The sequence below is a fragment of the Rhodanobacter sp. B2A1Ga4 genome (genome assembly GCF_018101315.1).
GTDB lineage: Bacteria > Pseudomonadota > Gammaproteobacteria > Xanthomonadales > Rhodanobacteraceae > Rhodanobacter > Rhodanobacter thiooxydans_A.
The window spans coordinates 172,098-229,131 of sequence record NZ_JADBJR010000003.1 but is presented as its reverse complement, the minus strand read 5'-3'; the positions used below and the strand labels follow the sequence as shown (position 1 = coordinate 229,131).

Here is a 57,034-nt window from a genome sequence, read left to right as displayed (position 1 = left end):
CGTCAGCGTGCTGCCGGCGATCGGTGCGGCGGCCACGCCGGCACCCGCCGCAACGGCGCAGGTGCATGACGAGGTGGCTGCATCACCTGGCCTCGCCGCCGCGCCGGCATCCACGCCCTGGCGCTGGATTGCGCTGGCCAGCCTCGGCCTGTGGCTGCTCAGCGCGCTGACCTGGTGGTTGTGGCGGCGCCGTCGCCGCGTTCCGTCGGCGACACCGCCGGCCGCAGCGCGCACCTCGGCGCGCAACAGCCAGCTGGCCTTCCTCGCCGCGGCACGCGGTGGCGACCCGGCCGCGCAGGTACACAGCCTGCTGGCCTGGGCGCGGGCGGAGCGGCCGGCGATCCAGCATCTGGGCGAGCTGGCCGCAGCGCTCGACGATGCCGCGCAACGCGCCGCCATCGACGCGCTGCAGCAGCGTCGTTACGCCGGCGCGCCGGCGCCGGACGCCGGCACGAACCTGGCCGAGGCGTTCAAGCGCGGCTTTGCCTGGCGTGCCGCGGCAGCCAGCGAGGACTCCGGGTTGCCGCCGCTGTATCCGTTCAAGCTGCACTAGCGGCTAGTGCTGAGGGGGGGCACTGCCGCGCCTGATCGGGGCGGTGTCCGCCTACGGCGCCAGCGCCTGCTGAAACACCGCGCGCATGGCGTCGCTGAAGCAGCACAGCGTCACCTCGATGTCGTCGTCCGCAGCAGCCAGCGCGTCGCGCAATGTGGCCACCGCCACCGCGGCGGCCTGCGCGGCGGGGTAGCCGTAGATGCCGCAGCTGATCGCCGGAAACGCGATCGTGCGCAGCGCCCGTTCGCGCAGCAGGTGCAGCGCATTGCGGTGGCAACGCGCCAGCAATTCCGCTTCGCCCTCGTCGCCGCCGTGCCAGACCGGGCCGACCGTGTGGATCACCCAGCGCGCGGGCAGCCCGAAGCCGGGCGTGATGCGCGCCTCGCCGGTGGGGCAACGTACGCCGGGGACGGTTTCGGGCAGCGCGCGGCAGGCCTTGAGCAGCGCTGGCCCGGCGGCGCGGTGGATCGCGCCGTCCACGCCACCGCCGCCGAGCAGGCCGGGGTTGGCTGCGTTGACGATGGCGTCCGGCGCCAGGCGGGTGATGTCGGCATGAATGACTTCGATGGGCATGGATCGGCGGCTTACCTTATGCTTCGGGCAGGCATTGGCGCGGCGGAGCGGCAACGGATCATGGCGAAAACGGAAGACCTTTCCTTCGGCTACCTGCTCAGCGACGTGACCTTGCTGTTCCGCAAGCACTTCGACCGGCGCGCGGTGAAATTCGGATTGACCCGTGCGCAATGGCGTGCAACCAAGGTGTTGTACCACCGCGAAGGCCTGCGGCAAACCGAGTTGGCCGAGTTCCTGGAAATGGAGCCGATCGCGGTGGGCCGGGTGATCGACCGCCTGCAGGCTGCCGGCTTCGTCGAGCGCCGGCCGGACCCGAAGGACCGGCGCGCCTGGCGGCTGTACGTCACCGAGCAGGCGCGGGTGATCGTGGGCGACATGGAGATCATCGCGCGCGAGCTGCGCAAGGATGCCACCCGTGGCATCGACCACGACGAGCTGCAGCAGGCACTGGCGGTGATCGGTCGGATCAAGGACAACCTGCTGGCGCTGGAGCAGGGTGACGGCACGCCCTGATGCGCGCCTGCGGCGGCACTGGCCAGTGCCATAGGTTGGGGTCGTGCACCGCGGAATCCGCGGCATAGTGGACGCCTGGCGTGTCTTGCGGGGGTCAACCTGACGCCGTCACACACGTTGTAACGAGCTTGGTGCATGGTCACCGGCCCTGCGGTTCCCCGACCGCGCAAGAACCCCGCCATCGCCACCGCGCGTGGCGCGAAGATCGAGAAGTCCCCGCGCATGTCCTGGAAAAAAATCGTCCTTGTGGTGGCCGTCCTGCTGGCGATCGCGCTTGCCATGCACTTTCGGCGCGGCGCCGGCGACAGCAGCAAGGCCGTCAGGACGCCGGCGGCGGTGCCGGTGGAGGTGGCCAGCGCCATCCGGGGCGACGTCGAACTGTCGTTGAAGCTGGTCGGCCGGGTCGAGGCGTGGTCGACGGTGAGCCTGCGCGCGCGGGTCTCCGGCCAGCTGCAGTCGCTGTCGTTCACGCCCGGTGCGCTGGTGCGCAAGGGCAGCGTACTGGCGCAGATCGACCCGCGGTTGTTGCAGGCGCAGCTGGACCAGGCGCGCGGCAGCGTGGCGCGCGACCAGGCGCTGTTGCAGAAGGCGCAGGCCGACCAGCGGCGCTATGCCGACATGCTGGCCAGGGGTTTCGTCTCGAAGGCGGACTACGACCTGTACCAGGCCAACCTGGCGGTGGCCCGCGCCACCTTGCAGAGCGACCGCGCCACGCAGGAACTGGCGCAAACCCAGCTCGACTACGCCAGCATCCGCGCCCCGTTCGACGGCATCGCCGGCGCGCCGCTGGTGTGGCCCGGCGCGCAGATCAGCGCCGACAGCACCGACATCGTGGTGCTCAACCAGGTCGAGCCGGTGCGCGTGGCGTTCAACATCCCCGAGGACAGCCTGCCCGCCGTGCGCGCCGCGCAGGCCAGCGGTGCGATCGTCGTGCAGGTGACCGTCTCCGGCGACCACGGCACGCCGCTGGCCGGCACGCTGGAATTCATCGACAACGCGGTCGACGCCACCACTGGCACCATCGTGCTGAAGGCACGCTTCGACAACGCCGAACACCGGCTCACGCCCGGCCAGTTCGTGCAGGTGAGCCTGCCCACCACGCGCCTGGCCGGCGTGGTCAGCGTGCCGGTGCATGCGCTGCAGAGTTCCAGCAGCGGCAGCTTCGTGTTCGTGCTCGCTGCCGACGGCAAGGTGCAGCAGCGCTACGTCACCCCCGGCCCGACCAGCGCCGGGCGCACCGTCATCGACAAGGGCCTGAAAGCCGGCGAACAGGTGGTGACCGAAGGCCAGATGCTGCTGGTCGACGGTAGTGCCGCCACCGTCAAGCGGGGCTGAGCCGATGAACATCCCCGAGCTCTGCATCCGCCGCCCGGTGATGACCACGCTGTTGATGACGGCGCTGCTGGTGTTCGGCATCGTCGCCTATCCGCAGCTGCCGGTGAACGAGTTGCCGAACGTCGACTTCCCCACCATCAGCATCAGCGCGAATCTCCCGGGCGCCTCGCCGGAGACGATGGCGTCGGCGGTGGCCACGCCGCTGGAAGGCCGGCTGTCGACCATCGCCGGGATCAGCTCGATGAGCTCGACCAGCGCGCTGGGCTCCACCTCGATCACGCTGAGCTTCGAGCTGGACCGCAACATCGACGCGGCGGCGCAGGACGTGCAGGCGGCGATCTCCTCGGCGCTGCGCCAGCTGCCGAAGGAAATGACCACGCCGCCCACCTTCCGCAAGGTCAACCCGGCCGACGCGGCGATCCTGTACCTGGCGATGAGCTCGTCGACGATGCCGCTGACCCAGGTCGACGAGTACGCCGAGACCGAGCTGGCGCAGCAGTTGTCGATGATCGACGGCGTGGCGCAGGTGAACGTGTACGGCTCGCAGAAATACGCGGTGCGGATCAGCGTGGACCCGGACCGGCTGGCGGCGGCCGGCATCGGCATCGACCAGGTGCAGAACGCGATCGCCGACGCCAACGTCAACCAGTCCACCGGCTCGCTGTACGGCAAGCGCCAGCAGCTGCCGATCCGCAGCGACGGCCAGCTGTTGCGCGCGGCCGCCTACAACGACGTGGTGGTGGCGTACCGCAACGGCGCGCCGGTGCACGTGGGCGACATCGGCACGGCGCGCGACAGCGTGCAGGACGACCAGCGCGTCAGCTCGTACAACGGCAAGCAGGCGATCGTGCTGGCGATCCAGCGCCAGCCGGGCGCGAACACGGTGGCCACGGTGGACCGGATCAAGGCGGTGCTGCCAAGCTTTCGCGCCGGGTTGCCGCCGTCGATCACGCTGGACACGCTGTACGACCGCTCGCAGTCGATCCGCGACTCGGTCGACGACGTGCAGTTCACCCTGCTGCTGGCCGGTGCGCTGGTGGTGTTCGTGATCTACCTGTTCCTCGGCAACCTGTCGGCCACGCTGATTCCGGCGGTGGCGCTGCCGATCTCGGTGCTGGGCACGTTCGGCGTGATGTACGCGCTGGGTTACAGCCTGGACAATCTCTCGCTGCTGGCGCTGACCCTGGCGGTCGGCTTCGTGGTGGACGACGCGATCGTGATGCTGGAGAACATCGTGCGCCACATGGAGGCGGGCGTGCCGCCGTACGAGGCGGCGCTGCAGGGCGCCGGCGAGGTCGGCTTCACCATCTTCTCGATGACGCTGTCGCTGATCGCGGTGTTCATCCCGGTGATGTTCATGGGCGGCATCGTGGGCCGGCTGTTCCACGAGTTCGCAGTGGTGATCAGCGTGGCGATCCTGATTTCCGGCATCGTCGCGATCACGCTGACGCCGATGCTGTGCAGCCGCTTCGTCAAGGCGCACGACCATGACAGGAAAAACTGGCTGATTGCCGGCTTCGACCGCGGCTTCAGCGCGGTGCAGCGTGGTTACGCGGACAGCCTGCGCTGGTGCATGGAGCGCCCGCGGCTGGTGCTGGCCGGTTTCGGCGTGAGCCTGCTGGCCACCGCGCTGCTGTTCTATGTCGCGCCGAAGGATTTCATCCCGGCTGGCGACAGCGGCCAGTTGCGCATCAACACGGAAGGACCGGAGGACGTGTCGTTCGAGGGCATGCTGGCGCGCCAGCAGCAACTGGTCGACATCGTGGCGAAGGATCCGAACATCGCCGGCTACATGTCCACCGTGGGCGCGGGCGGCGCGCGCAGCACGATCAACAACGGTTCGATCCTGCTGCTGCTGAAGCCGGCGCACCAGCGCAAGCTTGGTCCGGACGGCATCATCCAGGAATTGCGGCCGAAGCTGGCGACGGTGGCTGGCATCCGCAGCTACATCCAGAACGCGCCGGCGATCCAGATCGGCGGGCGGCAATCCAAGGCGCAGTACCAGTACACGCTGCAGTCGGTGAACCTCGATCAGCTGTACGAGTGGAGCGGCAAGGTGACCCGCGCGTTTGCCGCGCTGCCGGGTTTCGAGGACGTCACCAACGACCTGGATCTCAACAGCCCGTCGATCGTGGTCAAGGTCGACCGCGCCAAGCTGGCGCCGCTGGGGTTGACCATGGCGCAGGTGCAGACCGCGCTCGGCATCGGCTTCGGCGAGAACCAGGTTTCCACCATCTACGGTTCGTCCACCCAGTACTGGGTGATCCTGCAGGTCGAGCGCAGGCTGCAGGACGACCCGGCGGTGCTGTCGCAGCTGTACGTCACCTCGAACCGCGGCAGCCTGGTGCCGCTGAGCGCGGTGGCGAGTTTCGCCCGCGAGCCTCAGGCGCTGACGGTGAACCACCAGGGCCAGCTGCCGGCGGTGACGGTGTCGTTCAACCTGGCGCCCGGCGTGTCGCTCAGCGACGCGGTGGCCAGCATCGACGGCGCGCTGGGCAAGCTGGGTCTGCCGGCCACCATCAGCGGCAGCGTGCAGGGCACCGCGCAGGCGTTCCAGCAATCCCTGCAGGGCATGGGCATGCTGTTGCTGCTGGCGGTGTTCGTGATCTACCTGGTGCTGGGCATCCTGTACGAGAGCTTCATCCATCCACTGACCATCCTGTCCGGCCTGCCGGCGGCCGCGGTCGGCGCGCTGCTGACCCTGGTGATCTTCCACGCCTCGCTGGACCTGTTCGCCTTCGTCGGCATCGTGATGCTGATCGGCATCGTCAAGAAGAACGCGATCATGCTGATCGACTTCGCGCTGGAGCGGCAGCGCGAGGAAGGCATGGCGCCGGCGCAGGCAATCGCCGATGCCTGCCGCGTGCGCTTCCGCCCGATCATGATGACCACCATGGCGGCGATGGCCGGCACCCTGCCGATTGCGCTGGGCATCGGCGCGGGCGCCGAGGTGCGTCGCTCGCTGGGCCTGGCGGTGGTCGGCGGCCTGCTGTTCTCGCAGGTGCTCACGTTGTACCTGACGCCGGTGATCTACCTGTGGATGGACCAGCTGCAGCAGCGTTTCCGGCGCACGGGCCGGACGTCGCCGGCGCGCTAGCTTGCGGCGTCCGGCCGCCCGCGACTAGGCTGGCCGCTCCGTCATCGAGGGAGCGGCCATGCGCAGCCTGGGCACGATCGCCACCGTATTCGCCGCCGCCAGCGTGGCCGCCTGTGTCCATGCCGGCACCTCCGCGTCGATGGACGCCGCCGCGTTGCAGGCCTGGGCCGGCAAGCCGTGGGACAAGGCCGCGCTGATGCACACCACGTTCGAGGTGGGCCGCTACCACGGCGTGCCGGTGATGGCCGAGCACCCCTGTTCGGACGTCTGCCCGCAATACACCGTGCGCATCATCCACTACCAGCTGCCGCCGGGCACCTCGTGCGCCGAGGCAGGTGGCGTGGAGAAGGAAGTGCTGGTACCGATCGCGATCACGGTGATGTCGAAGACGTTCTGCGTGCCCGAGCCGCTGGTGGCCTCGGGGGCGTACTACGCGAAATAGCGTCGGGCTCCTCCCCCTGCATGGCAGGGGGAGGTTGGCGACCGGAGGGAGTCCTTCGGGTGAGGGGGTGCTCTCGATCTTGCGGCGAAGAGCGACCCCTCCCCAACCCTCCCCTGCGAGCAGGGGAGGGAGCACAGCTGTTTACTCGCCGGCGCCGTCCTTGGCGAACGCACCGGGTGCGGAGCCGAAGTCGCCGCTGGCCTGGGCGGCCATGTAGGAGAACGCTGCGTACACCGCCACGTTCTGCGCCAGTTCCTTCGGGTCGATCTTGTCCAGCGTGTCGTTCGGGGTGTGGTGCCAGTCGAAGTACCTGGTGCCGTCCTGGGTCAGCGACAGCGCGGCCATGCCTTTGGCGTGCATCTGCGACAGGTCCGAACCACCGCCACCGGGGCGCGTGGCGTCGTAGGCCACGCCGACCGGCGCCAGCACCTTGGCGATCTGGCCGATCGCGTCGCGCGCCGCGGGCTTCACGCTGGCGCTCATGCGCCAGATCGGGCCGGCGCCGAAATCGGACTCGGTGCCGAGCTGGAACTTCGCCACCTCGGCGCCGTGCTTGTCGGCGTAGGCGCGGCCGCCCCACAGGCCCATTTCCTCGTTGGCGAAGGCGATCACCCGGATCGTGCGGTCCGGTCGCTGCGGCAGGTCGCGGATCAGCTTGCCGGCGGCCATCGCGATGGCCACGCCGGCGCCGTCGTCGATCGCGCCGGTGCCCAGGTCCCACGAGTCGAGGTGGCCGCCGATGGCGACCACTTGCTTCGGATACTTGCGGCCGGTGATCTCGCCGATCACGTTGGCACCGGTGTACTCGCCGGTGATGCCGCAGTCGAGGTCGAGCTTCAGCGTGACCGGCTTGCCGTAGGCGAGCACGCGGGTGAGCTGGTCGGCGTCGGGGTTGGCCAGCGCGGCGGCGGGGATCGCCTTGGCCGGGTCGCGGAAGCCGGTGACACCGGTGTGCGGCGCGCGCTCGTGCGCGTCAGTGCCGGCCGAGCGCAGCAGGTAGGCGGCGGCGCCCTTTTCCGCGGCAATCACCGCACCCATCGTGCGCACGGCCGAACCCATGCCGTAGCCGTGGCCGTCCTTCGCGCGCCGCATGCGGTAGTCGATGTAGACGATCCGGCCCTTGATGCTGGCCGGGTCGGCTGCCTTCAGCGCATCCAGCGTGTCGAACTTCACTACCTCGGCGCTCAGCCCACCTTTCGGCGTGCCGGCCGAATAACCCAGCGCGGTCAGCGTCAGCGGCTGCGGGAACGGCGCCACGATCGCGGCGTGCTCGCTGCGGCGCACCCACAGCGGATAGGTCACCGGCTCGGTGTAGACCTTGTCGTAGCCGAGCTCCTTGAACTTGGCCACGGCCCAGTCGACCGCGCGCCGATCGGCCTCGCTGCCGGCCAGGCGCGCGCCGACCTCGGTGGTCAGCGAGGCGGTGACCTTGTACGCGGTGTCGTCGTGCAGCGCCTGGTCGCGCAGCTGTTCGGCCGTCTTTACGGCCGCGGCGGGAATCGTGGTGGTGGCGGCGCTGGCGATGCCGCTGGCCAGCAGGCCGGCGGCGAGCAGGGTGAGGGGAAGACGGCGCATCGGGGGACTCCGCGTGGGAAACCCCGATTATGGCGTGGCTGCCGGTTGCCGCTTAGGCCAGAAGTCATGGGTAGCGGAGTGCGGCTTCGCAGGGCGGGCATTGCATGCCCTGCGAAGCCGGTAATCGCCGTTCGGTTACGGCTTGTTCTTCAGCAGGTCGCGGATCTCGGTGAGCAACACCACGTCGGCCGGCGGCGCGGCGGGTGCCGCTTCCTGCTTGCGGCTGAGCTGGTTGATCGCCTTGACCACCATGAAGATCGCGAAGGCGATGATCAGGAACTGGATCAGCGTGTTGATGAAGGCGCCGTACTGGATCGCCACTTCGGCGATCTTGTGCTTAGGGTCGCTGTCGTCGCCGGGCTTGAGCACCCACTTCATGGTGGAGAAGTCGATGCCGCCGGTGAGCCAGCCGATCGGCGGCATGATGATCTGGTCGACCAGGGAAGTGACGATCTTGCCGAACGCGCCACCGATGACCACGCCGACGGCCAGGTCGATGACGTTGCCACGCATGGCAAAGGCCTTGAACTCGCTGATCATGCTCATGCTGCGTCTACTCCCCTCGGGTTGGGCCGGATGGCTATGCAACTCTAACGCGACAACGTAGGCGCGCACAGATGAAGGTCGCGTGGAAGTCCCGGATCATGAACGGGCTCTCAGATGATGTGTCCGTCCAGCTCCGCTACGCCCACCAGCTCGGCGTGGAAACGGTCGCCACGCTGCAGCGCGGCCACGCCGGCCGGGGTGCCGGTGAAGACCAGGTCGCCGGCTTTCAGCTCGAACAACGTGGACAGCGCGGCCAGGATGTGCGGCACGTCGTGCACCATCTCGCCCAGCACGGTTTGCTGACGCCGCTCGCCGTTCACGCTGAGCCGCAGCACGGTTTGTCCGTCCACTGCCACCTCACCCGCCCGGCGCAGCGCGGAAACCGGGGCGGAGTGGTCGAAGCCCTTGGCCACATCCCATGGGTGACCCTTCGCCTTGGCCTGCGCCTGCAGGTCGCGACGGGTCAGGTCCAGCCCCACGGCATAACCCCAGACCATGGCGGCGGCTGCATCCGGGGTGAGGTCGCGGCCGCCGGCGCCCAGCGCCACCACCATCTCCACCTCGTGGTGCAGGTCGGCGGTGGCCTGCGGATAGGGCACGTCGGCGCCATCGGCGACCACCGCGTCGGCCGGCTTGCAGAAGAACATCGGCGCGGCCCGGTCCACTGTGGCGCCCATCTCGCGCGCGTGCTCGGCGTAGTTGCGGCCGATGCAGAACACCCGGCGGATCGGGAAGCGCTGGTCGGAACCGATGATCGGCAGACTGGGGATGGCTGGTGTGGCGATGGTGTAGTTCATGGCCGCAAGCGTAACAAAGCCTGACCGGGTGCGGTCGGAGCAGAGTGACAGACGAGGGACGCCGATGCGTGGTCGCGGTGATGCATGGAGACCATGCTGCCGGGGCTCCCCGGTGCCGTCGTGGCGGGGTACTAAGGCGCTCCCGTGCTGCGCTCGGATGGGTGTTTCACGGCATCACCGGCGGCACGTAAGTCAGCGTCATGCCCAACAGCCACAACATGCCCAGCACCAGCGGCACGTGCACCACCAGCTGCATGAAGGTGTAACCCACCACGTCGCGCGCCTTCAGCCCGAGCACGCCGAGCAGCGGCAGCATCCAGAACGGGTTGATCAGGTTCGGCAGCGCCTCGGCCGCGTTGTACACCTGCACCGCCCAGCCCAGGTGCACGTGCAGGTCGTTCGCCGCCTGCATCACGTACGGCGCCTCGACCAGCCACTTGCCGCCGCCGGAGGGCACGAAGAAGCCGAGGATCGCTGAGTACGCGCCCATCACCGCGGGGAAGCTCTCGGTGCCGGCGACGTGCACGAACAGGTTCGACAAACGGTGGGCCAGCGTGGCGCCGTCAGCGCCGGGTACGTGGGTGAGCAGCGCGGCGATGCCGCCATACAGCGGAAACTGGATCAGCACGCCGGAGGTGCTCGGCACCGCGCGGCCCACCGCGTCGAGGAAGCTGCGCGGGCGCCAGTGCAGCAGGATGCCGAGGGTGAGGAACAGGAAGTTGTAGGTGTTGAGGTTGGCGATCGCGGTGACCGCCGGCTTGCTGGCGAACTCGTGACCGAGCCAGCCCAGACCCAGCAGGCCGATCGCCATCGACAGCAGCGGGCTGTATTCCAGCCATTCGCCTGGGCGCGTGCGCGGTGGCAGCGCCGGCGTCGAGGTTTCGCCCACGTCGAAATCCTTTGAAGTACGCGCGTTCGCGTCCGACGGCGCGGTGTACCAACAGATCAGCAGCGACACCACAATCAGCACGCCGGTCAGCATGATCGACTGCCACAGGAAGATGGTCTGGCTGAAAGGCAGCACGCCGGTGATCGCCAGCAGCCCCGGCGGCATGCTGGCCGGGTTTGCCTGCAACTGCGCCGCCGACGAGGACAGGCCCATCGCCCAGATCGCGCCCAGGCCGAGATACGCCGCCGCGCCGGCCGCGCGGTAATCCATGCGCAGGTCCCCGCGCCGCGCCAGCGCACGCACCAGCAGCCCGCCAAACACCAGCGAGAAGCCCCAGCTGAGCAGCGAGGCCAGCATGCTGACCAGCGCGATGTAGACGATCGCGCCGCGGCCGGTGCGCGGCGCGCGCGCCAGCACGTCGATGAAGCGCGCCACCACCGGTGCGGTGGCCAACACGTAGCCGCCGATCACCACGAAGGCCATCTGCATGGTGAACGGGATCAGGCTCCAGAAGCCGTCGCCGAACGCGGCGACCGTCGCCGTCGGCGTGGCGCCAAAACTGAAAGCGGCCAGTGCCACCACCACCACGCCCAGCGCAGCAAACACCCACGCATCCGGAAACCAGCGCTCCGCCCACGCCGCGCTGCGCAACGCCGCACGCGCCATCCATCCGTCCTGCCTCGCGTTCATGCTGCTCTCCGCCGGTGAATTGCAACATCGTCGCGCCGCAGTGGCCGCGCAGGCAAGGCGACGATGGTCGATCTCCTTGCTTCAATGCAACGAAGTCGCGTCGCCGCAGGCGACGCCTCGTTCGCCCTTCCCCCTGCAAGGCAGGGAGAAGTTGGAAGGGGGTAACGCTTTTGATCCTGGTTTCGGCTGAAGAGCAACCCCACCCCACCCCAACCCTCCCCTGCAAGCAGGGGAGGGAGCAAGGCTGTGCGCCCCTCCGTTACCGTGGAGGGACTGAGACCGCACAGTCGATCCCTCCCCCTGCCAGGGAGGGGGAGGTCAGGTGGGGGTAGCGCTCTTGATCTACCGCTTCTGCTTCGCCAGCGTGATCACCGCCACGCCGGCCAGGATGATCGCCATGCCGGCGAGGTCGAACGGCCCGACATGCTCGCCGGCCAGCAGCACGCCGAACAGCACTGCCACCGGCGGGTTCACATAGGCGTAGCTGGTGGCCAGCGCCGGGCGCGCGTGCTTGAGCACGTACAGGTACGCGCTGAACGCGATGATCGAGCCGAACACCGCCAGGTAGACGATCGCCAGACTGGAACGCAGGCTGGGGTGCACCGGCAGCCGTTCGCCGCTGAGCAGGGCGAAGCCGAGCAGGGCGATGCTGCCGCAGATCATCTGCGCGGCGGTGTTCATGGGGCCTGGCGGCATCACCTGGCGCCGGCTCCACACCGAGCCGAACGCCCAGGCGGCCGCGGCCACCAGCAGGGCAGCCGCGCCGATCGACGAGCCGGCCAGGCTGCTGCCCAGGTTCAGCACGATCACGCCGGCAAAGCCGATGGCCAGGCCGATCGACTCGCGCCGGTGTGGCCACTCGCCATACATGCCGGAAAACAGCGCCGCGAACAGCGGCATGCTGGCCACCGCCACCGCGGCGATGCCCGAGCTCACCCGCTGTTCCGCAAAGCACACCAGGCCGTTGCCCATGCCGAGCAGCAGCAGGCCGGTGACCGCCGCGTTGCGCCATTGCAGCGGTGTCGGCGGGGCCATCCCGCGCCAGCGCAGGAAGCCGTACAGCGCCATGCCGGCGCCGAGGAAACGCACGCCCGCAAGCAGGAACGGCGGCCAGCTTTCCAGCGCGAAACGAATGCCCAGGTAGGTCGAACCCCAGATCACGTACAGCGCGAGCAGCGCCAGCGGTATCAGGAAGCGGGGATCAGTCAGGCTGCGCGGCGTTTCGGCCGCGAGGGTGGCAGGGGTGTCGGACATGGGGGCGGATCGTGGGGGGACGGCGCATTATCCGTCGGTTCCCCTGTGCCTTGCTCAATGCGCGACCGGCCGCCCCTGGCGGATCACCACGAACTCGCCTTCCAGCACGGCCGGCTTCGCCTCTGCCCTGGCGGCGGCCGGACGGGTCGGGGCGGCAGCCAGCTTCCACTGGCGCACGGCCAGCCACACCAGGCCGCCCAGCAGCAGCACGCCGGCTACCACCAGCCCGAACACCAGCAGCACGCCCAGCACCGCGATGCCGAGCAGCAGCGACAGGGCACGCGCCAGCGGATGGCGGGGACGATGGTGAAGCGGCAGGACGAAGCGCATGTGTTAAAAATCCGTGTGTTAAAATCAACGACTTACGCGTGCAACCATGGGGCCATCCAGCCCCCGAGGCAAGTGCCGATGGATACATTCACTCTCGCCCAGTCGACCAACCGGCAGGTGCTGTGCCGCCTGGACGAGATCCCCGATGGCGGCGCCACCGCGGTCGACGCCGTGCTGGCCGATGGCGAGGAAAGCCTGATCCTGCTGCGCCGGGGCGACGAGGTGCGCGGCTATCTCAACGTCTGCCCGCACGCCGGCCGCCGCCTCGACTACGCCCCCGGCAAGTTCCTGCTGAAGAATGACACCCTGACCTGCTGCGTGCATGGCGCCACCTTCAACCGGGCCGACGGCCTGTGCATCGGCGGCCCTTGCCGCGGCGAACACCTGCGCGCGGTGGCGGTACAGGTCGAAGCGGGCGAGGTGAGGCTGGCGCAGGACGGCACCTGATCGGGCGCCATATCCGACTGGTGGCCGGAACCCGGGCTACAGCCGGCCGTCGACCATGGCGACCGGAAGCAGGCTCTTGATGTCGAACACCGCGCAGTGCTCGCGACCGAAGCGGCGGATGCCCTCGCTACCCAGGTCGAGAAAGGCCTGGTGCGCCACGGCCAGCACGATGGCGTCGTAACTGCCGGCAGCCGGGGCATCGATCGGGCGGATGCCGAGTTTTTCCTCGGCTTCGTCGGGGGCGGCCCAAGGGTCGTACACGTCCACCCGGGCATGTGCGGTTTCGAGTTCACGCACGATTTCCACCACGCGCGTGTTGCGCAGGTCAGGGCAGTTCTCCTTGAAGGTCAACCCCAGGACCAGGATGCGCGAATCGACCACGTGGATGCGCTTGTTCGCCATCAGGCGCATCACCCGATGTGCCACGTGCAGGCCCATGCGGCTGTTGATGCGGCGCGCGGTGAGGATCAGCTCGGCGTTGTAGCCGAGGATGGTGGCCTTGTGCGTGAGGTAGTACGGGTCCACCCCGATGCAGTGGCCGCCGACCAGGCCGGGCCTGAACGGCAGGAAATTCCACTTGGTGCCGGCGGCGTCCAGTACGTCCTGGGTGTCGACGCCCATGGTGTTGAAGATCATCGCCAGTTCGTTGACCAGCGCGATGTTGACGTCGCGCTGGGTGTTCTCGATCACCTTGGCCGCTTCGGCCACCTTGATGCTGGACGCCTTGTGCGTGCCGGCGGTGATGATGCGACGGTACAGCGCGTCAACGAAGTCGGCCGTCTCCGGAGTGGAGCCGGAGGTGATCTTGGTGATCGTGGGCAGCCGGTGCAGCTTGTCGCCGGGGTTGATCCGCTCCGGGCTGTAGCCGCAGGTGAAGTCGTGGTTGAAGCGCAACCCGGAAACCCGCTCCAGCACCGGCACGCAGATTTCCTCGGTGGTGCCGGGGTAGACGGTGGATTCGTAGATCACCACGTCGCCGCGCTTGAGCACGCTGCCAATGCTGGCGCTGGCGCTTTCCAGCGGCCGCATGTCCGGCCGGTTCGCCTCGTCCACCGGAGTGGGCACGGTGACGATGAACACGTTGCAGCCGGCGAGGTCGGCAGCGTCGGTGGTGAAGCGCAGCCGGCTTGCGGCGGCGAGTTCCTCGGTGGAAGTCTCCAGCGTGTGGTCGCGGCCCTGGCGAAGTTCGTCGACGCGGCTGGTGCTGGTGTCGAAGCCGACGGTGTCCAGCTGCCGGCCGAACTCCACCGCAAGCGGCAGCCCGACGTAGCCAAGTCCGACGATGGCAATCCTGGGTTCGTTCAAGTGCGTATCCCCTGTTGCTGTTGGCGGTGCGTCATGCGGCGCGAGGTCCGGCGGCGAAAATACCAGCGATGCGTGCCGCTGTCGCTTGCCCGGGGTACATTCAGCGGAACAGCAGGTTGATCGCGATCAAGGTGGCGACGAGCACCAGCAGGGTCAGCGGCGCGCCCACGCGCAGGAAGTCCTTGCCCTTGTAGCCGCCGGGGCCGGTGACCATCATCAGCGCGGGGTGGCCGGAGCTGAGCAGGAAGGTGTTGGAGGAGGACACCGCCACGATCAGCGCATAGGCTGACGGGTTGCCGCCGGTGGCTACCGCCACACTGATTGCGATCGGCACCATCATCACGGTGGCGCCGACGTTGGACATCACCTGCGAGAACAGCAACGTGAGCACGGCCAGGCACAGCTGCAGCAGCCACGGCGACGCGCTGCCCAGATGATCCAGCACTACCTGGGCGATCCACGCGGCGGTGCCGGTGGCGTCCATCGACCAGCCCAGAGGGATCAGGCACGCCGTCACGAAAATCGTCTTCCAGTTGATCGCCTTGTACGCCTCGTCCATGTTCAGCACGCCGGACAGCAGCATGCCGATCGCGCCGGTCATCATCGCCACCGACAGGTCGAGGTTGGTGAACAGCGCCAGGCACTTCGCCAGCACGAAGAAGCCCACCGCCTGCCAGATCTTGCCCGGCCGCTGCTGCTCCTTCGGAATGTCGGTGACGACGACCAGGTCGCGGTCTTCCGCGGCCAGCGACAGGTCGCGCCAGTTGCTGTGCAACACCACGGTGTCGCCGGCACGCAGGCTGACCGCGCGCACGTCGTCGCGGAACACCTGGTCGCCGCGGTTCACCGCCAGCACCGAGATGCCGAAGCGCTTGCGCAGGCGCAGCTCGCCCACGGTGTGCCGGATGAAGCGCGACACCGGTGGAATCACCACCTCGGAAATGCCGGCGCGGGTGGGGTTGAACAGCTCGCCGAGCTGGCGCATGCGGGTGGACAACCGGCACAGCTGGTTGTTGGCGAACTGGTTCAGTTGCTCGCGCGGGCCGAGCACGCCGAGCACCGAGCCGACCCAGATCACGTGGTCGGCCGGCGGCGCCATGCGCGCGTCGTTGCCGCTCTTGATCGCCAGGATCAGCGGCGCCTCGTGCAACTGTTCGACCTCGCCGATGCTCATGCCGACCAGCGGGCTTTCCGCGGTGACGGTGAGCTCGGCGGTCTCGCCGACGATGCCATAGGTCTCGGCGAAGTAACTCTCGGTGCGTCCGGGCGTGACCTTCAGCCGCTCGTCCTCGTGCCCGGGCAGCAGCTTGCGGCCGAAGAAGTAGAAATAGCCCACGCCCAGCAGCGCCAGGGTCAGGCCGACCGGGGTGACGCTGAACAGGCCGAACTTCGGGATGGTGTGCGCGCCCGGCGGCAGGTTCACGTTGGCGCTGGCGATCAGGTCGTTCAGCACGATCAGCGGCGAGTTCGCGATCAGCGTGGTGTTGGTGGCGGTGAGAATGCAGAACGCCATCGGCAGCAACAGCCGCGACAGCGGCACGCCGGTGCGTGCCGCCAGCCGGCTCGACACCGGGATCATCAGCGCTGCCAGCGCCTGGCTGGGGATCACCGCGCTGAACAGGCTGGCGACCAGGTTGATCACCACGCCCAGGCGCGATTCCACGCCGCGCGCCATGCGCATCACGAAGTTCGCGGTGAGGTTGAGCACGCCGGCGCGGTCCAGCCCCTCGCCCATGATCATGATCGCGATGATCGCGATCACCGCGTTGCCGGCGAAACCGTTGAACACGCGATCGGACGGAATCAGCCCGGTCAACCCGATCACCACCACTACCAGCAACGCCACCATGTCGGCGCGGATCCACTCCAGCACCAGCATCAGCATGGTGAAGCCCACCAGCCCGAGCACCAGGATCATTTCGGGGGTGAGAGAAAGTGCCATCAGCCGGCGTCCCTGCGGCGCAGCGGCTTGCGGTGGATGCGGCGGGGCAGTGGAAGCTTCACGCTGCTGTCGATTCGTCCCTGGGCAGATGAGCGTGAGTATAAGCGGGGTGGTGCGGTTGCTGGTGAACCGTGGGCGAAGAGCGACCACACCCCAGCCCTCCCCTGCGACCGAAGGAAGTCCCCTTGCGGGGCGAGCAGGGGAGGGAGTACAGCGCTTTGCTCCTCCCCCTGCTTGCAGGGGGAGGTCGGGAGGGGGTTACGCTTTTCGCCCCAGCCCAGCGAAGGACTCGCCGTGCAGCTCAAATGGATCCGCGCCCGCCAACTCCGCAACAAAAGCACCGATGCCGAGCGCCGCCTGTGGTACTTCCTGTGCCGTGAGCAACTGGCCGGCCACAAATTCCGCCGGCAGTATCCGCTGGCTGGCTACATCGTGGATTTCGTCTGCATGCCGGCGCGCCTGGTGATCGAACTGGATGGCGGGCAGCATCTTGATGCGTTGGCGTACGACGGGCGGCGCACTGCGACGCTCGAACGCGAAGGCTACCGCTTGCTGCGCTTCTGGAACGACGATGTGCTGCTGCGCACCCAGGATGTACTGGCGGAGGTTTTTCGGGTGCTGGAGGAAAGGTCAAAAGCCTGACCCACCCCAACCCTCCCCTACTTCGCAGGGGAGGAGTAGAGCGGTGCCTCTCCCTAAGAAAAGCTGCCCGGCCTGACCGCTGTGCTCCCTCCCCTGCGAAGTAGGGGAGGGCTGGGGTGGGGTCACCCTTTTCGGTAAAGCAAATCCCACACCCCATACCCCAGCTTCAACCCGCGCCGCTCGAAGTGGGTCTCGATGCGCCATGCGGGCTTCTCGGCGTATTCGCCAGGGCCGGTGGCGTTGCGCCATGCAGGTGCCGCTTCCATCACCTCCAGCATGTGCTCGGCATAGGCTTGCCAGTCGGTGGCCAGGTGCAGCAGGCCATCGGGGGCCATGCGCGAGGCGAGCAGGGCGACGAATTCGGGCTGGATCAGGCGGCGCTTGTTGTGGCGCTTCTTGTGCCACGGGTCGGGGAACCAGATACGCGTCTCGGTCAGCGTGCCCGGAGCGATCTCGTGCTGCAGCACTTCCACCGCGTCGTGTTTGTACAGCCGTACGTTGCCGGCGTCGCGCGCGGCCAGCGCGTTCATCAGCCGGCCCACGCCGGGGCCGTGCACTTCGACGCCGAGGAAGTCGCGCGCCAGGTCGTGCTCGCTGGCCCAGGCCAGTGCCTCGCCGTTGCCGAAGCCGATCTCCAGCACCAGCGGCGCCGCGCGACCGAAGTTCGCAGCGAAGTCGTGCGGGGCTCCCTGGTAGTCGATGCCGTAGCGCGACCACAGAGTGTCGAAGGCACGCTGCTGCGCCGGTGTCATGCGCCCTTCGCGCAGCACGAAGCTGCGGATGCGGCGCAGGTGTTCGGGGATGGTGGGGTCGGTCGTGGGCATCCGCGCATTGTACGGCCTGACTCCAGCCTTCCCTTCACGCCGGGGAGGGGGAAACTAGCCGCTCTGCTCCCTCCCCTGCTTGTAGGGGAGGGCTGGGGAGGGTCAGGCTCCTGGCCTCAGCGCTGCCCCTGATCCTCCCGCGCCTGCTGCTTGCGGTTGGACGGTTGCGGCTCACCGCGTTGCGGGCGCGGTGATTCGGCGCGCGGCTGCGGCATTGCGCGTTGCTCCGGCATGGCGCGGGGTTCCGACATCGCGCGTTGCTCTGGCATGGCGCGGGGTTCCGGCATGCCGCGCGGCTCCGGCATTGCGCGGGGTTCCGGCATTGCGCGAGGTTCCGGCATGCCGCGCGGTTCCGGCATCGCGCGTTGCTGCGGCTCGTAGCGCGGCATCGGTTCGCTGCGGTCCGGCGCGGGCAGCGGGCGTGGTGCTTCGCGCACGTACTCGCGCGAAGCGGGCTCGGGCCGCTGGAAGCGCGGCGCGGCCGGTTCGCGTGATGTCGGTTCCATCGGCTGCGGTCGCTGCTGTTGCATGGCGCGTTCGGACGGGTAGCGCTGGAAGCGACCATCGTCCGCTGGCGTTGGCAGGCGGCGGGATTCGGCGCGACGGATCGGCGCCGGCTCCGACGGCAGCGGGCGGTTGTCGGGGTTCGCGCGCGACCGATCTTCGGCGGCGGGCGCAATGTAGCTGACGGCCGGGCGCGGCACCGCCTCGGGGCGGTTTGCGTCGTCGCGGCCACGCGGATGGGCGAAGCGGGCCGAGCGCAGCTCGGCAGCATCACGCGGCGTCTGCGGCTGGTTCCCGGGGCTGGCCGCGGTGATGCGCGGCACGACCGGAGGCTGCCCGGGCAGGGTCGCCGGCCGGCGCGGGCCGGCGTCGTTGCGGTCGGTCAGGTCCGGGCGCTGGCTGCGCCCGGACCGCCCTGTGTCGTCGAGCACGCGCACGTTGCTGCGCGGCGTGGCGAAGCGGTTGTCGCTGGGGCGGAAGGCAGCCTCGCGAACCGCTGGCGGTGCGCGACGCGCTACCACCTCACGGTCGAAGCCGCCGGCGGGCAGGTCGCGCACGTGCGCGCTGCGCGGCGGCCGGTTGGCGTTGTCCTGCGGGCGCAAGCGATCGATGCCGCGCACCGGCACCGGTGCGCTGGCGAGCTTGCGCGGATCGACATTGAGCAGGTCGCGTTGCACCCGGCGCCCTTCGGCGAAACTGCGGCCGGGCACGGCGGTGAAGCCGCGCGGTGCCATGCGGTTGGCGTAGCGGGCCTCACGGAACGGACGGCCCGTGCGGTAGTAGTTGTACTGGTTGTTGATGTTGTTGATGACGGTGGTGCGGTTGACGGTGTTGTGCACGTAGATGTTGGTGACGTTGACGCGCGTGTAGTAGTCGCGGTCGCAGCGGTACCACGGGTTGTAGACCTCGCCCGGACCGAGCGGGAACCAGCCCACCGGCGCAGTGCCGATGCCGACCGACCAGCCACCGCCGCCGACGAAGGCAACCAGCGCCGGCGCGTAGATCGGGCGCACGCTGCGCGGCCCCGGGATCCAGCCCCAGCCGCCGCCCACGTAGGCCCAGCGGCCATAGTGATACGGCGCGAAGCCCCACGGCGCATCGTCCACCCAGGTCCAGCCCCACGGCGCGATGTAGGCCCAGTGGCCGTTGCGGTACGGCGCCCAGCCGGGGCCGACGTCGCGCGGGAACCACACCGCGCCGTACTCGCCGGTGTCCCGCCATGCGCCGTACTGGTCGAGGTCCTGGTAGCCGACCACCTCGTCGGAGACGTAGCGGACGCTGCCGGACTGCGCGTAGCGGTGGTCGCGCCGACTGGCCCAGTCGTCGAATGCGTCGCCGCCGTCGATGTCGGTGATCGTCACCATGGACAGGCTGGCGTCGTTGAAGCGGTAGCTGCGCCCGGGGTTGATCGGGCGCTGCGCATTGTTCTCGCCGAACACGGTGGCGCCGCCGTCGAACGCGGTGACCCGGGTGCTGCCGTCGCGGTCGTCGACGTCGACGCGGAACGTGCCGGGCTGGTCGACCACCAGCGCCACCGTGGGAGTGTCGATCTCGTAGCTCTGGCCGTCGTCGAGGTGGCGCACGGTGAGACTGAGCGTGCCCTGGGTCAGCTCGACCTGGGCCAGGTTGTCGTTGAGGTCGAGCAGGCCGAAGTCGGTGCGCCCGTCGATGCGCAGCGTGCCGCCGCCGAACTCCAGCTCGGCGCGTGCGCCGGCGGCAGTGGACAGCTTGTCGCCGGTGGTCAGCGGGCGGTTGATGTTGGCATCGCTCCAGTCCCTCGCGCCGGAGGGCAGGAAACCGAGGTCGCCGGCGATGTACGACAGCCGCGCCACCCGGCTCGGCGGGTCGGCGCTGTCGTCGGCACCGGATTGCGCGTGGGTCAGGCCGGCGGCCACGCACAGCAGCATGAACGCCAGTGCCCGCCAGCGGCGGCGCCACGAAACAGGGGGCTCGGCAAACCTGGGCATGCGGCTCTCCTTCGGGCGGGCGTATGAGACGGAAGCGGGGCGGGTGTTCGTCATGGTGCGGTCAACGTGCATTGTCGGGCCGGCGATGACCCTCGCCAGAGTATGCGCAGAGGGTCGTTCAGCACGCGTTGGGCGCCGCGCCGCCGTCTGTGCATGCGGAGCACCTTTCGTCCAGCCAGGCATCAAGAGCCTCACCCCCTCCTGACCTCCCTTGCGGTGCAGGGGGACCGGTCGTGGAGCTGCGCGCTCTGCTCCCTCCCCTGCATGGCAGGGGAGGGCCGGGGAGGGGTGCTCTTCGTTCCCGCGAGCTTTTCAACCACGCGAATCCCGGGTTACCATCCGCCGGCCAAGGCGGGTGTAGCTCAATGGTAGAGCTGTAGCTTCCCAAGCTACTGACGAGGGTTCGATTCCCTTCACCCGCTCCAATCCCCGGTCCCCCGAGCGACTCCCCGAACCCATATGGCGGATCTGATCACCCTCGGCTGGCGGGAGCGGCTGGCGTTGCCGCAGCTGGGTATCGGCGTGCTCAAGGCCAAGCTCGATACCGGCGCGCGCAGCAGTTCGCTGCATGTGGACACCCTCGAAGAATTCCAGCGCGACGGCGCAACCTGGCTGCGTTTCACCCTGCATGTCGGGCGACGCCAGCTGGTCGACACCCGTTGCGAGGCGCCGGCGCTGGACCGCCGCACGGTCACCGACACCGGCGGCCGGCGCACCGAACGCTGGTTCATCCGCAGTGAGCTGCAACTGGCCGGGCAGCGCTTCAGCGTCGACATCAACCTGACCGATCGCCGGCATATGCTGTTTCCGATGCTGCTGGGCCGCAGTGCGCTGGATGGGCGCTTTGCGGTGGACCCGGCGCGCTCCTATACCCAGCCGCGGCCACTGGCGGTGGCCACGGGCCTTCAATGACGGTCAGCCCATGAAGATCGCGATCCTGTCGCGCAACACCCGACTCTATTCGACCAAGCGCCTGGTCGAGGCCGCGCGCGTGCGCGGGCACGTGGTGCGCGTGTTCGATCCGTTGCGCTGCTACGTGCGCGTCGCGCCAGGTGCGTCGTCGATCCGCTACAAGGGCAAGGAAGTGCGCGACATCGACGCGGTGATCCCGCGCATCGGCACCACCAGCACGTTCTACGGCACCGCGGTGCTGCGCCAGCTGGAGATGATGGGCGTGTACACGCCGAACCCGTCCGACGCGGTGCTGCGCGCGCGCGACAAGCTGCGCTGCCTGCAGATCCTCGCTGCGCAGGGCATCGACATGCCGGTAACGGTGTTCGGCGACAACCCGGACGACACCGACGACGTGCTGGCCTTGCTCGGCGATCCGCCGCACGTGATCAAGCTCAACGAGGGCAGCCAGGGCACCGGCGTGGTGCTGGCCGAGAAGCGCGCCGCGTCGCAGAGCGTGATCGAGGCATTCCGCGGGCTGTACGCGAACTTCCTGGTACAGGAGTTCGTGGCCGAGGCGAAGGGCAGCGATCTGCGCTGTTTCGTGGTCGGCAAGAAGGTGGTGGCGGCGATGCAGCGCGACGCCACGCCCGGCGATTTCCGCGCGAACCTGCATCGCGGCGGTACGGCGATGGCGGCCACGCTGAGCGTCGAGGAGAAGCGCATCGCCGTGCGTGCCGCTGCTGCGCTGGGGCTGGGCATTGCCGGCGTGGACCTGCTGCGCTCGAACCGCGGCCCGCTGCTGCTGGAAGTGAACGCCTCGCCGGGGCTGGAAGGCATCGAGGCAGCCACCGGCGTCGACGTGGCCGGCGCGATCATGGACCTGCTGGAAGCGCAGGCCCGCGAGGTGTGCGCCGAGTCCCGCCCGCGCCGCAAGCCTGTCAAGGCCTGAGCGCTGCTGCTTGCAAGGGTGGCACCATCCCGTTGGGCATCGCGAAGAGGGCAGTGTGGCCAGACGAGAACGGGTTAACCGCACCGTAACCACGGACCCCCTATAAAGCACTCACTGTTTTTTGCGGCACGATGGCCTGAATGGCCCGGTGACGGCAGACAATGGTATCGGGGCAGTAGCTTGGGCCCAGGTGGCGACGGCGAGTCGCGCATCTGGGCCTTTTTATTGCCTGCGCGACCCCCCATTCAGTTTCACGGTGTGGCCGGTGCGCCGGCTTCACCCAAGATTGTTAAGCTTGCAGCCACAGCCGGCCCGTGCGCCAGCTGTGCAGGAGTGACACATGCGCGTACTGGTGATCGAAGACAACAGCGATATCGCGACCAACATTGGCGATTATCTGGAAGACCGGGGCAACGTGGTCGATTTCGCGGGCGACGGCGTAACCGGTCTGCATCTGGCGGTGGTGCATGATTTCGACGTGATCGTGCTCGATCTCACCCTGCCCGGCATGGACGGCCTGGAGGTCGCGCGCAAGCTGCGCCACGAGGCGCACAAGCAAACGCCGATCCTGATGCTGACCGCACGCGACGCGCTGGAGCAGAAACTGACCGGCTTCGAATCCGGCGCCGACGATTACATGACCAAGCCGTTCGCGCTGCAGGAGCTGGCCGCGCGGCTGGAAGTGCTGGCGCGCCGCGGCAAGGGCCCGCAGAGCCGCGTGCTGAAGGTGGCTGACCTCACCTTCAACTTGGACACGCTCACGGTGAACCGCGAGGGCAAGTCGATCCAGCTGAACCCGATCGGCCTGAAGCTGCTGCAGGCGCTGATGGAAGCGAGCCCGTCGGTGGTTACCCGGCAGGACCTGGAGCAGCGCGTGTGGGGCGAGGAATTGCCGGACAGCGATTCGCTGCGCGTGCACATCCACGGTCTGCGTGCGGCGATCGACAAACCGTTCGACAAGCCGTTGATCCACACGCGGCACGGCATTGGCTATCGGATGGTCGAGCCGGATGCAGTCCAGGCGTAAGCTTCGCTTTCGATTGATCGTCTCCTTCGCGCTGTTCGGCTTCGGCCTCAGCGCGCTGTTTGCCGTGGCCGCGCTGTACGTGCGCGCGAAGGTGGAAGATCAGCTGGTGGTGTCGGCGTTGCAGCACGACGTCGACCAGGCGGTCGAGAACAAGCACCTGCACCCCGACCTGCCGCTGAAATCCGACCTGATCGACGCCTGGCTGTGGAGCGACCGCACGATCTACAAGGCGCCGCTGGCCTGGCAGAACCTGACGAACGGCGTCTACGACATGAAGGACGTGGACGAGTCGGGTCGTCCACGCCATTACAAGCTGGCGGTCAGCCGCAAATACGGCCTGATCGCGTTCGTCATCTACGACATCAGCCGCGAGGACCTGGGCAAGCAGCAGCTGATCCTGTCGCTGGTCGGCGCCGTCTTGCTGTTCAGCCTGTTATCGCTGGCGATTGGCTTGTGGTTGTCGCGCAAGGTCCTGAAGCCGGTCAGCGAGCTGGCCAAACGCTTGCGCGACTTCCGCAAGGCCGGCAAGGCCGAACCGCTGGCACTGCATTTCGCCGATGACGAGGTGGGCGAGCTGGCTCACGCGCTGGACGAATATTCGGCGCGGCTCACCGCGATGGTCGAGCGCGACCGCGAGTTCAACTCCGACGTCAGCCATGAGCTGCGCACGCCACTGGCGGTGATCGCCAGCACCACCGAATTGCTGCAGGGCTCGCCCGACCTCACCGAAAAACTGAGCGAGCGGCTGAAGCGCATCGAGCGTGCCTCGCGCCAGGCCACCGAGCTGATCGAGGCCTTGCTGCTGCTGTCACGCGCCGAACGGCGTGGCCCGACCCGCGGCGAAACCACCGAGGTGGGCAAGGTCGCCGCCGACGTGATCGAGAGCCAGCGCCCGCAGATGCGTGGCAAGCCGCTGACCATCGACCTTGCCGTCAACGCGCCGGTCAACGTCAACGCGCCGGCCTCGGTGCTGTCGGTGGCGCTGACCAACCTGATCGGCAACGCGATCAAGTACACGCTCGAAGGCAGCGTGCACGTCGAAGTGGGTGACGGCCGCATCGAGGTGATCGACACCGGCCCCGGGATCAAGCCGGAAGACGCCGAGCGATTGTTCCAGCGCGGCGTGCGCGGCGAAGGCGCCGGCGGCAGCGGCGCCGGCCTCGGCCTGGCGATCGTGCGCCGGCTGTGCGAGCTCTACGGCTGGGACGTCTCGATGCGCCCGCGCGCCGATGCCAACGGTGCGATCGCCAGCATCAGGTTCAGCTGACGCCGTGAGCTCCTTCCCCTTGCCATGGGGGAGGTTGGTGACCGCAGGGAGTCCTTCAGGTGAGGGGTTGTCCGGGCTTGCCGGGAGCGAAGATCAAGAGCGACCCCACCCCGACCCTCCCCTGCGATGCAGGGGGAGGGAGTACAGCGGCTTCGCTCCTCCCCCTGCTAGCAGGGGGAGGCCGGGAGGGGGTAGCTTTTGACGTTGGCTTGGCGAAGAGCGACCCCACCCCAGCCCTCCCCTGCGGTGCAGGGGAGGGAGCACATCACACCTGCTCCAGCCAGCCCCACTTGTCGTGGGTGCGGCCGTCGAACAGGCCGAAGAACAGTTCCTGCAGGCGCAGGGTCACGCGGCCGGCCTTGCCGGTGCCGACCTGCTTGCCGTCGACCGAGCGGATCGGGGTGATCTCGGCGGCGGTGCCGCACATCAGCACTTCCTCGGCGAGATACAGGTATTCGCGCGGGATGTCGCGTTCGACCACGTCGATGCCGTCCTCGCGGGCCAGCGTCATCAGCGTGTTGCGGGTGATGCCGGTGAGCAGCGAGGCGCTGGCCGGCGGAGTGTGCAGCACGCCGTCGAAGACCAGGAACAGGTTCTCGCCGGCGCCTTCGCTGAGCAGGCCGGTGGAGGCCAGCGCGATGCCCTCGCCGAAGCCCAGGCGGCGCGCTTCACGCGCGATCAGCTGGCCGGACAGGTAGTTGCCACCGGCCTTGGCACCGGCCGGGATGGTGTTCGGCGCGAAACGCTGCCAGCTCGACACGCAGGCGTCGATGCCGTTCTGCAGCGCCTCGGCGCCGAGGTACGGGCCCATCGGCCAGGCGGCCACGGCCATGTCGATCGGGGTCTCGGCGGAGAGACCGAAGCCGCCCAGTCCGCGATACGCCACCGGGCGCAGGTAGGAAGCGCCCAGGCCGTTCTTCTTGATAACTTCGCGGCAGGCTGCGGCCAGTTCGTCGGCCGTGTACGGCAGCGCCATGTCGTAGATCTTGGCCGACTGGTACAGCCGGTTCAGGTGGTCGGTGAGGCGGAAGATCGCCGCGCCGTCGGGCGTGGCGTAGCTGCGGATGCCCTCGAACACCGACGAGCCGTAGTGCAGCGCATGCGACATCACGTGGGTGGTCGCCTCGGCCCAGGGCTTGATGCTGCCGTTCTGCCAGATCCACTCGGGGTATTGCTGGGCCATGTCGATTCTCCATTGGGGACCGCCCATGATAACTGCTGGGCGCCGGGTCGGCGTCAACGGCTGCGTCAATCCGCGCTGCGCAGCCACAGGCAGCCGGCCTGGCGCACGAGGTCGAAGCGCAGTTCGCGCGGGCTGCCGCTGCCGTCGTTGCCGGCGGTATGCAGCACCAGCTGGTTGCCGTCCGACGGCGGCGCGGGCGGGGTGTCCGTGATCGGCGGGATGCCGGTGCTGGCAGTGGCCGGCGCGGCGCCGTCCGGGAGGTCCACGTCCAGCAGCGGCTGTTTCATCAGTTCGGCCAGCGAGCGGATGTCCGCGATCACCGCGCCGCGACCATCGCCGTCCCACAGCATCAGGCCGGCCATGCGGTTGGCGTCGCGACTGGCGAAGGCGGCGATCACGCTGCGGCGCAGTTCGTCGGGACTGGCGGCGCACAGGACGGGCGACGGCGCTGCCGGCGAAGTGGCCGGCGCGGACGGAGCGTTCGGGCTGACCGGAGTGGCTTGCAGCGCCGCGCAGGGCTGGTCGGTGAACACGGCGCCGCCGCTCGCGCCGATGCAGCGATGGATCGGCGTCTGCGCCGCGGCGGGCGCGGCACAGGCAAGCAGAATCAGGCAGGGCAGGATGGCCGACCGGTGCATCGCGCCAGCATACCCGCCGAGTGAATCAGGAAAGTTGCTGCAGTACCGCCTGCGTGGCACGGGCCCGGTTCAGCGTATAGAAGTGCAGCCCGGGCGCGCCGCCGTCGAGCAGGCGCCGGCACAGTTGCGCCACCACTTCGGCGCCAAGCGCGCGCACCGCGTCGGCGTCGTCGCCGTGCGCCTGCATGCGCTTGGCGATCCAGCGCGGGATCTCCGCGCCGCACATCTCGGAGAAGCGCCGCAGCTGGCTGTAGTTCGTGATCGGCATGATCCCCGGCACGATCGGCACGTCGACGCCCAGCCGGCGCACGTCGTCGACGAAGCGGAAATACGCATCGGGGTTGAAGAAGTACTGGGTGATCGCACCGTTCGCGCCGGCGTCGATCTTCGCCTTGAAATGCTGCAGGTCGCGCAGCGCGTCGTCGGCCTGCGGATGGGTTTCCGGGTACGCCGCCACCTCGATGTGGAAGTGGTCACCGCAGTGCTCGCGGATGAATGCCACCAACTCGGCGGCGTAGCGGAAGTCGCCCGCGGTGGCCATGCCCGAAGGCATGTCGCCACGAAGTGCCACGATGCGCCGGTAGCCTGCCGCGCGGTAGCCGTCCAGCAGCGCGGCGATCTCCGCGCGGGTGCCGCCCATGCACGACAGGTGCGGCGCCACGTTGAGCCCATGCTGCGCATGCAGCCGCGCCACGGTGTCGCCGGTATAGCTGAGCGTGGAGCCGCCGGCGCCGAACGTGACCGAGGCGTAGTCCGGCCGGTGCGCCTTCAGAACTTGCGCCGCCCGATCCAGCTGCGCACGCTGCTCGTCGGTCTTGGGCGGGAAGAATTCGAAGCTGATCGACGGCATCGCACGGGTTCCTGGTGGCGGTGCCGTCGAGTATATATCTTTGTGTCGCGATGAAGCGATAGATTGTAGGTAGGGGCGGGATGCTGCCGCGTCGGCCGCAGGATGGGCGAGGAGTCCCGGGCCCACGCATAAAAAACGGGCGCATCGCTGCGTCCCGTCATGTGGGAGAACCGGGCTCTCATTCCCGATTCTCCATTCCCGGCAAATCAGTAGCGGTAATGATCCGGCTTGTACGGGCCTTCGACCGGCACGCCGAGGTAGCCAGCCTGTTCCCTGGTCAGCGTGGTCAGCTTCACGCCGATCTTCTCCAGGTGCAGGCGGGCGACTTCCTCGTCGAGCTTCTTCGGCAGGATGTAGACCTTGGCCTCGTACTTGTCCTTGTTCGCCCACAGGTCGATCTGCGCCAGGGTCTGGTTGGAGAACGAGTTGGACATCACGAAGCTCGGGTGGCCGGTGGCGCAGCCCAGGTTGACCAGGCGGCCTTCGGCCAGCAGGAAGATCGCGCGGCCGTCCGGGAACACGTACTTGTCCACCTGCGGCTTGATGTTGATCTTCTCGACGCCGGCCATCGCGTTCAGCGCGTCGACCTGGATCTCGTTGTCGAAGTGGCCGATGTTGCAGACGATGGCCTGGTCCTTCATCGCCTTCAGGTGATCCAGCGTCAGCACGTCCTTGTTGCCGGTGGTGGTGACATAGATGTCGCCGCGACCCAGCGTGCTCTCGACCGTGTTGACCTCGAAGCCTTCCATAGCCGCCTGCAGCGCGTTGATCGGGTCGATCTCGGTGACCACCACGCGCGAGCCATACGCACGCAGCGAGTGCGCGCAGCCCTTGCCGACGTCGCCATAGCCGCAGACCACGGCGACCTTGCCGGCCAGCATCACGTCCATCGCGCGCTTCAGGCCGTCGGCCAGCGACTCGCGGCAGCCGTACAGGTTGTCGAACTTGCTCTTGGTGACCGAGTCGTTGACGTTGATCGCCGGGATCAGCAGCGACTTCGCCTCGGCCAGTTGGTACAACCGATGCACGCCGGTGGTGGTCTCCTCGGAGACGCCCTTCCAGTCCTTCACCACGGTGTGCCAGTAGCCCGGGCGCTCGCTGTGCACGCGCTTGAGCAGGTTCTTGATCACCTGCTCCTCGTGCGAGGACGCCTTCTCGTCGACCCACTTCGAACCGTTCTCCAGCTCGTAGCCCTTGTGGATCAGCAACGTGACGTCGCCGCCGTCGTCCACCACCAGCTGCGGGCCGAGGAAGCCGCCCTTGCCGTCGGGGAAGGACAGCGCGTCCAGCGTGCAGTCCCAATACTCTTCCAGCGTCTCGCCCTTCCAGGCGAACACCGGCGTGCCGGTGGCGGCGATCGCGGCGGCGGCATGGTCCTGGGTCGAGAAGATGTTGCACGAGGCCCAGCGCACGTCGGCGCCGATGTCCTTCAGCGTCTCGATCAGCACCGCGGTCTGGATCGTCATGTGCAGCGAGCCGGTCACGCGCACGCCCTTCAGCGGCAAGGTGGCGGCGTGCTTCTTGCGGATCGACATCAGGCCCGGCATCTCGTGCTCGGCGATGTCCAGTTCCTTGCGGCCCCAGTCGGCCAGCGACAGGTCGCGGATCTTGTAGTCGTGGTGGTTTTCTTTGAGTGCGGCGTTCATGCGTATCTCCGGTTAGTGCGAGGCTCTTGCGAAGGGACCGGTCATGGATGGCCGGCCTGCTGCGAAGGGACTCGCGTACAAGCAACCGGGCGCCGTTGTGGAACGTGCCGCGCCGAGCCTGGCCGTTTTTGTGAAGGACCCGCACCGGGAGGTGGGGATTTTGCGGATGGGATCCGCCTTCACGGCAACGGTCGCAGCGCCCCTCGGCGGGCAGTACAGAGGAGGCATTGTAACGGCAGACATGAGCTTATGCCGCATGGTTGGGTGTCCCCCGCGCCCGGATTGGTTACGCTGGGGCTTGGCCCGCCCTGGAGCAGCTGCGTGGAACAAAGTCGCGAACCCGAATTCCTGCCGCCCGACGGCCCGCTGCGCGAGGACGTCGGCCGGCTCGGCGCGATGGTCGGGCGGATGCTGGCCGAGCAGGGTGGCGACGCGTTTTTCAACCGGGTCGAGCAGGTGCGTACCGCGGCGATCCGCCGTCGCCGCGAGGGCGCTTCGGTCGACGACCTGGCCGTCTCGCTGGCCGGCCTCGACGCCCACGACGCCGAGGCGCTGGCGCGCGCGTTCGCTACCTATTTCCAGGCGGTGAACACGGCCGAACGGGTGCACCGCATCCGTCGTCGCCGCGACTACCAGCGCGAGGGCAGCGCGCCGCAGCCGGAGTCGCTGCTCGACGTGCTGGGCCGGCTGAAGGCCGAGGGCGTGGGCGCCGACGAACTGGTTGGCTGGCTTGACCGGCTATGGATCGAGCCGGTGTTCACCGCGCACCCGACCGAGGCGGTGCGCCGCTCGCTGCTGGAGAAGGAACAGGCGATCGTCGCTTCGCTGATCGACGGCTTCGACCCGCAGCGCACGCCGCAGGAGCGGCAGGAGGACGACGACCGCATCTACATGGCGCTGTCCGCCGGCTGGCAGACCGCCGAGGCCTCGCCGGTGCGGCCCAGCGTGCAGGACGAACGCGAGCACGTGGATTTTTACCTGGCCAACCCGCTGTACCGGATCGTGCCGGCGCTGTACGAATCGCTGGCGCAGGCACTGCAACAGACCTACGGCGTGGCGATCAGGTTGCCGCGGCTGCTGCGCTTCGCCAGCTGGGTCGGCGGCGACATGGACGGCAACCCGAACGTGGGTGCCGACACCATCGCCGACTGCCTCGACTCGCAGCGCGCGCTGGTGCTGGAGCGCTACCGCGAGGACGTGGCCACGCTGGCGCGGTCACTCAGCCAGACCGAGGGGCGGGTCGCCGCCTCGGTGGCGCTGCGCGTGCGGCTGGCAGACTACCGCACACGCTTTCCCGCCGCCGCGGCACAGATCCGTCCGCGGCATGCCGACATGCCGTACCGCTGCCTGCTGCAGCTGGTCGGCGCGCGGCTGGCGCTGACCGGCGACGAATCTGCGGACGGCTATCCGTCCAGTGACGAATTGCTGGACGACCTGCAGCTGATCGCCGACAGCCTGTTGCAGCATCGCGGCGTGCACGCCGGCGCCTATGCGGTGGAGCGCCTGCTGTGCCGCGTGCGCAGTTTCGGCTTCCACCTGGCGCGGCTCGACGTGCGGCAGGATTCGCGCGTGCACGATGACGCGCTGGCGGCCCTGCTGGTCGATCCGGACTGGTCCACCCGCGACAGCAGTGCACGCGCCGACCGGCTGCGCCCCTATGCCAGCGGCGAAGCCGCGTTTGCACACAGCAGCGACGCGAATGCCGAGTCGCTGCAGGCCGTGTTCGCCACCTTGCGCGACAGCCGTCGCAGCCATGGCCGCGACGCCACCGGCCTGTACATCATCAGCATGGCGCGTTCGGCCGCCGACGTGCTGGCGGTCTTGGCGCTGGCGCGGCGTGGCGGGCTGGTTGATGCGGCGGGCGACGTGCCGCTCAACGTCGCGCCGCTGTTCGAGACCGTCGACGACCTGAAGAACGCGCCGGCGACGTTGCGCGCGCTGCTCGACGATCCGGTCTACCGCCGCCACCTCGCCGCGCGCGGCGACCAGCAGTGGGTGATGCTGGGCTACTCCGACAGCGGCAAGGACGGTGGCACGCTGGCCTCGCGCTGGGGGCTGCAGCGCGCCCAGGTGGAACTGCTGGAAGTGGCGAACGCGGCCGGTATCCACCTGGCCTTCTTCCACGGCCGCGGGGGCTCGGCCAGCCGCGGCGGTGCGCGCATCACGCCGGCGCTGATGTCCTCGCCGCGCGGCGCGGTGGCCGGCGTGCTGCGGGTGACCGAACAGGGCGAGGTGATCCATCGCAAGTACGGCATCCGCGCGCTGGCACTGCGCAACCTGGAGCAGACCGTGGGTGCGGTGCTGCGCGCCAGCTTGCGTCCACGTGAAGACGAACCGCGCGAGGAGCGCTGGCGCGAAGTGATGAACACGCTGTCGGCGACCAGCCGGCAGAGCTATCGCGCCTTCGTCGAGCGCGACGGATTCGTCGACTATTTCCGCAGCGCCACGCCAGTCGACGTGATCGAGCGGATGACCCTGGGTTCACGCCCGGCCAGCCGGCGCAGCATGCGCGGCGTGCAGGACCTGCGCGCGATCCCGTGGGTATTCGCCTGGACCCAGTGCCGCTCGATCCTGCCCGGCTGGTACGGGCTGGGCAGCGCGCTGGAGCAGGGCGCGCAGCAGTTCGGCGAAGAAACGCTGGCCGAGGTGGCGTGCGACTGGCCGTTCTTCACCAACCTGCTGGACGACGTGGAGATGGTGCTGGCCAAGTGCGACCTGGACATCGCCGAAGCGTTCTCGAAATTGTCCGGCCCGCTGCACGCGGAGTTCTTCGGCCTGATCTGCGCCGAGTTCGCGCGCACCCGCCACTGGCTGCTGCAACTCAAGCGCAGCGACGCGCTGCTGCAGGGCGAGCCGCGCCTGGCCGCCTCGATCCGCCTGCGCAATCCCTATGTCGATCCGATGAGCCTGCTGCAGGTCGACCTGCTGCAGCGCTGGCGCGCAGGCGGCGGCGAAGACGATGCCGTGCTGCAGGCCCTGGTCGCCTGCGTCAATGGTGTATCGCAAGGTTTGCAGAACACTGGCTGACCCGCCCTACGGCAGGGGCGTGGGGTGTTTGCTTTCGCGCAGGGCGGCGATGCGGGCTTCGCGCGGCAAGCGCTTCCACGCGATCTCCAGCTTGAGCGCCTCGCCGCGGCTGGCGACCCATACCCAGCCCAGCAATTGCTTCGGCGGGTTGGAGCGGGTGAAGCGGGCGCCCTTGCCGCTGAGGTGTTTCGCGTAGCGCTGCTCGGGGTCGCGGGCGATGCCGGTGTAGACGCGGCCGTCGGCGCATTCGAGCAGGTAGACGGCCCAGGCGTCCGTACCGGGGGTGTCGCTCATGGGCTCAGGCCCATTCGACCAGGCCTTCGGCCGCGCAGACCTGCTTCCACGAGGAGCGCGCCTTCAGGCGTGTGGCCAGTGCCGCCAGCTGCGGCCATGCCGTCGCCGGCTTCGGCATGTTGCGCGACCAGCGCATCAGCATCAGCGCGTACAGGTCGACCACGCTGAAGTGGTCGCCCAGCAGATACGGGCCATGCGCGGCAAGGTGGGCGTCGAGCTTCGTCCAGCACTTCTCGATGCCGGCGCGGGCCGCCTGCTTGACCGTGTCGGCGCCTTCGGGCAGGTGGTCGCCGGGGTAGAACCACTGGCGGAACAGCGGCTGCAGGTTGTTGGCCAGGTACAGCATCCACTGCAGGTAGTCGGCGCGTTTGGCACTCCCTGCGGCTGGCGTCAGCGCCGCCTCGGGATGGCGTTCGGCCAGCAGCATCGCCAGCGCCGCGGCTTCACCGTGCGGCACGCCGTCGACCATCAGGGTCGGCACCACGCCGTTCGGGTTGACCGCCAGGTACGCCGCGCTGCGCTGCTCGCCCTTCTCGATGTCGATGCGCTTGAGCTCGTGCGGCGCGCCGATTTCCAGCAGCGCCAGGTGCACCAGCAGGTTGGCCGAGCCGGGGGCGTAGTAGAGCGTGTACATGGCGATCATCCGCAAGAGTAGTCCAGCGATGATACGCCGACGACCTGCCTGACGATGGCGTATCGGAACAGTATCAGCCGTCCAGTTCGGACCAGCGCGCGTAAGCCGTGTCGAGTTCGGCCTGCAACGCCACCAGTGCCTCGTTCGCCTTGACGATCGTGGCGCTGTCCTGCTGGAAGAACGCCGGCGCGTTCATCGCGGCGGTGCGGCCGGCGATATCGGTTTCGAGTTGCTCGATGCGTTTCGGCAGCTGTTCCAGTTCGTGCTGTTCCTTGAAGCTGCGCTTGCGCTTCGGTGCAGCCGGCGCAACGGGGGCCGGTGCGGGAGATTTGCCCGCAGTGGCGGCACCGCGCGGTGCCGGCCGCTGGCGCAGCCAGTCGCTGTAGCCGCCCACGTATTCGCCGATGCGGCCTTCGCCTTCCAGCACCAGCGTGCTGGAAACCACGTTGTCGAGGAAGGCGCGGTCATGCGAGACCAGCAGCAGGGTGCCCTGGTAGTCGGTCAGCAGTTCTTCCAGCAGTTCGAGTGTTTCCACGTCGAGGTCGTTGGTGGGTTCGTCCATCACCAGCAGGTTGGACGGCTGGGCGAACAGCTTGGCCAGCAGCAGGCGGTTGCGCTCGCCGCCGGACAGGCGGGTTATCGGCGCGCGCGCGCGCTCGGGCGAGAACAGGAAATCCTGCAGGTAGCCGATGATGTGCTTGCGCTGGCCGTTGAGCTCGATGTACTCGCGGCCCTCGGCCACGTTGTCCAGCGCATTCAAGTTGTCGTTGAGCTGCAGCCGGTGCTGGTCGAAGTAGGCAACCTGGATGCCGGTGCCCAGCTCCGCGCTACCGCGCTGCGGCGTGAGTTCGCCCAGCATGATCTTCAGCAGCGTGCTCTTGCCGGCACCGTTCGGACCGATGATGCCGATGCGGTCGCCGCGCATGATGGTGGTGGAAAGGTCGTCGATCAGCACACGGCCGTCGTAGGCCTGGTGCACGTGCTCGAGGTCGATCACCTTCTTGCCCGAGGCCTGCGCGTTGGCCGCGGTCATCTTCACGTTGCCGCCGAGGTTGCGCCGCTCGGCGCGCTCGTTGCGCAGCGCCTTCAGCGCGCGCACGCGGCCTTCGTTGCGCGTGCGCCGGGCCTTGATGCCCTGGCGGATCCACACTTCCTCCTGCGCCAGCTTCTTGTCGAACAGCGCGTTCGCCTGCGCTTCGGCATGCAGCCGTTCCTCGCGCCGGCGCAGGTAGTTGTCGTAGTCGCCGGGCCAGTCGGTGAGCGCGCCGCGGTCGATTTCGACGATGCGGGTGGCCAGCGCGCGCAGGAAGCTGCGGTCGTGGGTAACGAAGATGATGCTGCCGGCGAACTGCTTGAGGAAGCTTTCCAGCCAGCCGATCGCCTCGATGTCGAGGTGATTGGTCGGTTCGTCCAGCAGCAGCACGTCGGGCTTGCGCACCAGCGCCTGGGCCAGCAGCACGCGGCGCTTCATGCCGCCGGACAGCGCGGCGAAATCGGCCTCGCCGGGCAGCTCCAGCTGGGTGATCACGTCGCTGACGCGGCGATCCAGGTCCCAGCCGTGCTGCGCCTCGATCTGGTGCTGCACGTCGCCCAGCGCGTCGAAGTCGCCGGTGTCGAGCAGGTGGTGATAACGCGCCAGCAGGCGGCCCAGGTCACCCAGGCCCTCGGCGACCACGTCGAACACGCTGCCCTCGGTGCCGTGCGGCACCTCCTGCGCCATCCGTGCCACCACGATGCCGTTCTGCACGCGCACCTCGCCGTCGTCGGCATGCAGCTCGCCGGCGATCAGCTTCATCAGGGTGGATTTGCCTTCGCCGTTGCGGCCGACGATACAGACTCGCTCGTTCGCCTCGATCGACAGATCGACATGTTCGAGCAGGAGCGGGCCGCCGATACTGAAGTCGACGCGTTGCAGTTGGATAAGGGACATCCGCCTATTGTAGCGGCAGCCGCGGCCCGGCTCGCGTCATCATGGTCGCAAAAGAAACGGGCCGCGCAAGGCGGCCCGTTCGTCTGCAGCATGCGGAACGACTTACTTCAGCTTCGCATCCTTGCGCAGCGCCTCGGCGCGGTCGGTCTTTTCCCACGAGAACGTGGTGTAGGACTTGCCGTTGGCGTCCTTGACCAGCTGCGGGGTGCGGCCGAAGTGGCCGTAGCTGGCGGTCTGCTGGTACATCGGGTGGATCAGGTCGAGCATCTGCAGGATGCCGTACGGGCGCAGGTCGAAGTGCTTGCGGATTAGCTTCTCGATCTTCTCGTCGCTGATCTTGCCGGTGCCGAAGGTGGTGACCGAGATCGAGGTCGGGTGCGCCACGCCGATCGCGTAGCTCACCTGCACCTCGCAGCGGTCGGCGATGCCGGCGGCCACGATGTTCTTGGCCACGTAACGCGCGGCGTAGGCGGCCGAACGGTCGACCTTGGACGGGTCCTTGCCCGAGAACGCGCCGCCGCCATGACGAGCCCAGCCGCCGTAGGTGTCCACGATGATCTTGCGGCCGGTCAGGCCACAGTCGCCCACCGGGCCGCCGATGACGAACTTGCCGGTCGGGTTGATGTGGATCTTGGTGGCCTTGTGCAGCAGCTTGGCCGGCAGCACGGGCTTGAGAATGTGCTCGCGCACCGCCTCGATCAGGTCCTTCTGCTTGACCGACGGGTCATGCTGGGTCGACAGCACCACGGCGTCGATCGCGGTGGCGACGCCGTTCTCGTAGCGCAGGGTGACCTGGCTCTTGGCGTCCGGGCGCAGCCACGGCAGCGGCGAGTTCTTCCGCTTGCGGACTTTCGCCTGCTGCTCGACCAGGCGGTGCGAGTAGTAGATCGCCGCCGGCATGAAGTCCTTCGTCTCGTTGGTGGCGTAGCCGAACATCAGGCCCTGGTCGCCGGCGCCCTGGTCTTCCGGGTTCTTGCGGTCCACGCCCTGGTTGATGTCCGGCGACTGCTTGCCGATCAGGTTGATCACGCCGCAGGTGGCGCCGTCGAAGCCGACGTCGCTGGAGTCGTAGCCGATGTCGAGGATCACCTTGCGGGTGATCGCCTCCAGGTCGATCCACGCGCCGGTGGTGATTTCGCCGGCGACGATCGCCACGCCGGTCTTGACCATGGTTTCGCAGGCCACGCGGGCGCGCGGGTCCTGCGCGATGATCGCGTCGAGCACGGCGTCGGAGATCTGGTCGGCGACTTTGTCCGGATGGCCTTCGGAGACCGATTCGGAGGTGAACAGGTAGTTGGACATCGCGGTTTATATCCCTTTGTACGGATAGAAAGATAAATGAAGTCGGGCATGATACATCGCCGCCTGCGGTTTTGCAGCCCACCGTCGTTCAGCTCGTCCGGAGGTTGCCGCGCATTCAGCCGTATGGACGGCTGTTCGGCTTTTCACCTGCATCAGGCAGCCAGGCGCTCGCCGCTGGCCAGCGTGGCGAAGTAGTCGCGGGTCAGGCGCAACTGCTCGCCGGCGGTTTCGGCGCGGTTGACCACCTGCCGGAACGCGGCGTTCTCGGGGCGGTCCTTCGCGTACCAGCCCAGGTGCTTGCGCGCGATGCGCACGCCGGCCGGTTCGCCGTAGAACGCGTGCAGGTGTTCGAGGTGGCCGAGCAGGATCGCGGCCACTTCGGCCGGTTCGGGCTCGGGCAGTAGTTCGCCGGTGGCGAGGTAGTGGGCGATCTCGCGGAAGATCCATGGCCGGCCCTGGGCGCCGCGGCCTATCATCACCGCGTCGGCACCGGTGACGGCGAGCACGTGCTTCGCCTGCTGCGGCGTGCAGACGTCGCCGTTGGCCAGCACCGGGATGCGCACCGCGGCCTTCACCGCGGCGATGGTGGCGTACTCGGCCTCGCCTTCGTATTTGTCGGCGCGGGTGCGGCCGTGCACGGCCAGCGCGGCGATGCCGGCGTCCTCGGCGATGCGCGCGATGTTCAGCGCATTCCTGTTGTCGCGGTTCCAGCCGGTGCGGATCTTCAGCGTCACCGGCACGTCCACCGCATCCACCACCGCCTTCACGATGCGCGCCACCAGCGGCTCGTCCTGCAGCAGTGCGGAGCCGGACCACACGTTGCATACCTTCTTGGCCGGGCAACCCATGTTGATGTCGATCAGCTGCGCACCGTTGGCGACGTTGAAGCGCGCCGCCTCGGCCAGCATCGTTGGGTCGTAGCCGGCGATCTGCACGCTGACCGGTTCGGGTTCGCCGGCGTGGTCCATCCGGCGCAGCGACTTGCGCGTCTGCCACAGGCTTGGGTCGGCGGTGGTCATCTCCGACACGGCCAAGCCCGCGCCGAGCCGCTTGCACAGCAGGCGGAACGGCTTGTCGGTGACGCCCGCCATCGGGGCGAGCACCAGCGGCGGGTCGATGCGGTAGGGGCCGATTTGCATCCCGCCATTGTAGCTGCGCCGGTTCCGGCGCGATGAACCGGGTTGTTCAGCCGCGTCGCCGCGTGCGCGTGCGCCAGAACAGGAATCCGGTCGCCAGGAAGAATGGCGGCAGCACGCCGGCCACGGTGACCGCGAGCTGCCACGCCCGGCCGCCGACGCCGCCCGAGTGCAGCGGGTAGACCGCGTTGTTGATGCGCGTGCCGACGCCATCGGCGGTGGCGTCATGGCTGCCCAGCACGGTGGCGTTCCAGGGGTCGAGCCAGATCGTGCTGCGCCCGACCTGATGCCATTCGCCGGGCGCCTGCGCGCGGATCGCCAGCTGGCCGTTGTGCGCTCCCGGCAGCGTCATGCGATGCAGGGCGGCGCCGGGCAGCGCACGTTGCGCGGCGGCCAGCACGGCGGCCCAGTCGATCGGAGTGTCGCGCAGCGCGATCGCCGCCGGCGGTTTCGGCGGTGGCGGTTCGGCGAACACCGCACGCAGCAGCCGGCCGGTGCCGGCGCCATAGACCATCAGCGTGCCGGTGAGGCTGACCAGCAGGATCAGCGGCAGGGTGAGCACTCCGGCACTGCGGTGCCAGCTCAGCCAGCGCCGGGTGGGCGGCTGCACGTGCGGGCGCAGGCTGGCGGCGAGGTTGCGCCGGCCCGGCCACCACAGCAGCGGCCCGGACAGCAGCAGGAGCAGCACCAGCCAGCCGAGCACGCCCAGCACTTCCTCGCCGGTTTTGCCAGCCAGCAGGTGGGTATGCCATTCGCGCACGACTTGCAGCACGTCGCCGCGCGGCGCGCGCGTCAGCAACAGTTCGCCGCTGACCGGGTCGAGATAGCGCCGCGTGCCGTCGCCGAAATACAGCTGCCACACCGGCAGGCCGGGCAGCGGCAGATCGGCGGCGCGCAGGTCCTGCGGCTGCCATTCCGCGGCGATGTGCGCGAGCACGGCTGCGCGCTGGGTCGCGTCGGGCAGCGCGTGTCCGCCGAGCTGCGGGTAGGCCGCGCGCAGCCACGGTTGCTGCCAGGCGAGCAGACTGCCGCTGAGCGCGATCAGCGCATATGCCACGCCGACGCTGAGGCCGAGCCACAGGTGCAGCCGCTGCAGCCACTGCCGCGCGCGTCCGTGCAGTCGCCAGGGCGTCGGTCCGGCGATGGCAGCCCGCCCGCTCAAAACACCTGCTGCCAGGTCAGCGAGACCACGCGGCCGCGGCCGGCGAAGTACGAGTCGTCGTCGCCGACGGTCTGCGCCACGTAGTTGATGTACTGCTCGTTGGCGAGGTTCTGCACGCCCAGCGTCCAGTCGCCGGCGCCGCCGGTGTGCCACTTCAGGTAGGCGTCGGCGGTGCTGTAGCCGTCGAAGTGCGCGCTGCGCCGGCCCAGCGTGGCGAAGTCGCGGCTGTAGGCGTGGCTGACCTGCAGGTAGCTCGACAGCGCGTCGCCCCAGCGCTGCGTCCACGACAGGTTGAGCCGGTTCGGCGCGATGTTGGCGCCGTCGAGGTCGGAGTCGACCTCGCCGTCTCCGTTGCGGTCCGAGCGGCCGCGGTTGATCGCGAAGGAGGCGTCGAGGCGGGTGCCATCGAGTGGCTGCCAGTTCGCGCGCGCCTCCCAGCCACTGATCGCGGTGCGCTGGCGCATCACGTTGTAGACTTGGTTCGGCGCGTCGAACACCAGCACCGAGCCCAGCCGCGAGCGCGAGACGTAGTAGCTCACCCGCGCGCCCACGCGGTCGCCGGCGTACTCGGCGCCCGCCTCGCGGTTGTCCGAGACCACCGGCTTGAGGTCGAGGAAGTCGGCCACGCTCTGGCCGGGCTTGTTGATCGCACGCAGCACGCGGCCCACGTCGGGCAGGGTGTAGCCCTCGGCGTAGCTGGCGAACAGGTTGAGCCGGCCGGTGAGGTACCAGACCGCACCGAGGTTCGGCAGCGTCTTGCTGAAGCGGGTGGAGCCGCCCTGCACGGTGACGCCGTTATAAGCCGCCAGCGTCTGGAAGGTGGGCACCTCCAGCGTGCCGTGTTCCTGGCGCAGGCCACCGGACAGCGACAGCGACTCGAGCGGCCAGTACTCGGCCTGCAGGAACGGTGCCCAGCCGGTGTAGGTGCTGTCGGGCACCCAGTGGCGGCCGGTGTGGGTCAGTTCCTGGAAGGTGTGGTCGCGGTAGCCGTCGGCACCGGCCAGCACGGTGAGCTTGTCGTCGAGCAGGCCGCGCTTCGCCCATGACAGCCGGGCGCCGTCCTTGGTCGACACGTTCTGCGACTGGTCGAACAGCAGGCCCGGGCCGTAGGCCGGGTCCTGGAAGGTGCCGAACGTGCCGCCACCGAACAGCTCGCGGTTCTTCTGGTGATAGAGCTGCGCACGCAGTTCGCCGCCGGCCAGTTGCGGGTCGCGGTAGTCGAGGCTGCTGGTCAGCACGCGGTTGCGCGGCGCATCGCCGGGCTGCTTGCCGCGGACCGAAGTGGTCGGCAGGTCGGCGGCCATGTCGCCCGGTACGGCGGTGTAGTCGCCGTTGCCCTGCAGGTCGAAACGGTTGACCGTCAGCTGCAGCCGGCGTGCGCCCGCGAAGTCGTAGCCGAGCTTGGCAAAGCCGTCGGTGCTGCGCGAATCCATCAGGTCGCCCTGGGTACCGTCGACGCCGATCAGCCGTCCCTTCGCGTCGGAGTACATGCCGCGCTTGCGCCATGCCGCGCCGGCGACCAGGTCGAACGCGCCGCTGCGCATGCCCAGCAGGTACGCCGCGCCGTAGCCCAGGCCGTTCGCGCCTTGGGTCGGCGCGCTGGTGTTGACGGTGACTTCCTGGCGCACGCCGTCCTGCTTTGGCGCCTGCTTGGTGATGATGTTGATAATGCCGCCGGCGGCGCCCAGGCCCTGCATCGAATTGGAGCCCTCGACGATCTCGATGCGCTCGATCATCGCCGGGTCGATCGTGTAGGCATCGCGCGAACCGTTGCGCAGCGGGCTGGACTGCGGCACGCCGTCGATCATGTACAGCGGATTGCGCCCGCGCAGGGTCTGCCCGCGCGAGCTGAGTTTCTGCGTCGAGGGGGCGAACGAGGGCAGCAGGTTGCCGATGGCGTCGGAGAGGTCCGGGTTGATCGCCAGTTGCTGGCGCAGGTCCTCGGCGGTGATCACCGTGATCGTGGTCGGCAGCGCGCCCTGGCTTTGCGGCATGCGCAGCGTGCTCTCGGAAACCTCGACACGCCGGAGTTCAACGGCATCCTCCTGGTCGGCGGCATGGGCGACGCCGGCGAAGGCGAGCACGAGGGCAAGGGCGAGCGGGCGAACGGTGGATGACATGGGAGCCTCCGGTTGGGGAGGCGCATGTTAAATGAAAATGATTCGCAATAACAATTGCCGTGGCGCCGGCTTCGCCCGGTTCAGTGCGTGGGCACGGCCCGTTGTGCCGCCAGCGGGTCGTGCCGGTGCTTGAACAGCGGCACGAACAGCAGCGCCATCAGCAGCGCGTAGCCGGCGAAGGCCAGCCAGATGCCGTGCCAGTCCTTGCAGATCAGCACCGCGTCGTTGCAGCTGTGGTCGGTGAAGAAGTGGTCGATCACGAAGCCGGCGATCAGGCTGCCCAGCACGGCGCCGACGCCGTTGGTCATCAGCATGAACAGGCCCTGCGCGCTGGCGCGGATCTTCGGGTCGGCCTGGCTCTCGACGAACAGCGAGCCGGAGATGTTGAAGAAGTCGAACGCCATGCCGTAGATGATGCAGGAGAGCACGATCATCCACAGCCCGCCGGCCGGGTCGCCGAACGCGAACAGGCCGAAGCGCAGCACCCAAGCCAGCATGCTCATCGTCATCACCGCCTTGATGCCGAAGCGCTTCAGGAAGAACGGGATGGTCAGGATGAACGCGGTTTCGGAGAACTGCGAGATCGAGATGATGATGGTGGAGTACTTCACCGCCAGCAGGTTGGCGTACTCGGGCACTTTGACGAAGTCGCTGAGGAAGGCGTCGCCGTAGGCGTTGGTCAGCTGCAGCGCCGCGCCCAACAGCATCGCGAAGATGAAGAACACCGCCATGTTGCGGTTCTTGAACAGGGTGAACGAGGTCAGCCCCAGCCGGTCGGCGAGGCCGCGGCCTTCCGCGGCGCGCAGCCGCGGCGGGCACTTGGGCAGGGTGAAGGCATACAGCCCCAGCAGCAGCGAGGCGGCCGCGGCCACGTGGAACTGCGCGGGCGAGGCCTTGAAGCCGAGCAGGCTGGTGGTCCAGGTGGCGGCGATGAAGCCGATGGTGCCCCACACGCGGATCGGCGGGTAGGTGTTCACCACGTCCAGGCCGTCCTGCTTAAGCGCGTTGTAGGCCACCGTGATCGCCAGCGAGATGGTGGGCATGTAGAAGCACATGTTCAGCAGCATCACCCAGAACATCTGCTCCGGGCCCTGCACGTGCGGAATCGCGAACAGCACCACGGCGCCGCAGATCTGCAGCATGCCGTACAGGCGTTCGGCGTTGATCCACTTGTCGGCGACGATGCCGACCAGCGAGGGCATGAACAGCGAGGCGATGCCCATGGTCGAGAAGATCGCGCCGAAGCTGGTGCCCGACCAGTGCTGGGTCTGGAACCACCAGGTGCCGATGGTCAGCAGCCACGCGCCCCAGATGTAGTACTGGAAGAAATTGAGTACGGTGAGGCGGAGCTTGAGGCTCATGAACGAGGGTTCCCCTGCAAGGCCGGGGTCGGCCCCGTGGCCACGATGTTGTAGCGGGGCAGGTTAGACGACGCCAGCGCCAGGCGGCAAGGTGCGATGCGGCAGCTCAATCAGTGTCGGCCAGCGCCGCGGCCACGCGCGCGCGCAGCACCGGCAGCAGCTCGGCCTCGAACCACGGGTTGTGCAGCACCCAGGGCCGGTTGCGCGGGCTGGGGTGCGGCACCGGCAGCACGCCGTGGGCCAGGTGCGTGCGCCAGTCGCGCACCGTGTCGGTGAGCGTGGCCGCGCGTGCGCTGCCCAGCAGCCCCGCCTGCGCATACTGGCCGATGGCCAGGGTCAGGCGCACGCGGGGCATCAGCGGAAACAGCCGCGGGTGCCAGATCGCCGCACATGCGGGGCGTGGCGGCAGGTCGCCGCTGCGACCCTTGCCGGGGTAGCAAAAATCCATCGGCACGATCGCCACGCGCGCGGCGTCGTAGAACGTGTCGCGATCGATCTGCAGCCAGTCCCGCAGCCGCTCGCCGCTGACGTCGTTGAACGGGATACCGGTCTGCTCGACCTTGCGCCCCGGCGCCTGGCTGACGATCAGCAGTCGTGCTGTCGACGACGCCTGCAGCACCGGGCGCAGTCCCGGCGGGTTCTGCTGCGAGCAGGTGCGACAGCTGCGGATGTCGTCCAGCAGCTCATCCATCCGGCGCGACAGTTGCAGCAGTTCCGTCGTCGATGGCTCGCCAGGAGTGCGATGGGCGTCGTTCAAGGCAGCAACTTCCCCGGGTTCAGGATGCCGTCCGGATCGAACGCGGCCTTGATGCCGCGCATCAGGTCCAGCGTCGCGCCCGACAGCGCCAGCGGCATGAACTCGCGTTTCACCGCGCCGATGCCGTGCTCGCCGGACAGCGTGCCACCCAGCGCGAGCACCCGTTCGAACAGCTCGGGCAGGGCGGCGTACGCGCGCTCGATCTCGTCCACGTCGCGCGGCAGGAAGTTCACGTGCAGGTTGCCGTTGCCGGCGTGGCCGAAGCTCACGATCGGCACGGCGTGTTTTTCCGACAGCGCGCGTACGCTGTCCACCAGCGCGGGCAGGCGCGAGACCGGCACCACCACGTCCTCGTTGATCTTGTGCTGGGTCACCGCGCGCTGGGCGAACGACAGCGCCTTGCGCGCGGCCCACAGCGCGCGGGTCTGCGCTTCGTCGCGCGCCACCTCCAGCTGCACCAGGCCGTCCACGCGGGCGGCGGCCTCGACCGCGGCGCAGGCCGCCTCCAGCGCATCGGGCGCGCCGTCCAGTTCGATCAGCAGCAGCGCCGCGGCCTCGGGCACGCCGGCCTCGGGCTGGTGTTCGCGCGCCAGCTTCAGCGCCAGCGCGTCCATGAACTCCAGTGCGCAGGGTGTGGCCGGCTGCGCCATGATGCGCGCCACCGCCTGCGCGGCGCTGGCGGCGTCGCGGTAGCTGGCGCGCAGGCTGCGCAGCGCCGCGGGTTTCGGGGTGAGTTTCAAGGTGGCCTCGGTGATTACTGCCAGCGTGCCTTCCGAGCCGACCAGCAGGCGGGTGAGGTCGTAGCCGATCGCGCTCTTGCTGGTCTGCGTGCCGCAGCGGAAGCTTTCGCCGGTGCCGGCCACGCCGGCCAGGCCCAGTACGTTGTCGCGGGTGGCGCCGTATTTCACCGCGTGCGGCCCGGCGGCATTGCAGGCGAGGTTGCCGCCCACCGTGCACCACGGCGCCGAGCCCGGGTCGGGCGCCCAGAAGAAGCCGTGCGGCGCCAGCGCCTGTTGCAGCGCCTCGTTGGTGACGCCGGGTTCCACCAGTGCGAGGCGGTCGTCCGGAGCGATGCGCAGGATACGGTTCATGCGCATGAAGTTCGCCACCACGCCGCCGGCCAGCGGCACCGAGGCGCCGGTGGAGCTGGTGCCGCCACCGCGCGCGGTGAGCGGCACCTTGTGTTCGCGGCAGGCGCGCACCAGCGCCTCGACCTGCGCGTGGGTGGTGGGGAACACCACCGCGTCGGGCAGGTGTTCCTGGCGGGAATGGTCGCGGGCGGCGGCGCGCCGTTCGTCGGCGGCGGTGGCGAGTGCGTCGCCGGGGAAGATCTCGCGCAGGCGGGCGAGCAGTGCGTCGGGCAGGGGCATCGGCAAAGCGTAATCCACTCGCGGGAAGAAGTTGCTGCGCCAGATCAGCCGGCCTCGAACGCGCCGCGCAGCCAGTCGCGCCGAATGGCGTCTAGCGGACCGTCGTAGCTGACCACGTCGAAGCGGCAATTGCGCCGCGCGTGTTGCGGGTGCGCGGCGAGCCAGTGCTGTGCGGCCAGGATCAGTTTCGCCTGCTTGGCCGCGGTGACCGAGGTGGCGGCGTCGCCGTGGCTGGCGCTCTTGCGGTAGCGCACCTCGACGAAGACCACGGCGTCGCCGTCGCGCATCACCAGGTCCAGCTCGCCGTGGCGGGTGGTGTAGTTGCGCGCCAGCAGCTTCAGGCCGGCGCGTTCGAGTTCGCCACAGGCGCGCTGCTCGAAGCCGTCGCCGGCGGCACGCATCAGTTTGTCGCGGGCTGGAAGGTTCCGCTCGACGGGGAACCCGCTGGCGATGACCCGGACGTGGCAGGCGGCGCATTCGACGGTACATCGTCCATCTGCAGGCTGCCGCCCAGCGGGCGCGCCAGGCCGTTCTGGAACTGCGCCCAGATCAGCACGCGGCGCACGCGGCCGAACTGGTCGGCGGCGAGCTGGCCGCTGGCGCCGGGCACGTAGCTGCCGGGGTGGGCGCGCAGCCAGTCGAGATAGGGCACCAGGTTCCACGCATCCATGCCGAACGCGAACAGCCGCGCCGCGCCGCCGCGGGCAGCCGGCAGGCGTGCGGCGATCCCGTCGTGGTTCGGCAGGCCCGGCTGAGCGTCGAACAGCCACGGCGCATCGCAGAACTCCACGCCGTCCAGGTCGCGGTTCGCGGCGACGTCGTCGCTGCCGGCGTAGACGTGCGAGGTGGCGACCACCGGCAGGTTCGCCTGCGCGATGCGCAACTGCGGCAGCAGCAGGCGAGCCTGTTCCGGGCGCATGCTGATGAAGATGCCGGTGTCGTTCACCACGCCGCTGGGGGCGGGCGCAGCCGTGGTGCCGGCGGCCACGGGTTCGGCCGGTGTCATCGTTGCGTTCGTGCCGGCGCTGGCGGGGAGGTGCAGGTCGGCGATGAGGCTGGTGTAGGTGGTCGCGCCCGGCGGCAGGGTGACCGTGCCGGCCAGTTCGCCGCCGCGCGCGGCCAGCTCGGCCTTGAACGCGCTGGCCGCGCGCTGCGCGAAATCGTCGGTGGAGATCAGCACGTAGACCCGGCGCAGGCCGCGTTCGACCATGTGGTCGGCGGCCTGGGCGCCTTCGGTTTCCGGCAGCAGGCCGAACTCGCTGGTGTCGCCGGCGGGCAGTTGCTTGTCGTCGGGATGGTTCAAGGCCAGCAAGGGCACCGGCAATTGCGCCTGGCTGAACACCGCGGCGACTTCAGCACGGGTTAGCGGGCCAACCACCAGTCGCGCGCCGTTACTGACCGCCTGCTGGTAGGCCTTGACCGCTCCCTCGGCGGTGCCCTGGCTGTCGTAGACGCGCACTGAGGGGCGCGGCGCGTGGTTGCGTCCGGCGTCGAGGTAGGCGGCGAAGAAGCCTTCGCGGATCGCCGTGCTCGCCGCCGCGTAATTGCCATCGCCGGGCAGCAGCAGGGCGACCTGGCTGGGCACCTTGTAGCCTTCGCGCACGTTCGCGTCGGCGCCGGGCAACAGGGTGCCGACCGGCTGCTGCAGGTCCGGCGGCGGCTGCGCCACGGCGACACCAAGCTGGTTCAGCGCCTCGTTCACCCATGGCAGCATGCGGTCGCCGCGCTGCATCGCGGCGGCGCGCTGCTTGAGCGACTCGACGCCGACCTGGTTGAGCAGCGCGAGGACCTGCTTGCGGTTCTGGGCATGGTCGTAGCCGCTCAATTGGCCGTCCATCTGCACGCGGGTGCGCGCGGCGCCCCAGCGGTCGCCGCTGGCGGCCATCGCGCGGGCGCGCCACTCCAGCAGGCGCAATTGCAAGGCGGGCGGCACCGCGACGTTCGGCTGCGTGGTGAGCCGTAGCGCGGTGGCGGCGTCGTGCCTGTTGAGTGCCAGTTCGGCGCGCAGCAGGTCGAAGCGCAGCGGCTCGTCTCCGCTCAGGCGCTGGCGCTTGATGCTGTCCAGCACCGGGGCAGCGCGATCGAGCTGGCCTTCCTCGCGCCAGGCTTCGGCGGCCAGCAAGCGATAGCTGTCGGCGTGGCCGCTCGATTGCGCGGCGAGCGCCAGCCAGGCCTGGGCGGCCTGGTCGAACTGGCCTTGCCGGGACAGCGCTTCGGCACTTTGCGCGGCGGCGAGTTCGGCCGGCGAGCGCGGTGCGTTCGCCGGCACGCAGGCGGCCAGCACCAGCGAAAACAGCAGTCCGATCGCGGCGACGCGCGAGAGGCGCATGAAGCGCATGGGAGTTCCCTTGTTCGTCATGGTCGTCAATGCGCGATCATAGCGGATCGACTTGCCGGCTTACGGCGCAGGAGTTCGCAGATGTCATCTGTTCAGTCAGGCTGCCTGTGGGTGGTCGCAACGCCCATCGGCCATCGCGATGATTTGTCCGCCCGCGCAATCGAAACCTTGCGCGCGGTGGCGGTGATTGCCGCCGAGGACACCCGCCACAGCCGGCCGCTGCTGGTGCATCACAACATCGACACGCCGTTGATCGCGCTGCACGAGCACAACGAGCGCGATGCGGTGGACGCCATCGTGCGTCGGATGCAGGGCGGCGATGCGGTGGCGCTGATCTCCGACGCGGGTACGCCTTTGATCAGTGATCCGGGTTTCCGGCTGGTGCGCGCCGCGCGCGCGGCCGGCATCCGTTGCATCCCGGTGCCGGGCGCGTGCGCGGCGATTGCGGCGCTGTCGGTGGCCGGCCTGCCCAGCGACCGTTTCGTGTTCGAGGGCTTCCTGCCGCCGAAGGCGGCGGCGCGGCGCAGCCGGCTGCAGGAACTGGCCGGCGATGCGCGCACGCTCATCTTCTATGAGTCGTCGCACCGCGTCGCCGAGAGCCTCGCCGACATGCGCGACGTGTTCGGCGCCGACCGCGAGGCGGTGTTGGCGCGCGAACTGACCAAGCTGTTCGAGACCGTGCTGGGCGAACCGCTGGCGGCATTGGCCGAACGCGTGGCCAACGATCCCGACCAGCAGCGCGGCGAATGCGTGATCCTGGTCGCCGGCCGCGGCGAGGAAGCCGAAGCGAAGCTGGCCGAAGGCCGGCGCATCTTTGCCATCCTGCGCGACGAGTTGCCGCCGGCCAAGGCCGCCAAGCTCGCCGCGGCGATCAGCGGCGCGCCACGCAAACTCTTGTATGGCGAACGGGGAATGGAGAGTGGGGAATAGGGAATCGGAAAAGCGCGGCGCGCGAGCTTCTGCTTTTTCCCATTCCGATGCCCCATTCCCGACTCCCGGCCATTACAATGGTCAAGGAGTCGGCCGGACAGTCGCGTCGCGCGCAAGCGCATCGAGGAAAGTCCGGGCTCCACAGGGCAGAGTGCCAGGTAACTCCTGGGCAGCGTGAGCTGACGGCCAGTGCAACAGAGAGCAGACCGCCGATGGCCCGCAAGGGCACAGGCAAGGGTGAAAGGGTGCGGTAAGAGCGCACCGCGTACGGGGCCAACGCCGTACGGCACGGTAAACCCCACTCGGAGCAAGACCAAATAGGGGAACGATAACGCGGCCCGCGTTGTTCCCGGGTAGGTTGCTGGAGCCAGGCGGCGACGCCTGGCCGAGAGGAATGACTGTCGCGTCGCAAGACGTACAGAACCCGGCTTACAGGCCGACTCCACCTCGTTCCCGCCTTCATCACCATCGCGATCCTCGCGTCGCGGTGGTGATGAAGGCGCTTGTGTGAACGGCGATTCATCCCGGAGTGCCGGCACCGCCCGATCCGGCCGGATTTTGCCCGGCCCGGACTCGAATCGGCGCAGTGGGATTTATAAAAATTTCCCTGCTTTCAAACACCTTGCCGGTGTTCCTGAGAATATGCTGCACATATGGTCAGCATTCTGCCTTTACTCCTTGATTCACAAGCGAAATTCCCTTGACAGTCTCATGGGGCGAGATTATCGTGGGCTCCAGTGTGAAATCGTGGGTTTTAGTGGAGTCCAGCAATCGTGTTCCAGGGCGAAACCGCCATCACCATCGACGACAAGGGTCGCCTGACCATCCCGACAGCGTATCGGGAGCAGGTGGCGGGCGAGTGCGCCAATCGTCTGGTGATCACTTACAACCCGTTCGAGGCGGGCTGCCTGTGGCTGTTTCCGCACGCAGAGTGGGAAAAGGTGCGCGACCAGGTGAACGCGCTGCCCAAGGTCAAGGCGGCCCATCGCGACATGCAGATGAAGCTGGTCGGTGCCGCGGCCGTGGTCGAGCCTGATGGCGCGGCCCGCGTGCTGCTGCCGGCCAGCCAGCGCGCCACCACCGGCATCGAGAAAAAGGCGGTGCTGCTGGGCATGGGCAACAAGTTCGAGCTGTGGAGCGAACAGGCCCACCTGGCCAAGATCCGCCAGAGCATCGGCGAAGACGACATCACAAGTGACATGGCCGAACTGCGCCTGTAAGCGGGCGCGGCGACACACGTGGGACGGGAGCGGGAGTGCGGCATGGCCGAGCAAGTTTTGCGGCACATCCCGGTGATGCTGGGTGAAGCAGTGGAGGGACTCGCCGTGCAGGCTGGCGGGCGCTATCTCGATGGAACCTTCGGTCGCGGCGGTCACGCCCGCGCGGTGCTGTCGCGCCTGGGTTCCGACGGCCGCCTGCTGCTGATGGATCGCGACCCCACCGCGATCGCCGCGGCCCGGGCTGAATTCTCCGGTGACCCGCGCGTGGCGATCCGCCATGCGAATTTCTCCAGCCTGGCCGAGTGGGACGAAACCGCCGCCGGCCTCGATGGCGTGCTGCTCGACCTGGGCGTGTCCTCGCCGCAGCTGGACGAGGCGGCGCGTGGCTTCAGCTTCATGGCCGACGCGCCGCTGGACATGCGCATGGACACCAGCCAGGGCGAGAGCGCGGCGGATTTCCTGGCCCAGGCCAGCGAGCGCGAGATCGCCGACGTGCTGTGGCACTACGGCGAGGAGCGCCACAGCCGGCGCATCGCCCGTGCCATCGTGGCCGACCGCGACGCCACCCCGTTCACCCGTACCGGCCAGCTGGCCGCGCTGATCGAGCGCGTGGTCGGCCGGCGCGAGCCGGGCAAGCACCCGGCCACGCGGAGCTTCCAGGCGCTGCGCATCCGCGTGAACGGCGAGCTGGATGCGCTGCAGCAAGGGCTGGACGCGGCGCTGGAACGGCTCAAGCCCGGCGGGAGGCTGGCGGTGATCAGCTTCCACTCGCTGGAGGACCGCGCGGTGAAGCTGTTCATCCGCGACCACTCCGGCCGTGTGCAGAACAGCCGTCGCGGGCCGCCAGTGCAGGCCGCCCCGGCGCGGCTGGCGGCGGTCGGCAAGGCGCAATTCCCGTCCGACGCCGAGCTGGCGGTGAACCCGCGCGCGCGCTCGGCCGTGCTGCGCGTGGCGGAGAAGTTGTCGTGAAGGCGATCGGCGCCCTGTGCCTGATGACCCTGCTGGTTGCGGTGCTGGCCAGCGCGATCGGCGTGGTGTGGACGCGCCACGAGAGCCGCGTGCTGTTCGTCAGCCTGACTGCGCTGCAGAACCAGCGCGACGAGCTGAACATCGAATACGGCAAGCTCGAACTGGAGCAGGCCACCTACGCCGAACCGCGGCGCATCGACGACGAGGCCCGGCAGAAGCTGGGCATGGTCGATCCGCGCCCGCAAGACATCCGGTTGCTGCGATGAGCTGGCGCAACCACGGCACGCCCCCTCCCCAGTCCGGCCGGCGCCGCAGCGCCGGCCCCAGTGCGCGCCGGCGCATGGTGGTGGTGGTCGGCCTGCTGGGCCTGGTCTCGATCGGGCTGGTGGCGCGTGCGTTCGACCTGCAGGTGGTGCGCAAGCAGTTCTACCAGCGCCAGGGCGATGCGCGCTTCCTGCGCGAGATGCCGATCCCGGTGTCGCGCGGCACCATCTTCGACCGCAACGGCGAGCCGCTGGCGGTGTCGACCCCGATGATGTCGATCTGGGCGAACCCGTCCGAAGTGCTCGACAGCGACGAGCGCATCCCCGCGCTGGCGCAGGCGCTGGGCGTGGATGCGGACGGGCTGAAGGCGCAGCTGGCGCAGCGTTCCGACCGCGAGTTCGTCTACCTGCGCCGGCAGATGGCGCCGGCCGCGGCGCAGGCCGTGCTGGATCTGGGCATTCCCGGCATCAACGGCCAGCGCGAGTTCAAGCGCTACTACCCGTCCGGCGAAGTGACCGCGCACGTGCTCGGCTTCACCAATATCGACGACCGCGGCCAGGAAGGCCTGGAACTGGCCTACGACGACTGGTTGGCCGGCAAGCCGGGCGCCAAGCGCGTGATCCGCGACCGCATGGGCCACGTGGTCGAGGACCTTGAGCAGGTGCGCGCACCGAAGCCGGGGCAGAATCTCACGCTCAGCATCGACCGGCGCATCCAGTTCCTCGCCTACAGCGAGCTGAAGAACGCGCTGGAGAAATTCCAGGCCGACTCCGGCTCGATGGTGGTGCTCGACGTCAAGACCGGCGAAGTGCTGGCGATGGTCAACCTGCCGACCTACAACCCGAATGCGCTCAGCGGCAGCAAGCCGGGGCAACGCCGCAACCGGGCGATGACCGACGTGCTCGAGCCGGGCTCCACGATCAAGCCGATCCTGATGGCGGCGGCGCTGTCCAGCGGCAAGTACACGCCAACCAGCCCGCTCATCGACACCACCGGCGGGCACTGGTATTTCCAGGGCCACGACATCCACGACACGCACAATTACGGGGTGCTGACGCCGACCGGCGTGATCACCAAGTCGAGCAACGTCGGCGCGGCGCGCATCGCCATGCAGCTCGACACCTCGCTGATGTACGACACCTACCGCGCGTTCGGTTTCGGCAACAGCACCGAGAGCGGCTTCCCCGGTGAGGCCTCCGGCTACCTGCGCATCGGGCGCGACTGGCGGCCGCTGGAAAAGGCCATTCTCGGCTACGGCTACGGCCTCAACGTCACCGTGCTGCAGCTGGCCAACGCCTACGCCACCATTGCCGACGGCGGCGTGATGCACAGTCCCAGTTTCATCAAGGGTGGCGACGTTGCCGCCAAGCAGATCATCTCGCCGGAAGTGGCGACCCAGCTGGTCCGCATGATGGAGACGGTGACCGGGCCGGGCAGCACCGCGCCGCAGGCGCGCATCGCCAACTACAGCGTGGCCGGCAAGACCGGCACCGCACACAAGGCCAGCGCCGGCAGCTACGCCAAGAACAACTACACCGCGGCGTTCGCCGGCATCGTGCCGGCGTCGAACCCGCGCCTGGCCGCCGTGGTGGTGATCGACGACCCGCAGAAGGGCAGCTACTACGGCGGCATGGTCTCCGCGCCGGTGTTCGCCAAGGTGATGGAGGGCGCGCTGCGCCTGCTCGACGTGCCGCCGGACAACATCGGCCGCTGGTATGTGGGCGGGCCGCTGCAGAATGTCGACGGGCTGGTCGGCAGCAAGCCGCCGGTCGAGGCGCCGATCGACGATGCCCCGATCGACGAGGGCACGCCATGAGCACCGGCCACCTCGACCAGTTGCTGCTGGGCATCGCCGATGCGCCGATCGCCGCCGCGCCGGAGACGGGCCGCATCGTGGTGACCGGCCTGACCCTCGATTCGCGCCGGGTGCAGCGCGGCGACGCGTTCTTCGCCTTGCGCGGCAGCCAGGCCCACGGCATCACCTTCGCCGCCGGCGCCGTGCAGCGCGGTGCGCGGGTGGTGCTGGCCGAGGCGCCGGCGACAGGTGAATCCCTTCCCCAGCTTGCAGGGGAAGGTGCCGAAGGCGGAAAGGGTCGACTGCCGCAGGCAGTCGGTGAGGTTCCCGTGCTGTGGATCGACGGCCTGCATGACCAGGTCAGCGAAATCGCCGCGCGCTTTTACAACCGCCCCAGCGAGTCGATGCGGATGGTCGGCGTCACCGGCACCAACGGCAAGACCTCGTGCGTGCAGCTGTTGGCGCAGGCATTGACCCTGCTCGGCCATCGCGCGGCCTCGATCGGCACGCTCGGCGCCGGCGTGCATGGTGATCTGCACGAAGGCGAGCGCACCACCCCCGACGCGGTGACGGTGCAGGAGTTGCTGGCGGAGTTTCGTGACGCGCAGGTCAGCCACGTCGCGATGGAAGTCTCCTCGCATGCGCTGGAACAGGGCCGCGTGGCCGCGGTGGATTACGAGGTGGCCGCGTTCACCAACCTCACCCGCGATCACCTGGACTACCACGGCAGCATGGAAGCCTACGGTGCGGCGAAAGCGAAGCTGTTCGCCTGGCCGGGCCTGCGCAGCGCGGCAATCAACATCGATGACGCGTTCGGCCGCGAGCTGGCGACGCAGCTGCCTGCCGGCGTGCAGCGACTGCGCTTCAGCATGGCCGGCGACGGCGAGGCGGAAATCGTCGCCAGCGCGATCGTCAGCTCGGCCGAAGGGCTGGCGTTCCTGCTGCGCACGCCGTGGGGCACGCGGGCAGTCCGCAGCCATCTGATCGGCCGCTTCAACGTGGCCAACCTGCTGGCCGTGGTGGCCTGCCTCGGTGCGCTGGGTGAACCGTTCGCGCGCATCGTCGAGGTGATCGCGCAGCTGCAACCGGTGAACGGGCGCATGAGCCGGCTCGGCGGCCTGCACGGCCAGCCGCTGGTGGTGGTCGACTACGCACACACACCGGATGCGCTGGAGCAGGCGCTGACCGCGGTGCGCGCACATTGCGCCGGCAAGCTGATCTGCGTGTTCGGCTGCGGCGGCGAGCGCGACGCCGGCAAGCGCCCGCTGATGGGCGCGATCGCGGCGCGGCTGGCCGACGTGGCGATCGTCACCGACGACAACCCACGCGGCGAAGACGGCGATGCGATCGTGGCGCAGATCGTCGCCGGCATGGCCGCTGCGCGCGCGATGACGGTGGAGCGCGACCGCGCGCTGGCGATCGCCGACGCGCTGCAGCTGGCACACGCCGGCGACGCCGTGCTGATCGCCGGCAAGGGCCACGAAACCTATCAGGACGGGGCCGCCGGCAAGCGCCCGTTCGACGATCTGGCGGTGGCGCATGCCGTGCTGGAACGGATCAGCCAGGAGCCGCGCCCATGATGTCGCTGAGCGCCATCGCGGTGTGGACCCATGGCCGCCTGCTCGGTGACGACGTCGAGATCACCGGCGTCGCCATCGACACGCGCAAGCTGCAGCCCGGCGACCTGTTCGTGGCGATCAAGGGTGAGCGGGCGGATGGCCACGACTACCTGGCCGAGGCTGCCGCGCGCGGCGCGGTCGCCGCGCTGGTCACGCGCAAGGTCGACAGCGCGCTGCCGCAAGTGCTGGTGAACAACGCGGAACTGGCCCTCGGCGACCTGGCTAGCGCGGTGCGCGCCCAGCGCAACGTGCGGGTAGTCGGCATCACCGGCTCCAACGGCAAGACCACGGTGAAGACGCTGGTCGCCTCGATCCTGTCGCGGCACGGCCGCACCCACGTCAGCGCGGGCAACTTCAACAATGAACTGGGCCTGCCACTGAGCCTGCTGGCGATGCCGCCGGACACCGAATACGCGGTGTTCGAGATGGGTGCCGGCAAGCTGGGTGACATCGCCTATCTGGCTGCCATCGCACGGCCCGATATCGGCCTCATCACGCTCATCGCGCCGGCGCATCTTGCGCGCATGGGCAGCATCGAAGGCGTGGCCGAAACCAAGGGCGCGCTGTACCAGGCCTTGCCGGCCGACGGTATCGCCATCATCAATGCCGACGACGCGTTTGCCAGCTTCTTCACCGGCCTGGCTGGCGCGCGCAAGGTGCTGCGCTTCGGCCTTGACCAGCCGGCCGACGTCGGCGCCGACATCATCGAGCAGCGCGTGGACGGCTCGCGCTTCGTGCTGAGCACGCCGCAGGGCGATGCCGAAGTGGCACTGCCGCTGCCCGGCCATCACAACATCGCCAACGCGCTGGCGGCGACCGCGGTGGCGCTGGCGCTGGAGGTGCCGCTGGACACCATCGTGGCCGGGCTGGAGCAGGTACCCGGCGTGGCCGGCCGGCTGCGCCGCGAAGTGGTGGCCGGCGGCTGGACCCTGATCGACGACAGCTACAACGCGAACCCCAGCTCGATGGCGGCGGCGATCGACACCTTGTTGCTGGCCGGCGGCGAACGCTGGCTGGTGCTGGGCGACATGGCCGAGCTGGGTGCGGAGGCGCGCGCGCTGCATGCCGGCATCGGCGAGCGCGCGCGAGCGCGTGGCGTCGAGCGGCTGTTCGCCGTCGGCCCGCTCGGCGCGGCCACGGTCGAGGCGTTCGGCGCGGGTGGCGAGCATTTCGAGGACAAGGCGGCGCTGGTCGCCGTGCTGCAGGCGCAATTGCACGCGGGCGTCACCTGCCTGGTGAAGGGCTCGCGCTCGGCCGGCATGGAGCAGGTGGTGGTGGCGCTCGGCGGTCATGCCGGCAAGAACAAGGGGGACGCATCCGATGCTGCTTGAACTGGCCGACTGGATGGCACGACATTTCACCGCCCTGCACCTGTTCCAGTACATCACCTTCCGCACGATCATGGCCGCGCTCACCGCGCTGTCGCTGTCGCTGTTGTGCGGTCCATGGCTGATCAACCGGCTGGCGGCGCTGAAGGCGGGTCAGGTGGTGCGCAGTGACGGTCCGCAGACGCACCTGGTCAAGGCCGGCACGCCGACCATGGGCGGCGTGATGATCCTGCTCTCGGTCACCGTCGCCACCTTGCTGTGGGCCGACCTGCACAACCGTTACGTGTGGGTGGTGCTGGCGGTGCTGCTGAGCTTCGGCGCGATCGGTTTCTACGACGACTACCGCAAGCTGGTGCTGAAGGACAGTCGCGGGTTGGCCAGCCGCTGGAAGTATTTCTGGCAGTCGGTGTTCGGCCTCGGCGCGGCGCTGTTCCTGTACTACAGCGCGCCGCATGCGGCAGCCACCGGCCTGCCGGTGGCGGAGACCGCGCTGTACGTGCCGCTGTTCAAGCACGTGGTGCTGCCGCTGGGGCTGTTCTTCGTGGTGATCACTTACTTCATGATCGTGGGCTTCTCCAACGCGGTGAACCTCACCGACGGCCTGGATGGCCTCGCGATCATGCCGACCGTGCTGGTCTCCGGTGCGCTCGGCGTGTTCGCCTATCTGGCTGGCAACAAGCTGTTCTCCGAGTACCTCGGCATTCCATCCATCCCGGGCGCGGGCGAGCTGGCGATCTTCACCGGCGCGCTGTCCGGTGCGGGGCTGGGCTTCCTGTGGTTCAACACGTATCCGGCGCAGGTGTTCATGGGCGACGTCGGCGCGCTGGCGATGGGCGCGGCGCTCGGTTGCGTGGCGGTGATCGTGCGCCAGGAGATCGTGCTGCTGGTGATGGGCGGCGTGTTCGTGATGGAAACCGCGTCGGTGATGATCCAGGTGGCGAGCTTCAAGCTCACCGGCAAGCGCGTGTTCCGCATGGCGCCGATCCACCACCACTTCGAATTGAAGGGCTGGCCGGAGCCCCGCGTGATCGTGCGTTTCTGGATCATCAGCGTGGTGCTGGTGCTGATCGGTCTTGCCACGCTGAAGGTGCGCTGATGCCGATCTTCGACGCCACTACCCAGGCCAAACGCCGCAGCGGACCGCGCGGCAGCTTCGACACGTGGCTGCTGGTCGCGCTGATCGGGCTGGCCAGCGTGGGCGTGGTGATGGTGACGTCGAGCTCGATCGCGGTGGCGGACAGCCAGCACATCGGCGCGTTCTATTTCCTGAAGAAGCACCTGCTGTTCCTCGGCCTGGGCATGGTCGCCGCCGGCCTGGCGATGCGCACCGAGCTGAAGCTGCTGGAGAAGTTCGCGTTCCCGCTGCTGGCGCTGGCGTTCCTGATGCTGCTGGCGGTGTTCGTGCCGCATTTCGGCATGCGCATCAACGGCGCGCGACGCTGGCTGAACCTGCTGGTCACCACCTTCCAGCCGGTCGAGGCGGTAAAACTCATTCTGGTGGTCTACGTCGCCAGCTACCTGGTGCGCCACCGCGAAAATGTGGAGACGAAATTCCTGGGCCTGTTCAAGCCGGTGCTGGTCGCCGGCATGATCGTGCTGCTGCTGCTGGCGCAGCCGGACTTCGGCTCGGCCACGCTGGTGATCGCGGTGACCATCGCCATGGTCTGGTTGGGCGGCGCGCGGCCGATCTTCCTGTTCCTGATGGGCCTGCCGCTGATGCCGCTTTTATACGTAGCGGCGACCGGCGAGAGCTACCGCATGAAGCGGCTGACTTCGTTCATGGACCCGTGGAAGGATCCGTTCAACGACGGCTTCCAGCTGACCCAGTCGCTGATGGCGATCGGCCGCGGCGAATGGACCGGGGTGGGGCTGGGCTCCAGCGTGCTGAAGCTGTCCTACCTGCCGGAGGCGCATACCGACTTCATCTTTGCGGTGATCGGCGAGGAGCTGGGCCTGGCCGGCGTGCTGCTGGTGATCGGCCTGTTCGGCCTGGCGGTGGGGCGCGGCCTGTATCTGGGCCTGAAGGGTGTCGAGGTGGGTCAGCGCTTTGCCGGCTACGTCGCGTTCGGCGTCTCGCTGATGCTGGCGATGCAGGCGTTCGTGTCGGTTGGCGTGAACCTGGGCGCGCTGCCGACCAAGGGCTTGACCCTGCCGCTGATCAGCTACGGCGGCTCGTCGATGGTGCTGACCTGCGCCATGGCCGGCGTGCTGCTGCGTGCCACCTGGGAGATCAACCGCGCGCTGGACGCACGGCAGATGACCACGCGGATGCCGGCGGCGGTGGCTGCGGCTGACGCGAACGTCGCGGCGAAGCCGCGCGAGGCGGTGGCGGCATGACCGTACAGGCACCCGTGCTGATCATGGCCGGCGGTACCGGCGGCCACATCTTCCCCGGCCTGGCCGTGGCCGAGTGCCTGCGCGCGCAGGGCGTGCCGGTGGTGTGGTTGGGCGCGGTCGGCGGGATGGAGACGAAGGTGGTGCCGGCACAACGGATCGAACTGCACACCGTGGCGGTCGGCGGCCTGCGCGGCAAGGGCATCCGGACCCGGCTGCTGGCGCCGCTGATGCTGCTGCGCGCGCTGTTCGCCTCGCTGGCGGTGCTGCGCCAGGTGCAGCCGCGCAGCGTGTTGTCGATGGGCGGCTATGTGGCCGGCCCGGGCGGCCTCGCCGCATGGCTGCTGCGCGTGCCGCTGCTGGTGCACGAGCAGAACCGCGTGGCCGGCTTCACCAATCGCAAGCTGGCCGCACTGGCAAAACGCGTGCTGGCCGGCTTCGCCGATGCCTTGCCGCGGGCCGAGT

Annotated in this window: 49 protein-coding genes, 1 tRNA gene, 1 other RNA gene and 1 riboswitch (2 of these 52 only partly in view); of the genes, 24 read left to right on the top strand and 27 right to left on the bottom strand. The window is 68.8% G+C overall.

The window, feature by feature from the left end:
- Positions 1-553, top strand: the end of a protein-coding gene (locus IMW82_RS11905) for a BatD family protein (protein WP_211004760.1). Its footprint begins 1,106 nt before the window's first position; the window shows 553 of its 1,659 coding nt (coding positions 1,107-1,659); its start codon lies beyond the left edge, outside the window; its stop codon occupies positions 551-553.
- Positions 554-604: 51 nt separating this feature from the next.
- On the opposite strand, the gene IMW82_RS11900 is transcribed toward IMW82_RS11905, so the two are convergent.
- Complete coding sequence (locus IMW82_RS11900) at positions 605-1,126, bottom strand: O-acetyl-ADP-ribose deacetylase (protein ID WP_211004597.1); 522 nt, start codon at positions 1,124-1,126, stop codon at positions 605-607.
- A 60-nt stretch (positions 1,127-1,186) separates the two neighbouring features.
- On the opposite strand from IMW82_RS11900, the gene IMW82_RS11895 reads away from it, so the two are divergent.
- The 4 genes from IMW82_RS11895 to IMW82_RS11880 all read left to right on the top strand — a co-directional run bounded on the left by IMW82_RS11895 (position 1,187) and on the right by IMW82_RS11880 (position 6,513).
- On the top strand, positions 1,187-1,639 hold the full coding sequence (locus tag IMW82_RS11895) for a MarR family transcriptional regulator (protein ID WP_108471959.1): 453 nt from the start codon (positions 1,187-1,189) through the stop codon (positions 1,637-1,639).
- 222 nt (positions 1,640-1,861) lie between these two features.
- A complete protein-coding gene (locus IMW82_RS11890; protein WP_211004759.1) occupies positions 1,862-2,974 on the top strand; it encodes an efflux RND transporter periplasmic adaptor subunit in 1,113 nt (370 codons plus the stop codon).
- A 4-nt stretch (positions 2,975-2,978) separates the two neighbouring features.
- A complete protein-coding gene (locus IMW82_RS11885; RefSeq protein ID WP_211004596.1) occupies positions 2,979-6,071 on the top strand; it encodes an efflux RND transporter permease subunit in 3,093 nt (1,030 codons plus the stop codon).
- A gap of 58 nt (positions 6,072-6,129) precedes the next feature.
- Positions 6,130-6,513, top strand: coding sequence for a hypothetical protein (locus IMW82_RS11880; protein ID WP_211004595.1), 384 nt, complete (start codon positions 6,130-6,132; stop codon positions 6,511-6,513).
- Between the two features lie 141 nt (positions 6,514-6,654).
- On the opposite strand, the gene IMW82_RS11875 is transcribed toward IMW82_RS11880, so the two are convergent.
- The 6 genes from IMW82_RS11875 to IMW82_RS11850 all read right to left on the bottom strand — a co-directional run bounded on the left by IMW82_RS11875 (position 6,655) and on the right by IMW82_RS11850 (position 12,594).
- Positions 6,655-8,088: a M20/M25/M40 family metallo-hydrolase gene (locus IMW82_RS11875; RefSeq protein WP_211004594.1), complete on the bottom strand. Its 1,434-nt coding sequence runs from the start codon at positions 8,086-8,088 to the stop codon at positions 6,655-6,657.
- A 135-nt stretch (positions 8,089-8,223) separates the two neighbouring features.
- Entirely contained in the window at positions 8,224-8,634 is a 411-nt protein-coding gene (gene mscL, locus IMW82_RS11870; RefSeq protein WP_211004593.1) for a large-conductance mechanosensitive channel protein MscL, read from the bottom strand.
- A gap of 110 nt (positions 8,635-8,744) precedes the next feature.
- A complete protein-coding gene (locus tag IMW82_RS11865) occupies positions 8,745-9,431 on the bottom strand; it encodes a fumarylacetoacetate hydrolase family protein (RefSeq protein WP_211004592.1) in 687 nt (228 codons plus the stop codon).
- A gap of 166 nt (positions 9,432-9,597) precedes the next feature.
- Positions 9,598-10,986: a TIGR00366 family protein gene (locus IMW82_RS11860; RefSeq protein WP_108471954.1), complete on the bottom strand. Its 1,389-nt coding sequence runs from the start codon at positions 10,984-10,986 to the stop codon at positions 9,598-9,600.
- 366 nt (positions 10,987-11,352) lie between these two features.
- A complete protein-coding gene (gene yedA / locus IMW82_RS11855) occupies positions 11,353-12,264 on the bottom strand; it encodes a drug/metabolite exporter YedA (RefSeq protein WP_211004591.1) in 912 nt (303 codons plus the stop codon).
- A 54-nt stretch (positions 12,265-12,318) separates the two neighbouring features.
- Complete coding sequence (locus IMW82_RS11850; protein WP_211004590.1) at positions 12,319-12,594, bottom strand: hypothetical protein; 276 nt, start codon at positions 12,592-12,594, stop codon at positions 12,319-12,321.
- A 78-nt stretch (positions 12,595-12,672) separates the two neighbouring features.
- Here IMW82_RS11850 and IMW82_RS11845 point away from each other — a divergent pair, with 78 nt between their 5' ends.
- On the top strand, positions 12,673-13,041 hold the full coding sequence (locus tag IMW82_RS11845) for a Rieske (2Fe-2S) protein (RefSeq protein WP_211004589.1): 369 nt from the start codon (positions 12,673-12,675) through the stop codon (positions 13,039-13,041).
- A 36-nt stretch (positions 13,042-13,077) separates the two neighbouring features.
- On the opposite strand, the gene IMW82_RS11840 is transcribed toward IMW82_RS11845, so the two are convergent.
- Positions 13,078-14,346, bottom strand: a complete 1,269-nt coding sequence (locus IMW82_RS11840) for a nucleotide sugar dehydrogenase (RefSeq protein ID WP_211004588.1) — start codon at positions 14,344-14,346, stop codon at positions 13,078-13,080.
- Positions 14,347-14,446: 100 nt separating this feature from the next.
- The gene (locus IMW82_RS11835; RefSeq protein WP_211004587.1) at positions 14,447-16,288 is read right to left on the bottom strand and encodes an SLC13 family permease; all 1,842 of its coding nucleotides are present in this window, start codon (positions 16,286-16,288) and stop codon (positions 14,447-14,449) included.
- Between the two features lie 294 nt (positions 16,289-16,582).
- On the opposite strand from IMW82_RS11835, the gene IMW82_RS11830 reads away from it, so the two are divergent.
- Positions 16,583-16,930 (top strand): DUF559 domain-containing protein, encoded by a 348-nt coding sequence (locus IMW82_RS11830; RefSeq protein WP_211004586.1) that lies wholly within the window; start codon positions 16,583-16,585, stop codon positions 16,928-16,930.
- A gap of 122 nt (positions 16,931-17,052) precedes the next feature.
- Here IMW82_RS11830 and trmB read toward each other — a convergent pair whose 3' ends face one another.
- Entirely contained in the window at positions 17,053-17,754 is a 702-nt protein-coding gene (gene trmB, locus IMW82_RS11825; protein WP_211004585.1) for a tRNA (guanosine(46)-N7)-methyltransferase TrmB, read from the bottom strand.
- A 116-nt stretch (positions 17,755-17,870) separates the two neighbouring features.
- Complete coding sequence (locus IMW82_RS11820) at positions 17,871-20,225, bottom strand: FecR family protein (RefSeq protein WP_211004584.1); 2,355 nt, start codon at positions 20,223-20,225, stop codon at positions 17,871-17,873.
- A gap of 351 nt (positions 20,226-20,576) precedes the next feature.
- On the opposite strand from IMW82_RS11820, the gene IMW82_RS11815 reads away from it, so the two are divergent.
- From IMW82_RS11815 to IMW82_RS11795, 5 genes are all read left to right on the top strand, one after another.
- A tRNA-Gly gene (locus IMW82_RS11815) sits at positions 20,577-20,650 on the top strand.
- Between the two features lie 34 nt (positions 20,651-20,684).
- Positions 20,685-21,137, top strand: a complete 453-nt coding sequence (locus IMW82_RS11810) for a RimK/LysX family protein (protein ID WP_211004583.1) — start codon at positions 20,685-20,687, stop codon at positions 21,135-21,137.
- A gap of 10 nt (positions 21,138-21,147) precedes the next feature.
- Positions 21,148-22,068 carry a 30S ribosomal protein S6--L-glutamate ligase gene (gene rimK, locus IMW82_RS11805; protein WP_108471944.1) on the top strand — a complete coding sequence of 307 codons (921 nt, stop codon included), beginning with the start codon at positions 21,148-21,150 and terminating at the stop codon, positions 22,066-22,068.
- A gap of 340 nt (positions 22,069-22,408) precedes the next feature.
- Positions 22,409-23,095: a response regulator transcription factor gene (locus IMW82_RS11800; RefSeq protein ID WP_007509416.1), complete on the top strand. Its 687-nt coding sequence runs from the start codon at positions 22,409-22,411 to the stop codon at positions 23,093-23,095.
- Entirely contained in the window at positions 23,079-24,362 is a 1,284-nt protein-coding gene (locus tag IMW82_RS11795) for a HAMP domain-containing sensor histidine kinase (protein WP_211004582.1), read from the top strand. The genes IMW82_RS11800 and IMW82_RS11795 overlap by 17 nt, the downstream gene beginning before the upstream one ends.
- Positions 24,363-24,627: 265 nt before the next feature.
- On the opposite strand, the gene IMW82_RS11790 is transcribed toward IMW82_RS11795, so the two are convergent.
- The 4 genes from IMW82_RS11790 to ahcY form a co-directional block, all read right to left on the bottom strand.
- Positions 24,628-25,545: a branched-chain amino acid transaminase gene (locus IMW82_RS11790; RefSeq protein WP_108471942.1), complete on the bottom strand. Its 918-nt coding sequence runs from the start codon at positions 25,543-25,545 to the stop codon at positions 24,628-24,630.
- A gap of 65 nt (positions 25,546-25,610) precedes the next feature.
- The gene (locus IMW82_RS11785) at positions 25,611-26,183 is read right to left on the bottom strand and encodes a DUF4124 domain-containing protein (RefSeq protein ID WP_211004581.1); all 573 of its coding nucleotides are present in this window, start codon (positions 26,181-26,183) and stop codon (positions 25,611-25,613) included.
- A 25-nt stretch (positions 26,184-26,208) separates the two neighbouring features.
- A complete protein-coding gene (metF, locus tag IMW82_RS11780; RefSeq protein WP_211004580.1) occupies positions 26,209-27,033 on the bottom strand; it encodes a methylenetetrahydrofolate reductase [NAD(P)H] in 825 nt (274 codons plus the stop codon).
- Between the two features lie 206 nt (positions 27,034-27,239).
- Complete coding sequence (ahcY, locus tag IMW82_RS11775) at positions 27,240-28,679, bottom strand: adenosylhomocysteinase (protein WP_211004579.1); 1,440 nt, start codon at positions 28,677-28,679, stop codon at positions 27,240-27,242.
- Between the two features lie 80 nt (positions 28,680-28,759).
- A riboswitch (S-adenosyl-L-homocysteine riboswitch) is annotated at positions 28,760-28,890 on the bottom strand.
- A 110-nt stretch (positions 28,891-29,000) separates the two neighbouring features.
- Here ahcY and ppc point away from each other — a divergent pair.
- Positions 29,001-31,706, top strand: coding sequence for a phosphoenolpyruvate carboxylase (ppc, locus tag IMW82_RS11770; RefSeq protein WP_211004578.1), 2,706 nt, complete (start codon positions 29,001-29,003; stop codon positions 31,704-31,706).
- Positions 31,707-31,712: 6 nt separating this feature from the next.
- Here the strand turns inward: ppc and IMW82_RS11765 are convergent, their stop codons facing one another.
- The 12 genes from IMW82_RS11765 to IMW82_RS11710 all read right to left on the bottom strand — a co-directional run bounded on the left by IMW82_RS11765 (position 31,713) and on the right by IMW82_RS11710 (position 46,110).
- A complete protein-coding gene (locus IMW82_RS11765; protein ID WP_211004577.1) occupies positions 31,713-32,000 on the bottom strand; it encodes a GIY-YIG nuclease family protein in 288 nt (95 codons plus the stop codon).
- A 4-nt stretch (positions 32,001-32,004) separates the two neighbouring features.
- The gene (locus IMW82_RS11760; RefSeq protein ID WP_211004576.1) at positions 32,005-32,643 is read right to left on the bottom strand and encodes a glutathione S-transferase family protein; all 639 of its coding nucleotides are present in this window, start codon (positions 32,641-32,643) and stop codon (positions 32,005-32,007) included.
- Positions 32,644-32,707: 64 nt separating this feature from the next.
- A complete protein-coding gene (locus tag IMW82_RS11755) occupies positions 32,708-34,564 on the bottom strand; it encodes an ATP-binding cassette domain-containing protein (protein ID WP_211004575.1) in 1,857 nt (618 codons plus the stop codon).
- Between the two features lie 102 nt (positions 34,565-34,666).
- Positions 34,667-35,866 carry a methionine adenosyltransferase gene (gene metK, locus IMW82_RS11750; RefSeq protein WP_108471934.1) on the bottom strand — a complete coding sequence of 400 codons (1,200 nt, stop codon included), beginning with the start codon at positions 35,864-35,866 and terminating at the stop codon, positions 34,667-34,669.
- A 152-nt stretch (positions 35,867-36,018) separates the two neighbouring features.
- Complete coding sequence (gene dusB, locus IMW82_RS11745) at positions 36,019-37,005, bottom strand: tRNA dihydrouridine synthase DusB (RefSeq protein WP_211004574.1); 987 nt, start codon at positions 37,003-37,005, stop codon at positions 36,019-36,021.
- 46 nt (positions 37,006-37,051) lie between these two features.
- On the bottom strand, positions 37,052-38,164 hold the full coding sequence (locus tag IMW82_RS11740) for a PepSY-associated TM helix domain-containing protein (protein ID WP_211004573.1): 1,113 nt from the start codon (positions 38,162-38,164) through the stop codon (positions 37,052-37,054).
- Positions 38,161-40,284, bottom strand: a complete 2,124-nt coding sequence (locus IMW82_RS11735) for a TonB-dependent receptor (RefSeq protein WP_211004572.1) — start codon at positions 40,282-40,284, stop codon at positions 38,161-38,163. The genes IMW82_RS11740 and IMW82_RS11735 overlap by 4 nt, the downstream gene beginning before the upstream one ends.
- 80 nt (positions 40,285-40,364) lie before the next feature.
- Entirely contained in the window at positions 40,365-41,645 is a 1,281-nt protein-coding gene (locus tag IMW82_RS11730; protein ID WP_211004571.1) for a nucleoside permease, read from the bottom strand.
- 106 nt (positions 41,646-41,751) lie between these two features.
- Positions 41,752-42,336 carry a uracil-DNA glycosylase family protein gene (locus IMW82_RS11725; RefSeq protein WP_211004758.1) on the bottom strand — a complete coding sequence of 195 codons (585 nt, stop codon included), beginning with the start codon at positions 42,334-42,336 and terminating at the stop codon, positions 41,752-41,754.
- Positions 42,337-42,398: 62 nt separating this feature from the next.
- Positions 42,399-43,772, bottom strand: a complete 1,374-nt coding sequence (locus IMW82_RS11720; RefSeq protein WP_211004570.1) for an FAD-linked oxidase C-terminal domain-containing protein — start codon at positions 43,770-43,772, stop codon at positions 42,399-42,401.
- Between the two features lie 44 nt (positions 43,773-43,816).
- Positions 43,817-44,173 (bottom strand): YraN family protein, encoded by a 357-nt coding sequence (locus IMW82_RS11715; protein WP_211004569.1) that lies wholly within the window; start codon positions 44,171-44,173, stop codon positions 43,817-43,819.
- Positions 44,173-46,110 (bottom strand): penicillin-binding protein activator, encoded by a 1,938-nt coding sequence (locus IMW82_RS11710; protein WP_211004568.1) that lies wholly within the window; start codon positions 46,108-46,110, stop codon positions 44,173-44,175. The genes IMW82_RS11715 and IMW82_RS11710 overlap by 1 nt, the downstream gene beginning before the upstream one ends.
- An 81-nt stretch (positions 46,111-46,191) precedes the next feature.
- Here IMW82_RS11710 and rsmI point away from each other — a divergent pair, with 81 nt between their 5' ends.
- The 11 genes from rsmI to murG all read left to right on the top strand — a co-directional run.
- Positions 46,192-47,040: a 16S rRNA (cytidine(1402)-2'-O)-methyltransferase gene (gene rsmI, locus IMW82_RS11705; protein WP_211004567.1), complete on the top strand. Its 849-nt coding sequence runs from the start codon at positions 46,192-46,194 to the stop codon at positions 47,038-47,040.
- Positions 47,041-47,125: 85 nt separating this feature from the next.
- An RNA gene (gene rnpB / locus IMW82_RS11700) (RNase P RNA component class A) lies at positions 47,126-47,488 on the top strand.
- A 325-nt stretch (positions 47,489-47,813) separates the two neighbouring features.
- Positions 47,814-48,260: a division/cell wall cluster transcriptional repressor MraZ gene (mraZ, locus tag IMW82_RS11695; RefSeq protein ID WP_211004566.1), complete on the top strand. Its 447-nt coding sequence runs from the start codon at positions 47,814-47,816 to the stop codon at positions 48,258-48,260.
- Between the two features lie 42 nt (positions 48,261-48,302).
- Entirely contained in the window at positions 48,303-49,229 is a 927-nt protein-coding gene (rsmH, locus tag IMW82_RS11690; protein WP_211004565.1) for a 16S rRNA (cytosine(1402)-N(4))-methyltransferase RsmH, read from the top strand.
- Between the two features lie 5 nt (positions 49,230-49,234).
- Positions 49,235-49,495 (top strand): cell division protein FtsL, encoded by a 261-nt coding sequence (ftsL, locus tag IMW82_RS11685; RefSeq protein ID WP_211004757.1) that lies wholly within the window; start codon positions 49,235-49,237, stop codon positions 49,493-49,495.
- Positions 49,492-51,309, top strand: coding sequence for a penicillin-binding protein 2 (locus IMW82_RS11680; protein WP_211004564.1), 1,818 nt, complete (start codon positions 49,492-49,494; stop codon positions 51,307-51,309). Before ftsL ends, IMW82_RS11680 begins: the two co-directional genes overlap by 4 nt.
- Positions 51,306-52,868 carry a UDP-N-acetylmuramoyl-L-alanyl-D-glutamate--2,6-diaminopimelate ligase gene (locus IMW82_RS11675; RefSeq protein WP_211004563.1) on the top strand — a complete coding sequence of 521 codons (1,563 nt, stop codon included), beginning with the start codon at positions 51,306-51,308 and terminating at the stop codon, positions 52,866-52,868. The genes IMW82_RS11680 and IMW82_RS11675 overlap by 4 nt, the downstream gene beginning before the upstream one ends.
- Entirely contained in the window at positions 52,865-54,238 is a 1,374-nt protein-coding gene (gene murF / locus IMW82_RS11670; protein ID WP_211004562.1) for a UDP-N-acetylmuramoyl-tripeptide--D-alanyl-D-alanine ligase, read from the top strand. Before IMW82_RS11675 ends, murF begins: the two co-directional genes overlap by 4 nt.
- Positions 54,228-55,331 carry a phospho-N-acetylmuramoyl-pentapeptide-transferase gene (gene mraY, locus IMW82_RS11665; RefSeq protein WP_108471917.1) on the top strand — a complete coding sequence of 368 codons (1,104 nt, stop codon included), beginning with the start codon at positions 54,228-54,230 and terminating at the stop codon, positions 55,329-55,331. Before murF ends, mraY begins: the two co-directional genes overlap by 11 nt.
- Positions 55,331-56,572, top strand: a complete 1,242-nt coding sequence (gene ftsW, locus IMW82_RS11660) for a putative lipid II flippase FtsW (RefSeq protein ID WP_108471916.1) — start codon at positions 55,331-55,333, stop codon at positions 56,570-56,572. The genes mraY and ftsW overlap by 1 nt, the downstream gene beginning before the upstream one ends.
- On the top strand, positions 56,569-57,034 hold the 5' end (the start) of the coding sequence (gene murG / locus IMW82_RS11655) for an undecaprenyldiphospho-muramoylpentapeptide beta-N-acetylglucosaminyltransferase (RefSeq protein ID WP_211004561.1). 608 nt of this gene lie beyond the right edge of the window; 466 of the gene's 1,074 nt are visible here — the first part of the coding sequence; it begins with the start codon at positions 56,569-56,571; its stop codon lies off the right edge, out of view. The genes ftsW and murG overlap by 4 nt, the downstream gene beginning before the upstream one ends.

Coding starts and splice junctions, on each gene's coding strand:
- IMW82_RS11900 (WP_211004597.1), bottom strand. CDS start 1,126: ATGCCCATCGAAGTCATTCATGCCGACATCACCCGCCTGGCGCCGGAC.
- IMW82_RS11895 (WP_108471959.1), top strand. CDS start 1,187: ATGGCGAAAACGGAAGACCTTTCCTTCGGCTACCTGCTCAGCGACGTG.
- IMW82_RS11890 (WP_211004759.1), top strand. CDS start 1,862: ATGTCCTGGAAAAAAATCGTCCTTGTGGTGGCCGTCCTGCTGGCGATC.
- IMW82_RS11885 (WP_211004596.1), top strand. CDS start 2,979: ATGAACATCCCCGAGCTCTGCATCCGCCGCCCGGTGATGACCACGCTG.
- IMW82_RS11880 (WP_211004595.1), top strand. CDS start 6,130: ATGCGCAGCCTGGGCACGATCGCCACCGTATTCGCCGCCGCCAGCGTG.
- IMW82_RS11875 (WP_211004594.1), bottom strand. CDS start 8,088: ATGCGCCGTCTTCCCCTCACCCTGCTCGCCGCCGGCCTGCTGGCCAGC.
- mscL (WP_211004593.1), bottom strand. CDS start 8,634: ATGAGCATGATCAGCGAGTTCAAGGCCTTTGCCATGCGTGGCAACGTC.
- IMW82_RS11865 (WP_211004592.1), bottom strand. CDS start 9,431: ATGAACTACACCATCGCCACACCAGCCATCCCCAGTCTGCCGATCATC.
- IMW82_RS11860 (WP_108471954.1), bottom strand. CDS start 10,986: ATGGCGCGTGCGGCGTTGCGCAGCGCGGCGTGGGCGGAGCGCTGGTTT.
- yedA (WP_211004591.1), bottom strand. CDS start 12,264: ATGTCCGACACCCCTGCCACCCTCGCGGCCGAAACGCCGCGCAGCCTG.
- IMW82_RS11850 (WP_211004590.1), bottom strand. CDS start 12,594: ATGCGCTTCGTCCTGCCGCTTCACCATCGTCCCCGCCATCCGCTGGCG.
- IMW82_RS11845 (WP_211004589.1), top strand. CDS start 12,673: ATGGATACATTCACTCTCGCCCAGTCGACCAACCGGCAGGTGCTGTGC.
- IMW82_RS11835 (WP_211004587.1), bottom strand. CDS start 16,288: ATGGCACTTTCTCTCACCCCCGAAATGATCCTGGTGCTCGGGCTGGTG.
- trmB (WP_211004585.1), bottom strand. CDS start 17,754: ATGCCCACGACCGACCCCACCATCCCCGAACACCTGCGCCGCATCCGC.
- IMW82_RS11820 (WP_211004584.1), bottom strand. CDS start 20,225: ATGCCCAGGTTTGCCGAGCCCCCTGTTTCGTGGCGCCGCCGCTGGCGG.
- IMW82_RS11810 (WP_211004583.1), top strand. CDS start 20,685: ATGGCGGATCTGATCACCCTCGGCTGGCGGGAGCGGCTGGCGTTGCCG.
- rimK (WP_108471944.1), top strand. CDS start 21,148: ATGAAGATCGCGATCCTGTCGCGCAACACCCGACTCTATTCGACCAAG.
- IMW82_RS11800 (WP_007509416.1), top strand. CDS start 22,409: ATGCGCGTACTGGTGATCGAAGACAACAGCGATATCGCGACCAACATT.
- IMW82_RS11795 (WP_211004582.1), top strand. CDS start 23,079: ATGCAGTCCAGGCGTAAGCTTCGCTTTCGATTGATCGTCTCCTTCGCG.
- IMW82_RS11790 (WP_108471942.1), bottom strand. CDS start 25,545: ATGGCCCAGCAATACCCCGAGTGGATCTGGCAGAACGGCAGCATCAAG.
- IMW82_RS11785 (WP_211004581.1), bottom strand. CDS start 26,183: ATGCACCGGTCGGCCATCCTGCCCTGCCTGATTCTGCTTGCCTGTGCC.
- metF (WP_211004580.1), bottom strand. CDS start 27,033: ATGCCGTCGATCAGCTTCGAATTCTTCCCGCCCAAGACCGACGAGCAG.
- ahcY (WP_211004579.1), bottom strand. CDS start 28,679: ATGAACGCCGCACTCAAAGAAAACCACCACGACTACAAGATCCGCGAC.
- IMW82_RS11765 (WP_211004577.1), bottom strand. CDS start 32,000: ATGAGCGACACCCCCGGTACGGACGCCTGGGCCGTCTACCTGCTCGAA.
- IMW82_RS11760 (WP_211004576.1), bottom strand. CDS start 32,643: ATGATCGCCATGTACACGCTCTACTACGCCCCCGGCTCGGCCAACCTG.
- IMW82_RS11755 (WP_211004575.1), bottom strand. CDS start 34,564: ATGTCCCTTATCCAACTGCAACGCGTCGACTTCAGTATCGGCGGCCCG.
- metK (WP_108471934.1), bottom strand. CDS start 35,866: ATGTCCAACTACCTGTTCACCTCCGAATCGGTCTCCGAAGGCCATCCG.
- dusB (WP_211004574.1), bottom strand. CDS start 37,005: ATGCAAATCGGCCCCTACCGCATCGACCCGCCGCTGGTGCTCGCCCCG.
- IMW82_RS11735 (WP_211004572.1), bottom strand. CDS start 40,284: ATGTCATCCACCGTTCGCCCGCTCGCCCTTGCCCTCGTGCTCGCCTTC.
- IMW82_RS11730 (WP_211004571.1), bottom strand. CDS start 41,645: ATGAGCCTCAAGCTCCGCCTCACCGTACTCAATTTCTTCCAGTACTAC.
- IMW82_RS11725 (WP_211004758.1), bottom strand. CDS start 42,336: ATGGATGAGCTGCTGGACGACATCCGCAGCTGTCGCACCTGCTCGCAG.
- IMW82_RS11720 (WP_211004570.1), bottom strand. CDS start 43,772: ATGCCCCTGCCCGACGCACTGCTCGCCCGCCTGCGCGAGATCTTCCCC.
- IMW82_RS11715 (WP_211004569.1), bottom strand. CDS start 44,173: ATGCGTGCCGCCGGCGACGGCTTCGAGCAGCGCGCCTGTGGCGAACTC.
- IMW82_RS11710 (WP_211004568.1), bottom strand. CDS start 46,110: ATGCGCTTCATGCGCCTCTCGCGCGTCGCCGCGATCGGACTGCTGTTT.
- rsmI (WP_211004567.1), top strand. CDS start 46,192: ATGTCATCTGTTCAGTCAGGCTGCCTGTGGGTGGTCGCAACGCCCATC.
- rsmH (WP_211004565.1), top strand. CDS start 48,303: ATGGCCGAGCAAGTTTTGCGGCACATCCCGGTGATGCTGGGTGAAGCA.
- IMW82_RS11680 (WP_211004564.1), top strand. CDS start 49,492: ATGAGCTGGCGCAACCACGGCACGCCCCCTCCCCAGTCCGGCCGGCGC.
- IMW82_RS11675 (WP_211004563.1), top strand. CDS start 51,306: ATGAGCACCGGCCACCTCGACCAGTTGCTGCTGGGCATCGCCGATGCG.
- murF (WP_211004562.1), top strand. CDS start 52,865: ATGATGTCGCTGAGCGCCATCGCGGTGTGGACCCATGGCCGCCTGCTC.
- mraY (WP_108471917.1), top strand. CDS start 54,228: ATGCTGCTTGAACTGGCCGACTGGATGGCACGACATTTCACCGCCCTG.
- ftsW (WP_108471916.1), top strand. CDS start 55,331: ATGCCGATCTTCGACGCCACTACCCAGGCCAAACGCCGCAGCGGACCG.